The organism is Stutzerimonas sp. LR2, assembly GCF_055755175.1.
Genome location: NZ_JBVTRR010000001.1, coordinates 1,121,464 through 1,179,134, shown reverse-complemented (window position 1 = coordinate 1,179,134; position 57,671 = coordinate 1,121,464). Strand labels below are relative to the sequence as shown.

44 protein-coding genes (2 of these 44 only partly in view) are annotated in these 57,671 nt (G+C 65.0%); 13 read left to right on the top strand and 31 right to left on the bottom strand.

Annotated features, from left to right (window positions below; translation table 11 throughout):
* The 11 genes from ACVRRC_RS05415 to glnE form a co-directional block, all read right to left on the bottom strand.
* Window positions 1–649, bottom strand: partial view of a carbamoyltransferase family protein gene (locus tag ACVRRC_RS05415; RefSeq protein WP_061372926.1) — the beginning only. Its footprint begins 1,106 nt before the window's first position; 649 of the gene's 1,755 nt are visible here — the first part of the coding sequence; its start codon is at window positions 647–649; its stop codon lies off the left edge, out of view.
* A gap of 12 nt (window positions 650–661) precedes the next feature.
* Entirely contained in the window at window positions 662–2,107 is a 1,446-nt protein-coding gene (locus ACVRRC_RS05410) for a lipopolysaccharide kinase InaA family protein (RefSeq protein WP_472996711.1), read from the bottom strand.
* Window positions 2,107–2,850 carry a lipopolysaccharide kinase InaA family protein gene (locus ACVRRC_RS05405; protein ID WP_014597891.1) on the bottom strand — a complete coding sequence of 248 codons (744 nt, stop codon included), beginning with the start codon at window positions 2,848–2,850 and terminating at the stop codon, window positions 2,107–2,109. Before ACVRRC_RS05405 ends, ACVRRC_RS05410 begins: the two co-directional genes overlap by 1 nt.
* A complete protein-coding gene (locus ACVRRC_RS05400; protein WP_472996710.1) occupies window positions 2,847–3,581 on the bottom strand; it encodes a lipopolysaccharide kinase InaA family protein in 735 nt (244 codons plus the stop codon). Before ACVRRC_RS05400 ends, ACVRRC_RS05405 begins: the two co-directional genes overlap by 4 nt.
* Entirely contained in the window at window positions 3,581–4,546 is a 966-nt protein-coding gene (locus tag ACVRRC_RS05395) for a glycosyltransferase family 9 protein (protein WP_472996709.1), read from the bottom strand. The genes ACVRRC_RS05400 and ACVRRC_RS05395 overlap by 1 nt, the downstream gene beginning before the upstream one ends.
* On the bottom strand, window positions 4,546–5,352 hold the full coding sequence (gene rfaP / locus ACVRRC_RS05390; protein WP_472996708.1) for a lipopolysaccharide core heptose(I) kinase RfaP: 807 nt from the start codon (window positions 5,350–5,352) through the stop codon (window positions 4,546–4,548). The genes ACVRRC_RS05395 and rfaP overlap by 1 nt, the downstream gene beginning before the upstream one ends.
* Before the next feature lie 40 nt (window positions 5,353–5,392).
* The gene (locus tag ACVRRC_RS05385; protein ID WP_472996707.1) at window positions 5,393–6,514 is read right to left on the bottom strand and encodes a glycosyltransferase family 4 protein; all 1,122 of its coding nucleotides are present in this window, start codon (window positions 6,512–6,514) and stop codon (window positions 5,393–5,395) included.
* Window positions 6,514–7,515, bottom strand: coding sequence for a lipopolysaccharide heptosyltransferase I (gene waaC, locus ACVRRC_RS05380; protein WP_208216875.1), 1,002 nt, complete (start codon window positions 7,513–7,515; stop codon window positions 6,514–6,516). The genes ACVRRC_RS05385 and waaC overlap by 1 nt, the downstream gene beginning before the upstream one ends.
* Entirely contained in the window at window positions 7,516–8,550 is a 1,035-nt protein-coding gene (gene waaF, locus ACVRRC_RS05375) for a lipopolysaccharide heptosyltransferase II (protein WP_013984226.1), read from the bottom strand. It lies immediately after the preceding gene.
* 76 nt (window positions 8,551–8,626) lie between these two features.
* A complete protein-coding gene (ilvE, locus tag ACVRRC_RS05370) occupies window positions 8,627–9,550 on the bottom strand; it encodes a branched-chain-amino-acid transaminase (RefSeq protein ID WP_472996706.1) in 924 nt (307 codons plus the stop codon).
* Between the two features lie 48 nt (window positions 9,551–9,598).
* Window positions 9,599–12,544: a bifunctional [glutamate--ammonia ligase]-adenylyl-L-tyrosine phosphorylase/[glutamate--ammonia-ligase] adenylyltransferase gene (gene glnE, locus ACVRRC_RS05365; RefSeq protein WP_053527013.1), complete on the bottom strand. Its 2,946-nt coding sequence runs from the start codon at window positions 12,542–12,544 to the stop codon at window positions 9,599–9,601.
* A gap of 269 nt (window positions 12,545–12,813) precedes the next feature.
* Here glnE and aceE point away from each other — a divergent pair, with 269 nt between their 5' ends.
* Both aceE and aceF read left to right on the top strand, forming a co-directional pair.
* Entirely contained in the window at window positions 12,814–15,459 is a 2,646-nt protein-coding gene (gene aceE / locus ACVRRC_RS05360; protein ID WP_017245452.1) for a pyruvate dehydrogenase (acetyl-transferring), homodimeric type, read from the top strand.
* A 24-nt stretch (window positions 15,460–15,483) separates the two neighbouring features.
* Complete coding sequence (aceF, locus tag ACVRRC_RS05355; RefSeq protein ID WP_472996705.1) at window positions 15,484–17,490, top strand: dihydrolipoyllysine-residue acetyltransferase; 2,007 nt, start codon at window positions 15,484–15,486, stop codon at window positions 17,488–17,490.
* Between the two features lie 120 nt (window positions 17,491–17,610).
* Here the strand turns inward: aceF and ACVRRC_RS05350 are convergent, their stop codons facing one another.
* Window positions 17,611–18,099, bottom strand: coding sequence for a hypothetical protein (locus ACVRRC_RS05350; protein WP_013984230.1), 489 nt, complete (start codon window positions 18,097–18,099; stop codon window positions 17,611–17,613).
* Window positions 18,100–18,248: 149 nt separating this feature from the next.
* On the opposite strand from ACVRRC_RS05350, the gene ACVRRC_RS05345 reads away from it, so the two are divergent.
* Window positions 18,249–20,921, top strand: a complete 2,673-nt coding sequence (locus ACVRRC_RS05345) for a putative bifunctional diguanylate cyclase/phosphodiesterase (RefSeq protein WP_084899812.1) — start codon at window positions 18,249–18,251, stop codon at window positions 20,919–20,921.
* 102 nt (window positions 20,922–21,023) lie between these two features.
* Window positions 21,024–21,671, top strand: coding sequence for a peptide-methionine (S)-S-oxide reductase MsrA (gene msrA / locus ACVRRC_RS05340; protein WP_218650948.1), 648 nt, complete (start codon window positions 21,024–21,026; stop codon window positions 21,669–21,671).
* Window positions 21,672–22,078: 407 nt separating this feature from the next.
* On the opposite strand, the gene ACVRRC_RS05335 is transcribed toward msrA, so the two are convergent.
* The 9 genes from ACVRRC_RS05335 to bioB all read right to left on the bottom strand — a co-directional run bounded on the left by ACVRRC_RS05335 (window position 22,079) and on the right by bioB (window position 32,485).
* Window positions 22,079–23,857, bottom strand: a complete 1,779-nt coding sequence (locus ACVRRC_RS05335; protein WP_472996704.1) for an acyl-CoA dehydrogenase C-terminal domain-containing protein — start codon at window positions 23,855–23,857, stop codon at window positions 22,079–22,081.
* A gap of 138 nt (window positions 23,858–23,995) precedes the next feature.
* Window positions 23,996–25,285: a GGDEF domain-containing protein gene (locus ACVRRC_RS05330; RefSeq protein ID WP_079328184.1), complete on the bottom strand. Its 1,290-nt coding sequence runs from the start codon at window positions 25,283–25,285 to the stop codon at window positions 23,996–23,998.
* 156 nt (window positions 25,286–25,441) lie between these two features.
* A complete protein-coding gene (locus ACVRRC_RS05325) occupies window positions 25,442–27,247 on the bottom strand; it encodes a phenylacyl-CoA dehydrogenase (protein ID WP_020305770.1) in 1,806 nt (601 codons plus the stop codon).
* Between the two features lie 367 nt (window positions 27,248–27,614).
* Window positions 27,615–27,863 carry a hypothetical protein gene (locus ACVRRC_RS05320; RefSeq protein ID WP_017245459.1) on the bottom strand — a complete coding sequence of 83 codons (249 nt, stop codon included), beginning with the start codon at window positions 27,861–27,863 and terminating at the stop codon, window positions 27,615–27,617.
* A 64-nt stretch (window positions 27,864–27,927) separates the two neighbouring features.
* Complete coding sequence (gene bioD, locus ACVRRC_RS05315) at window positions 27,928–28,635, bottom strand: dethiobiotin synthase (protein WP_079328182.1); 708 nt, start codon at window positions 28,633–28,635, stop codon at window positions 27,928–27,930.
* 1 nt (window position 28,636) lies between these two features.
* The gene (bioC, locus tag ACVRRC_RS05310; RefSeq protein ID WP_045159790.1) at window positions 28,637–29,434 is read right to left on the bottom strand and encodes a malonyl-ACP O-methyltransferase BioC; all 798 of its coding nucleotides are present in this window, start codon (window positions 29,432–29,434) and stop codon (window positions 28,637–28,639) included.
* The gene (locus tag ACVRRC_RS05305) at window positions 29,427–30,152 is read right to left on the bottom strand and encodes an alpha/beta fold hydrolase (RefSeq protein ID WP_013984239.1); all 726 of its coding nucleotides are present in this window, start codon (window positions 30,150–30,152) and stop codon (window positions 29,427–29,429) included. Before ACVRRC_RS05305 ends, bioC begins: the two co-directional genes overlap by 8 nt.
* On the bottom strand, window positions 30,145–31,323 hold the full coding sequence (bioF, locus tag ACVRRC_RS05300) for an 8-amino-7-oxononanoate synthase (protein WP_053527019.1): 1,179 nt from the start codon (window positions 31,321–31,323) through the stop codon (window positions 30,145–30,147). Before bioF ends, ACVRRC_RS05305 begins: the two co-directional genes overlap by 8 nt.
* Window positions 31,324–31,429: 106 nt before the next feature.
* On the bottom strand, window positions 31,430–32,485 hold the full coding sequence (bioB, locus tag ACVRRC_RS05295) for a biotin synthase BioB (protein ID WP_011914874.1): 1,056 nt from the start codon (window positions 32,483–32,485) through the stop codon (window positions 31,430–31,432).
* A 93-nt stretch (window positions 32,486–32,578) separates the two neighbouring features.
* On the opposite strand from bioB, the gene ACVRRC_RS05290 reads away from it, so the two are divergent.
* Window positions 32,579–33,283 (top strand): phosphoribosyltransferase family protein, encoded by a 705-nt coding sequence (locus tag ACVRRC_RS05290; RefSeq protein ID WP_472996703.1) that lies wholly within the window; start codon window positions 32,579–32,581, stop codon window positions 33,281–33,283.
* A gap of 54 nt (window positions 33,284–33,337) precedes the next feature.
* Entirely contained in the window at window positions 33,338–34,312 is a 975-nt protein-coding gene (locus ACVRRC_RS05285; protein WP_013984243.1) for a serine/threonine protein kinase, read from the top strand.
* Window positions 34,313–34,380: 68 nt separating this feature from the next.
* Here the strand turns inward: ACVRRC_RS05285 and ACVRRC_RS05280 are convergent, their stop codons facing one another.
* Window positions 34,381–35,220 (bottom strand): 23S rRNA (adenine(2030)-N(6))-methyltransferase RlmJ, encoded by an 840-nt coding sequence (locus tag ACVRRC_RS05280; protein WP_011914877.1) that lies wholly within the window; start codon window positions 35,218–35,220, stop codon window positions 34,381–34,383.
* Between the two features lie 134 nt (window positions 35,221–35,354).
* On the opposite strand from ACVRRC_RS05280, the gene ACVRRC_RS05275 reads away from it, so the two are divergent.
* Window positions 35,355–36,398, top strand: a complete 1,044-nt coding sequence (locus tag ACVRRC_RS05275; protein ID WP_472996702.1) for an NAD(P)H-dependent flavin oxidoreductase — start codon at window positions 35,355–35,357, stop codon at window positions 36,396–36,398.
* 82 nt (window positions 36,399–36,480) lie between these two features.
* Complete coding sequence (locus ACVRRC_RS05270; protein WP_011914879.1) at window positions 36,481–37,014, top strand: sterol desaturase family protein; 534 nt, start codon at window positions 36,481–36,483, stop codon at window positions 37,012–37,014.
* Here ACVRRC_RS05270 and ACVRRC_RS05265 read toward each other — a convergent pair.
* The 5 genes from ACVRRC_RS05265 to fni are packed head-to-tail and all read right to left on the bottom strand — an operon-like array spanning window position 36,974 to window position 42,913.
* Window positions 36,974–37,900 carry a phytoene/squalene synthase family protein gene (locus tag ACVRRC_RS05265; RefSeq protein ID WP_472996701.1) on the bottom strand — a complete coding sequence of 309 codons (927 nt, stop codon included), beginning with the start codon at window positions 37,898–37,900 and terminating at the stop codon, window positions 36,974–36,976. The two genes, ACVRRC_RS05270 and ACVRRC_RS05265, sit on opposite strands and share 41 nt — an antisense overlap.
* Window positions 37,897–39,414: a phytoene desaturase gene (locus ACVRRC_RS05260; RefSeq protein ID WP_045159796.1), complete on the bottom strand. Its 1,518-nt coding sequence runs from the start codon at window positions 39,412–39,414 to the stop codon at window positions 37,897–37,899. Before ACVRRC_RS05260 ends, ACVRRC_RS05265 begins: the two co-directional genes overlap by 4 nt.
* Window positions 39,411–40,577: a lycopene beta-cyclase CrtY gene (gene crtY, locus ACVRRC_RS05255; RefSeq protein WP_045159797.1), complete on the bottom strand. Its 1,167-nt coding sequence runs from the start codon at window positions 40,575–40,577 to the stop codon at window positions 39,411–39,413. The genes ACVRRC_RS05260 and crtY overlap by 4 nt, the downstream gene beginning before the upstream one ends.
* The gene (locus ACVRRC_RS05250; RefSeq protein WP_472996700.1) at window positions 40,567–41,853 is read right to left on the bottom strand and encodes a glycosyltransferase; all 1,287 of its coding nucleotides are present in this window, start codon (window positions 41,851–41,853) and stop codon (window positions 40,567–40,569) included. The genes crtY and ACVRRC_RS05250 overlap by 11 nt, the downstream gene beginning before the upstream one ends.
* 19 nt (window positions 41,854–41,872) lie before the next feature.
* The gene (gene fni, locus ACVRRC_RS05245; RefSeq protein WP_472996699.1) at window positions 41,873–42,913 is read right to left on the bottom strand and encodes a type 2 isopentenyl-diphosphate Delta-isomerase; all 1,041 of its coding nucleotides are present in this window, start codon (window positions 42,911–42,913) and stop codon (window positions 41,873–41,875) included.
* Window positions 42,914–43,071: 158 nt separating this feature from the next.
* Here fni and ACVRRC_RS05240 point away from each other — a divergent pair, with 158 nt between their 5' ends.
* The 5 genes from ACVRRC_RS05240 (at window position 43,072) to selO (ending at window position 52,758) form a co-directional block, all read left to right on the top strand.
* Entirely contained in the window at window positions 43,072–43,962 is an 891-nt protein-coding gene (locus ACVRRC_RS05240; RefSeq protein WP_079329392.1) for a polyprenyl synthetase family protein, read from the top strand.
* Between the two features lie 102 nt (window positions 43,963–44,064).
* On the top strand, window positions 44,065–45,867 hold the full coding sequence (locus tag ACVRRC_RS05235) for an acyl-CoA dehydrogenase (RefSeq protein WP_472996698.1): 1,803 nt from the start codon (window positions 44,065–44,067) through the stop codon (window positions 45,865–45,867).
* A gap of 133 nt (window positions 45,868–46,000) precedes the next feature.
* The gene (locus ACVRRC_RS05230; protein WP_014597919.1) at window positions 46,001–47,746 is read left to right on the top strand and encodes a potassium/proton antiporter; all 1,746 of its coding nucleotides are present in this window, start codon (window positions 46,001–46,003) and stop codon (window positions 47,744–47,746) included.
* Window positions 47,747–47,918: 172 nt separating this feature from the next.
* Window positions 47,919–51,206 carry a mechanosensitive channel MscK gene (mscK, locus tag ACVRRC_RS05225; RefSeq protein WP_472996697.1) on the top strand — a complete coding sequence of 1,096 codons (3,288 nt, stop codon included), beginning with the start codon at window positions 47,919–47,921 and terminating at the stop codon, window positions 51,204–51,206.
* 91 nt (window positions 51,207–51,297) lie between these two features.
* Window positions 51,298–52,758, top strand: coding sequence for a protein adenylyltransferase SelO (gene selO / locus ACVRRC_RS05220; RefSeq protein ID WP_151320384.1), 1,461 nt, complete (start codon window positions 51,298–51,300; stop codon window positions 52,756–52,758).
* A gap of 28 nt (window positions 52,759–52,786) precedes the next feature.
* Here selO and ACVRRC_RS05215 read toward each other — a convergent pair whose 3' ends face one another.
* The 4 genes in view from ACVRRC_RS05215 to ACVRRC_RS05200 are tightly spaced (at most 2 nt apart) and all read right to left on the bottom strand, a layout consistent with a single transcriptional unit that may run on beyond the window.
* Entirely contained in the window at window positions 52,787–53,977 is a 1,191-nt protein-coding gene (locus ACVRRC_RS05215; protein WP_045159803.1) for a hybrid sensor histidine kinase/response regulator, read from the bottom strand.
* Window positions 53,978–53,979: 2 nt separating this feature from the next.
* Window positions 53,980–54,582 (bottom strand): chemotaxis protein CheB, encoded by a 603-nt coding sequence (locus ACVRRC_RS05210; protein ID WP_017245478.1) that lies wholly within the window; start codon window positions 54,580–54,582, stop codon window positions 53,980–53,982.
* Window positions 54,579–55,397: a CheR family methyltransferase gene (locus tag ACVRRC_RS05205; RefSeq protein WP_048330079.1), complete on the bottom strand. Its 819-nt coding sequence runs from the start codon at window positions 55,395–55,397 to the stop codon at window positions 54,579–54,581. The genes ACVRRC_RS05210 and ACVRRC_RS05205 overlap by 4 nt, the downstream gene beginning before the upstream one ends.
* Before the next feature lies 1 nt (window position 55,398).
* Window positions 55,399–57,671: the 3' portion of a response regulator gene (locus tag ACVRRC_RS05200; protein WP_170799557.1), read on the bottom strand. It continues 1,240 nt past the right edge of the window; the window shows 2,273 of its 3,513 coding nt (coding positions 1,241–3,513); its start codon lies off the right edge, out of view — the gene reads right to left on this strand; its stop codon occupies window positions 55,399–55,401.

The following is a 57,671-nucleotide window of genomic DNA, read 5'->3' as shown; positions in this document are numbered from 1 at the left end:
CGTACGGCGCCATGCCCATGACCTTGAACTCGCCATCGAGCATCTCGAAGCCGAGGTATTCGGTGATCGCGCCATACAGTCCGCCCAAGGAGTCCGGGTCGTAGAATTCCTTGATCTTGTGGATCTTGCCGTTCTCACCCCAGCCGAAGAAGGTGGTGGCGTACTCGCCTTTGCCATCGATGCCGAGAATCGCGGTTTTCTCGGTGAAGCCGGAGCAGTGATAGGCGCTGGAGGCATGAGCCAGGTGATGCTCGACCGGTTGGATCTTGACCTTCTTCAGGTCGAAGCCCAGCTGCTGGAGACACCATTCGATGCGTTTCTTGTAGCGGTAATAGCGGCGATTGCCCATGAGAATGGCATCCAGCGCGCGATCCGGTGCGTACCAGTAACGCTTGGCATAGTGCCAGCGCGCCTTTTCGAAGATGCTGATGGGTGCGAACGGGATCGCCACCACATCGACGTCGGACGGTTTGATGCCGGCCTGCTCCAGGCAGAACTTGGCCGACTCGTAGGGCATGCGGTTCTTGGCATGCTTGTCGCGCACGAAGCGCTCTTCTTCGACGGCGGCGATCAGCTTGCCGTCGATATACAGGGCGGCGGAAGGATCATGACTGAGGGCGCCGGAAAGGCCGAGAATCGTCAATGCCACGGGTATTGCCTCTTAATCTTCGATGCTGGTGCCGGGCACCGCGGGTAAACGTTGGTCAAGCAGCCGGTACAGGGCGCTGTCGGTCGGCCAGTTGCGCAGGAATCGCGCACGGTCCTTGGCATACGCCCGAGCGAAGCTGGCATCGCCGCCATGCTGCTGCACGGCATCCAGGTCGATTAACGACCAGCGATCATGCTCCCAGAACAGGTTGTGCCCTTTGAGATCACCATGACTGATTCGCTCGCGGATCAGTGCCGCGAACAGCCGGTCCAGGGCAACCAATTCCTGCTCTGGAGGACAGCCATCCAGATACGGCTGAAAACGCGCAATTATATCTTCTCCGCGCAGCAATTCGGTAATCAGCCACGCCGGCCCGCGCATCCACAGCCAGCGGCGCTCGATCACGGCCAGCAAACGAGGAGTGGCGATCCCGAGAAAATCGAGCCGATTACCCTCGACCCAGCTGTGCCAGGCGCGGCTCGGCCGCCAGAAGCGCTTCAACCAATGCAGCGGATTCTTGATGTTGTAGCGCTTGATAAGCAGGGCCCGGCCGCCCAGTTCGCATTGCGCAACTGTAGCTGCACCACCGGTTTTGAAAAGCCGGCCCTGGGCGATGCAAGCGTCCGGATCAGCCAACAGCGAGTGCAGCGCGGCCGCCTCGTCACGCCGAACCACTTGCGCCCCAAACGGGCCGATACGCGCACTGAAGAGACTGCAGTCTCGGGCGACCTTCTTCAGAAAATCGTTTAGCCGCCAGTTACGAGTCTTGTGAACCTGCTTGAGCAACGCCTCCAGCGGCAGGGCGTGCTCGCTGTTGGTCAGCAGATAGGGCACCAGCAGTTCTTCGATGAAAGGTTCGATCTCTGCCGGCAGCTGCGCGAAGAAGACGCCCAGGTTCTCCAGTACCCGCTCACGCGACAACGGCTCCCCGGGCGTCTCCGCCTTTACACCGCCGCCGTCGACCACGTAGAGCTGACTGTCGGCCTTGAGGAAGTTATCCAGATGCAGATCCGCCTGCCAAAGGCCTTGCGCATGCATCCTGGCGATCAGCTCAAGCGCCTCACCGAGCACGCCTCGCTGCCCGTCTGTCAGGACAGGCTCCGCCTCGACGGAGCGCCAGCTCTCCCACAGGCTTTTGGCGGAATCGAGCCAGTCGAACAGCAGCCAGCCACCCTCACCCTCCTGCCAGCCCTGCCCCACCAGCGCAGGTGTTGGCAAATGCTGGTCGGTCAGCAGCTTCGCACCAGCCAGCTCACGTCGATAATGACGCTGCGCCTTGCCACCCACCATCAGCTTGGCCAGGACCTGGCGCCCGTTCCAGCGCGCGCGACCGACATAGCGCTGCCCCGGCAGGATGCGCAGCCACGAATCGACATGCAGACTTGCCTCACCCGATAGCTCGACGAGCGCAGGGCAGGCTGGCTCGCGCCCGGCGACCGTCAGATCGGCCAATCTCATCAGCGCGCCTCCTTGGCTTTGTGTCGCCGCTGCAACTGCAACAGCCATGGCTCGACCAGGCGAGGATCGTCCAGATAGGCATTCAGCAAGTGCCGCACGCCTTGGTCACCGATGCAGCTTGCACGCCGCACGAGCGGCTCCAGATCCTTGATCCGGTCACGCCGCCCTAACAACAGAGGTCGGGTTTTTTCCAGGTCGATCAGGCAAGCCTGCCAATGCCCGTCCTGCTCACGGAGAAAGATGTGCTTGGGATAGAAGCAGCCATGCATCTGGCCGGCCTGATGCAGCGTGTGCGCCAGCGCACCGACCGCACCGATGATGGCCTGGCGTCGAGGTTCGTTCAGCTCGGGCCATCGTTTCAGCCATCCGTCCAAATCCATCCAACCATCCAATGCGCGGGTCAGGAGAATTGCACGCCTTTCGCCATCAACCTTGCGCTGCCCGAAGAAGCTGGCCTGAAGCGCCGGCACGCCAAGCTGCGCATAACGACGGATATTGCGAAACTCCCGGGCAAAGGTCGGCTCACCGAACGGGTGTGCCAGGGTGCGGGTCAGATGATTGCTCTGCCGCTTGAGGTAGAACGCCGAATCATCGAGCTCCAGCCTGAAAACACTGCTCCAGCCGCCGCGTTCGACATTGGGCTCATCCACCGCCGTCAACTGGACCGACCAGAGCGCATCGAAGCTCGCCAAGCCATGGCGCTCGAGCGTTGGACGATCGGCCTGCGCAATGAAATCGTTCATTCCCGCCCCTGGAAATAATTCAGAATCTGCCGGATGCGCGGCTTGTCCTTGTCAACCAGTCGCTTTCGCCGGCAATACTGCAGATAGAACCGCAGGCGCTGGGTTCGGCTGAGCTGGTACTTGGCCACCTTGTCCAGACATGCCAGGTCCTTGACGATACGCCGCTGCAGAAACGGACCATGCCAGAAGGCGCCGGTAGGGCAGTCGATCAGGTACAGACGGCGCTGCGGATCGACGAGCAGGTTGCGCCACTTGAGGTCATTGTGGGCGAAGCTCCGGTCGTGCATCGCTCGCGTCGAGCGCGCCAGTTGCAGGCTGACTTCCTGCACCCAACGCGGATCGCGAAGACGGGCATCATGAGTAGTCGCCAGCAAAGCCAGATCATCGGTTTGCTCCAACTCACGCGTAATCAGGGCGCCGCGGAGAAAAGCACCGCCGCGCCGCTCCATGCCATAAGCCACGATCGGCGCCGTGGGGATGCCCCAACGGCGAAAAAGCATCAGATTCTGCCACTCCGCCTTGACCCGCGGTCGGCCAAGGTAACGCCGCAGGCCTTTGCCCGCACCGGAGTAGCGTTTCACGTAATAGCGCACCCCGTTGCGCTGGATACGAATGACCTCCGATAACGGGTCTTTCGTCAGACGTTCGCCTTGCAGGGCAAACACAGTCGTCAGGCTGCCAAAATCGGCAGCCAGGTCGAAATAAGCTGGGTCCAGCGTCCAACTCGCCATTAGGGCCTATATCCCAGACGCTTGCTGATCCGCCAGATGGGGATGAAAGGCCGCCATATATATCGCCCCAGCAACTTGAACGAAATAACCGGTGCCAACACCTCATTACCCGCATTGAAGCCAGGCCGCCATACGAAATCGGCGTGCTTACGAGTTACCGTAAAGCTCTGCAGTCCCAGCAGCGAGCCGAGGTGCCCGCCGCCGGAGTCATTACTGATAACCGCAGAACAAGTGACCAGAAAATCCATCAGCTCACGGACATTGGGAAATGTGCGAATGGAAAAGCCTTGAAAACGCTTGTGAAGGATTTCGCCTTCATGAGGCATTCCGACAATTTCTACCAGCCAACCCTGCCTTTGCAATCGTTGAGCGAGCCATCGAAACCCCCTTGGCGCATAATTTTTCTTTTCATGAGGAGTAGTAGGAAATATCGCTACACGCCTTCTGGAATCACCACAGCGCTTAGGGAGGTCAACAGCAACCGGAAGATCGCTTTGCAAACCGAAAACTGACGAAGCATACGCATCGACCCATGTCACCATGGTCAGTCCCGCACGCGAGTCTTGGCACAGCGCTCGGCTCGCCCCCCGAAACACATCACTGCCTACCACAACGTCCCGACCGTCCAGCTGAAGCGCAGCAGGAAGCTTCTTTGCAGTGACGAAGCAGATGTTCCGTTGCTTGACCACCCGATCTAGCAAATCCGGATTGCAAGTCAGCCAATTTATGTAGCAGATGACCAAGTCTGTATTCGCGCACAAGTGCAGCAGATCGACTCGCTCACTCGACTCCACCTTCAGCCAGCTGAAGTACATTTCGGCAGGCTTGAGTAAGCTGCTGAGAAAGCGTACCTCGGCGCCAGCAAAGTGAAACAGCCAAGCCAATCGCAAATAAATCGTCACGTCACCTAGCGCAGGGCAAGGCGCTATCACAACACGTTTGCCGTGCCATTCCGTTTTTTTCATCAAAGCGCATCCCCGTAGCGCCGCTTACGATCCAGTAGCTTTTCCGCCCTGCGCTGCAGCCATGCCAGCAGGGCAGCCTCGTCGCGCAGGACTTCACGCAGCGGCCGCTGGAAGTAATCGCGCAGAAAGCGCAGCTTGTCGCGGCCGGTCAAACCAATCTCAAGGGCCGAGAAGTACAGCCCGGCCAGATCCTTGTTGCGCCAGCGAACAGGTGTGTGACTGCGAGTCTGGGCGCGGTGCAAGTCGATCAAGGACAGGCGCAGATCGCTGACCGTCACCGGACGGTCGGTGTGCAGCAGGAAGTGGCAGATGTAGAAGTCGCGGTGATTGACCCCGGCGCGGTGCATGGTGCCGGCCATGCGGGCTACTTCGGCGATCAGGGCGCGCTTGAGTGCCGGCGGTGGTGGCTGGTCGCGCCAGTTCGCCGAGAAATCCTCGAGGCTGATAGTCGGCGCCAGCTCTTCCGTGATGATGAACGAGTGCTGGCTTGCCGGATTGCCCCCTCGCTCGCCATAGGCCACCGCGGTCATGGTCGGCACGCCGACTTCCTTGAGGCGCTGTATGGCTCGCCATTCCTGGCCGGCGCCAAGCACCGGCGCCTTGGCCGTGAGCAGGTTCTTGGCAATCTCGCCCCAGCCGATGCCGCGATGAATCTTGACGAAGTAACCGCGCCCGGCAACCTCGGTACGCAGCGTGCGGCGACCTTCCAGTTCCCGGTAGACCTGGCCCTGCAGACGCTCGACCTCTTCGAAGGGGTCCTTGCCCTGCCACAGGCTTTCGAATGGCTCGGTCAGCATCAGGCGCATGGAGCCCCCAATGACGACGCCCGCCGGAGACAAACGACGTTCATGCGCTTTCCCCGAGAATCACGTCGGCGGCCTTCTGCGGCATCGAGTAGAGATCGGCCGTCTCGGCAAAGGCCAGCGCGTTGCGACTCCAGGCCGAGCGCTGCGCGTCATCGGCGAGCATCTGCGCCAGCATCCGGTCGAGCACCTGCTGCTCGAAGGGGCTGGGTACCACGCGACCGCAATCGGCGTCGGCAATGTAGTGGGCATAGCCGCACACATCGCTGACCAGCACCGGCAGCCCGGCGACCAGCGCCTCGAGCAACACGGTGCCGGTATTTTCGTTATAGGCCGGATGGATCAGCAGATCGGCACCGAGCAGAAAGCGCGGGATGTCGCTGCGCCCCTTGAGAAACTCGACCATGCCGGAAACACCCAGCGCCTTGGCCTGCAGCTTGAACGGCTTGGGATCGTCCTGACCGATCACCAGCAGCCGGGTGCGCTGGCTCAGTTCGCGCGGCAGCGCAGACAGGGCCTTGAGGCTGCGGTCGACCCCCTTGGTCTTGAAGCCGGAACCGATCTGCACCAGCAGCAGCTCGTCGGGCCGCACTTCGAACTCCTCGCGGAACTCGGCGCGGATCTGCGCGGCATTGGCCGGCGCGCGGCGATCCTGGGCAATGCCCGGCGGCAACAGGTGAAAGCGTTCAGCGGGCGTGCCGTAGTGCTTGACGAACAGCGGCTGCTGCACCTCGGAGATCATCAGGATTTCGGTCTTCGCCTCCGGCGCGAACACTGCGCGCTCGTACTCGGCGAAGTGCTTGTAGCGGCCCCAGCGCCGATAGATCGGGTTGCGCAGCGTCTGCGCCTTGTCCTCGAAGCAAGGGTCGGCGGCGTAGTACACGTCCAGCCCCGGCATCTTGTTGAAGCCGATCACCCGGTCCACCGGCCGCTTGGCCAGATCGGCCTCGACCCAGGCGGTGAAGCGCTCGTTGCGGGTGTGGTTGAACAACGCCTTGACCGGCGCGATCAGCACTTCGAAGCCGTCCGGCATCTCGCCTTCCCAGATCATCGCGTAGACGCGAATGCTGTGCCCGCGACGCTGGCATTCCAGGGCGATACGCATGAAATCGCGCTGCAGACCACCGAATGGAAAGTACTTGTAGAGAATGAAGGCCAGTTGCATCAGACGGACTCCGGGGCCCGCAGCAGGGCTTTCAGTTCGGTGACGACGCGCTCGGGGCGCAGGTCGTCGAAACAGGGCTTGTGCCGGTCACCGCGACCAGCGTTCGGTCCGCTGGCACACAGGTGCACCTGGGAGCGGCCATAGGCACCGACCCGCCCGGGCAAGGTCGGACCATAGAGAGAAATACTCGGCACATCCAGCGCCGCGGCCAGGTGGCCGAGGCCGGTATCCACCGCGACGCAGGCGCGCGCACCGGCGATAACCCGGGCGACACCGGCAAGATTGAGCTTCGGCAGCACCGCGGCGTTGGCTATGCCGCTGACGATGCGTTCGGCACGCGCCTTCTCCTCGGCATTGCCCCACGGCAGGCGGATCGCCCAGCCGAAATCGCTCATGCGCTCGGCCAGCTCGCGCCAGTATGCTTCCGGCCAGTGCTTGCTCGGCCAGGTGGTGCCGTGCAGGAACAACAGATACGGCTGATCACTGGGAGCGGCCATCTGCTCTCGATTCAGGCCATAGTCGGCAACATCCTGCGGCAGCGGATACGCGAGCGCCTGGGCGAACAGCTGGCGCACCCGTTCCAGCGCATGCTGGTCACGCGGCACTGCGTAGCATCGGTCATAGAAGCGTGCGGCGATGGGCTCACGCGCAGACTCCCGGTCCAGTCCGGCGACCGGAGCCTTGACGTAGCGGGTCAGCCAGGCGCTTTTCAGCAAGCCCTGGGCATCGATCACCAGGTCGTAACGGCCTTCCCGCAGGCGTGCCTTGAAGCGCTGCCATTCACCGTTGCGCAGGGTCTGCAGCGGGTGCTTGCGCCAGCGACGAATCGCTACCGGGATCACCTGTGCCACCGCCGGATGCCAGGCCGGGATCTCGGCGAAGCCCTCCTCCACCACCCAGTCGAACTGGATGCCGGGCAGCGCCCGCTGCGCATCGGTCAGGGCCGGCAGGGTATGCACGACATCGCCCAGCGACGAGGTCTTGACCAGCAGGACCTTCAATCAGCGTACCTCGACCGACTGCGGGACCAGACGATCCAGCGCCTCGATCACCGCGCGCGGCTTCAGCTCGCGCATGCAATTGTTGTGGCCGAAGCGGCAGGTGCGCTCGAAACAGGGACTGCAGTCGAGCCCCAGGCGCACCACTTCTACCTGCTCGGAAAGCGGCGGGGTGAAAGCTGGCGAGGTGGAACCATAGACCGCCGCCAACGGCCGGCCGAGCGCTGCGGAGACATGCATCAGACCGGAGTCGTTGGACACCACGGCATCGGCACAGGACAGCAGATCGATCGCCTCGGCCAGGCTGGTCTGCCCGGCGAGGTTCACGGCCTCTTCGCGCAACCCCGGAATCAACCGCTCGAGGATCTGCTCACCGACCGGGTGATCGTTCTTCGAGCCGAACAGCCAGACCTGCCAGCCGTCCCGGATCTTCAGCTCGGCCACCTTGGCGAAGTGTTCCGCCGGCCAGCGCTTGGATTCGCCGAACTCGGCACCGGGGCACAGCGCCAGCACCGGCCGGTCCAGACTCAGGCCGAAACGTGCCAGGGCGGCGTCGCGAGTCGCGGTGTCGATGCGCAGCGAGGGGTTCGGATACGGCTTGGGCAGCTCGGCGCCCGGCTCGAAGGCCAGCGCCATGAAGCGCTCGATCATCAGCGGGTAGCGCTGCTTGTCGAGCTTGCGCATGTCGTTGAGCAGGCCGAAACGCATCTCGCCGCGCCAGCCCGTGCGCTTGGGGATACCGGCGAAGAACGGCACCAGCGCCGACTTCAGGGAGTTGGGCAGCAGGATCGCCTGCTGGTACTGACCGCGCAGGCTCTGCGCGACCTTGCGCCGGGTCGCCATGTCGAGCACGCCGTGCCCGACCGGAAAGCTCAGTGCCTGGCGTACCTCGGGCATGCGCTCGAGAATCGGCCGGCTCCACTCGGGCGCCAGCACGTCGATCTGGCAGTCGGGATGGCGTTGTTTCAGGCAGACGAACAGCGTCTGCGCCATCACCATGTCGCCAACCCAGCTGGGTCCTACGATCAGTATGTTCATAAGCTCTAAGCCATAAGCTGAGGGGCTGGAAGCGTGGCCGGCAAGCGAGTTGCGTTGCCGGCTTCCAGCGCCAGGCTTACTTGACCAGGGTCCGCCATTCGGCGTGGGCATCAGTCTTGCCGGTGACCAGATCGAAGTAGGCTTTCTGCAGCTTCTCGGTGATCGGGCCGCGACGGCCGATACCGATGGCGCGGCCGTCCACTTCGCGGATCGGCGTGACTTCGGCTGCGGTACCGGTGAAGAAGGCTTCGTCGGCGATGTACACCTCGTCGCGGGTGATGCGCTTCTCGACCACCTTCAGGCCGTGCTCGGCGGCCAGGGTCAGCACGGTGCCGCGGGTGATGCCGTTCAGGCAGGCCGTGACTTCCGGGGTGTAGATCACGCCGTCCTTGATGATGAAGATGTTCTCGCCCGAGCCCTCGGCCACGTAGCCTTCGGGGTCCAGCATCAGCGCTTCGTCGGCGCCGCCGGAAATGGCTTCCTGCAGGGCCAGCATCGAGTTGATGTAGGCACCGTTGGACTTGGCGCGGGTCATGGTGATGTTGACGTGGTGACGGGTGAAGGAACTGGTGCGCACCTTGATGCCCAGCTCAAGCGCCTCGTCGCCCATGTAGGCGCCCCAGTGCCAGGCCGCGACGATCACGTGCACCTTCAGACCGCTGGCGCGCAGGCCCATACCTTCGCTTCCGTAGAACACCATCGGGCGGATGTAGGCGCTTTCCAGGTTGTTCTCGCGCACTGCGGCGCGGGTCGCCTCGTTGATCTCTTCCTTCGAGTACGGCATCGGCATATTCATGATGTGCGCCGAATCGAACAGGCGGTCGGTGTGCGCCTCCAGGCGGAAGATCGCCGTGCCGTCCGGGGTGTTGTAGGCGCGAACACCTTCGAACACGCCCATGCCGTAGTGCAGGGTATGGGTCAGCACATGGGTGGTCGCATCGCGCCACTGCACCAGTTCGCCGTCATACCAGATGACGCCATCACGATCGGCCATCGACATCTTGCCAGCTCCTCAGAATTCGATATTGCTCGGTAGCCCGACGCGGGCTCAGCTGAGCCCCAGCTCGCGCCAGATCCGCATGACTGCGCGACGCTCGTCGTGGAATTGATCCCCACTCACCACTCCGGGCTGCTTCTGCAGTGATTGCCGGTGGGCCGCGGCACGGTACGCCTTGTAGGCGTCCTGCAGCAGCCGCACCTCATCGCCGGTCATCAACCCGGCCTGCTCCAACCCATCGAGAATGCGGATGTTATCGGTATAGCGCAGCAGTTCGGGATGCTGGTGCGACCACGCCAAAGCCGCGTATTGCACCATAAATTCGATATCCACGATACCACCGGCGTCCTGCTTGAGATTGAACTCGGCAGCGGCGTCGAAGGCCTGCTCGGCGGTTCCAGCATGCGTCACGCGGGTGCCGAGGTTGTCACGCATCTTCGCGCGCATCTCGCTGACCTCGCGGCGCAGCGCCTCGAGATCGCGCTCGCGCCCCAGCACACCGGCGCGCACCCGTTCGAAGTCAGCCGTCAGCTGCGGGCAGCCGACCAGCACCCGCGCGCGCACCAACGCCTGGTGTTCCCAGGTCCAGGCCTCCTGGCTCTGGTAGCGCTCGAAGGCGCCCAGCGAGCTGACCAGCAGCCCGGAAGCGCCGGACGGGCGCAGCCGCATGTCCACTTCATAGAGCTGGCCGGAGGTGGTCTGGGTGGTGAGCAGATGGATGATGCGCTGGCCCAGGCGAGTGAAGAACTGCGCGGTATCGATGGGCTTGGCGCCATTGGTCTCGGCGGCGGGGTCGCCGTCGTGGATGAACACCAGATCCAGATCCGAACCATGCCCGAGTTCGATGCCACCGACCTTGCCGTAACCGACGATGACGAACGCCGGATCGCAGAGCGTGCCATCGCTGCGCTGTGGCTGGCCATGACGCGCGACGGTGTGGCGCCAGGCGAGGGTCAACACTTCCTGCAGGATCGCCTCCGCCAGCCAAGTTAGGTAGTCGCTGACCTTCATCAAGGGCAGCGTCCCGGCGATTTCCGAAGCGGCAACCCGCAGCCGGTGCGCCAGCTTGAAATGCCGCAGCGCCTCCATCTGCTGCTCGAGGTCATCTTCGGGAATGCGCATCAGCCGTTCGCGCAGTTCAGCCGCCAGTTCCGGCGCCAGCGGCGGGCTGTACAGACGACCGGCGTTGAGCAGCTCGTCAAGCAACAGCGGGAAGCGTGCAATCTGCTCGGCGATCCACGGGCTGGCTGCGCAGAGCTCGAGCAAGCGCTGCAGCGCCCCGGGATTTTCAGTCAGCAGGACCAGGTAGGCCGAACGCCGGGCGACCGCTTCCACCAGCGGCAGTACGCGTTCGAGCACCAGATCCGGATCGTCCTGCTCGACGGCCTGCGCCAGCAGCCGTGGAATGAAGGCATCCAGACGCTCGCGGCCGAGACGCTGCATGGTGCGTACCTGGCTGGCGTTGCGCAGCGCGGCGAGCCGCTGACAGGCGCCCTGGCCATCACGGAAACCGGCCTCGGACAGCTGGCGGCAGGCGAACTCCTCGTCCCAGTCCTGCTCCCACAGCGGCAGCCATTCGCCGCCGACCAGCGCCTCGCCCTCGGCATTCTCGTCCTCATCCGGGTCGGCGATGACCTGGCGGAAATGCCAGTCGATGCGCCCGCGCCAGTACAGCAGTTGCTCATGGAACGCCGCCCAACCGTCGAAGCCGAGCATGAACGCCACCCGCGCACAGTCCACCTCGTTGTCCGGCAGCATCTGCGTCTGACGGTCGGCGATCGCCTGCAGCGCATGCTCGGTATAGCGCAGGAATTCATAGCCTTCGCGCAGTTCGGCCACTGCCGCGGCCGGCAGATAACCCTGCCCCTCCAGGGTGGCCAGCACACCGAGCAACGGACGCTGCTGCAGGCTGAGATCACGCCCTCCGTGGATCAGCTGAAAGGCCTGAGCGATGAACTCGACCTCGCGGATGCCACCGGCACCCAGCTTGATATTCGAAGCCATGCCCTTGCGCCGCACTTCCTGCTGGATCAGCTGCTTCATGGTGCGCAGCGCCTCGATGGCGGAGAAATCCAAGTAACGCCGGTAGACGAAGGGTCGCAGCATCTCCAGCAGCTCCTTGCCGGCCTGCTGGTCGCCGCCGATGACCCGCGCCTTGATCATGGCGTAGCGCTCCCAGTCGCGCCCCTGATCCTGGTAGTACTGCTCCAGCGCATTGAAGCTGTAGACCAACGGCCCGGACGAGCCGTACGGACGCAGACGCATGTCGACGCGGAAGGCGAAGCCGTCGACGGTGATGGCGTCCAATGCCTTGATCAGCCGCTGGCCAAGGCGGACGAAGAATTCCTGATTGTCCAGCGAGCGCTTGGCGCCGACGGTCTCGCCGCCCTCCGGATAGCCGAAGATCAGGTCGATGTCGGAGGACAGGTTCAGTTCATGTGCGCCCAGCTTGCCCATGCCGAGAATCACCATGTGCTGCGGATTGCCGCTGCGCCGACCGGTGGGCACGCCGAATTGCTCGCAATGGCGGGTGTAGAGCCAGTGATAGGCCAGATCGACGCTGGCATCGGCCAGATCGGAGAGGTCGCGACAGGTCTCGGCCAGGGCCGCCTGGCGGGTCAGATCGCGCCAGATGATGCGCACCTGCTGGCGGCTACGGAAACGCCGTAGCGTCAGCGCCAGGGTGTCCTCATTGTCACAGGCGGCAATCAGCTCGCTCAGCGCATCGCGCAGTTCGCCGGCTTCCAGCGACCGATCCAGCCAGCCCAGCTCGGCCAGCTGCAGCAGCATCTGTGGATCTCGGCTAACCTGTTCGCTGACGAAGTCACTCGCCGCGCAGACCCGGGCGAAAGCCCCGCCATGCTCGGCCAGCCAGGCGCGGCATCGTGCCGCAAGCGCTTCCGACAGGTTGCCGGCAGCCGCGAGGAACGACTCCTCGGCACGACTGACAAAAGGCAGGAGTGAGGGCGGCAATGCAACCAGCGACGGCAGACTCATTGAGGTTTCCTTCACAACAGCGAATACGATGGACCGCGCGATTCAGAGCCTCGCAAGTACCTTTCACAGGGAAATGCCAGTGCCGCTGATCTGTAGTTTTACTACTAAAGAGTATTTCAGGGGGCTGATCCCGGCGCCGTTTTGTAGTAAAACTACAGACGCCCGGCCCTACCCCCGGCATTCGTCCAAGAACATTACACGCACCGGCCCACAAAGCCGGTAGCGAACAGGCGACCGATTCTGGAAGCCTTTCCGCCATGGAGCAAGCCATGCAAGATCTCGATCCCGTCGAAACCCAGGAATGGCTGGACGCCCTCGAGTCCGTCCTCGACCGCGAGGGTGAAGACCGCGCTCACTACCTGATGACCCGGATGGGCGAACTGGCCACACGTAGCGGTACTCCGCTGCCCTACGGCATCACCACGCCGTACCGCAACACCATCCCCGTCACCCGGGAAGCCAAGATGCCCGGCGACCTGTTCATGGAGCGTCGAATCCGCTCCCTGGTCCGCTGGAATGCCCTGGCCATGGTGATGCGTGCGAATCTGAAGGATCCGGACCTGGGCGGCCACATCTCCACCTTTGCCTCCAGCGCGACGCTCTACGACATCGGCTTCAACTACTTCTTCCAGGCGCCGACCGAAGAGCATGGCGGCGACCTGATCTACTACCAGGGCCACGCCTCCCCCGGCATTTACGCCCGCGCCTTCCTGGAAGGCCGCCTGACCGAAGAGCAGATGCTCAACTTCCGCCAGGAAGTCGATGGCAAGGGTCTGTCGAGCTACCCGCACCCGCACCTGATGCCAGACTTCTGGCAGTTCCCGACCGTGTCCATGGGCCTCGGCCCGATCACTGCGATCTACCAGGCACGCTTCATGAAGTACCTGGAAAACCGCGGCTTCATTCCGAAAGGCAAGCAGCGCGTCTGGTGCTTCATCGGTGACGGCGAATGCGACGAGCCGGAAACCCTCGGCGCCATTTCCCTGGCCGGCCGTGAGAATCTCGACAACCTGGTGTTCGTCATCAACTGCAACCTGCAGCGTCTGGACGGCCCGGTGCGCGGCAACAGTAAGATCATTCAGGAACTGGAAGGCGTGTTCAAAGGCGCCAACTGGAACGTCAACAAGGTGGTCTGGGGTCGCCTGTGGGATCCGCTGTTCGCCGCCGACGAAGACGGCCGCATGCAGCGGCGCATGGACGAGGCGATCGACGGGGAATACCAGAACTACAAGGCCAAAGACGGCGCCTATGTGCGCAAACACTTCTTTGGTGCTGACCCCGAGCTGCTCAAGCGTGTCGAGAGCATGTCCGACGAGGAAGTCTGGAAGCTCAACCGCGGCGGCCACGATCCGTACAAGGTCTATGCGGCCTATCACCAGGCGGTCAACCACAAAGGCCAGCCAACGGTCATTCTCGCCAAGACCATCAAGGGCTACGGCACCGGTGCCGGTGAGGCGAAGAACATCGCCCACAACACCAAGAAAGTCGATATCGACAGCCTGAAGAAATTCCGCGATCGCTTCGACATCCCGGTCAACGACTCGCAACTCGAGGAGCTGCCGTTCTATCGCCCGGCCGAAGACAGCGCGGAAATGAAGTACCTGCGCAAGTGCCGCGACAAGCTGGGCGGGCATCTGCCGCAGCGCCGGCCGAAGAGCTTCAGCATCCCGACACCGCCGCTGGAGACCCTCAAGGCAGTCCTCGACGGCTCCGGTGACCGCGAGATTTCCACCACCATGGCCTTCGGCCGCATCCTCTCGCAGCTGGTCAAGGACAAGGATCTCGGCAAGCGTATCGTGCCGATTCTCGCCGACGAGGCGCGCACTTTCGGCATGGAAGGCATGTTCCGCCAGCTGGGTATCTACTCACCGGTGGGGCAGCTGTACGAGCCGGTCGACCGCGACCAGGTGATGTACTACCGCGAAGAGAAAGACGGCCAGATCCTCCAGGAAGGTCTGAACGAAGCCGGCGCGTTCTCCTCGTTCATCGCCGCAGGTACCGCCTACAGCAACTACAACCAGCCAATGCTGCCGGTCTACATCTTCTACTCGATGTTCGGCTTCCAGCGGATCGGCGACCTGGCCTGGGCGGCCGGCGATGCCCAGACCCGCGGCTTCCTGCTGGGCGGCACTTCCGGGCGCACCACGCTCAACGGTGAAGGCCTGCAGCACGAGGACGGCCACAGCCACATCCTCGCCAGCACCATCCCCAACTGCCGCAGCTATGACCCCACCTACGGCTACGAGCTGGCGGTCATCATGCACCACGGCATGCACGAGATGATGGAGCAGCAAAAGAGCGTCTACTACTACATCACCGTGATGAACGAGAACTACCAGCAGCCGGCCATGCCGCAGGGTGTCGAGGACGGCATCATCAAGGGCATGTACCTGCTCGAAGAAGCCAAGGGCGACTTCAAGCACCGTGTGCAGCTGCTGGGTTCGGGCACCATCCTGCGGGAAGTCCGCGCCGCGGTGGACATCCTCGCCAAGATGGGCGTGGGCGCCGACGTCTGGAGCGTGACCAGCTTCAACGAACTGCGCCGTGACGGTCTGGCGGTGGATCGCTGGAATCGTTTGCACCCGACCGAGGAGCCGCGCAAGAGCTACGTCCAGCAGTGCCTGGAAGGTCGCGAAGGCCCGGTCATCGCCTCGACCGACTACATGAAGCTGTTCGCCGACCAGATCCGTCAGTGGGTACCGTCGCGCGAATACCAAGTGCTCGGCACTGACGGCTTCGGCCGCAGCGACTCGCGCGCCAAGCTGCGTGATTTCTTCGAGGTCGACCGTCGTTGGGTGACTGTGGCCGCACTGCAAGCACTCGCCGATCGCGGCGCCATCGAACGCACCGTGGTGGCCAACGCCATCACCGAGTTCGGTATCGACCCCGAGAAGCGCAATCCGCTGGATTGCTGATGCGTGCGCACAGGAGAACCTATTGTGAGTGAAACCATACGCGTACCCGACATCGGCAGTGGTGAGGGTGAAGTAATCGAATTGTTCGTCAAGGTCGGCGACCGTATCGAAGCCGACCAGAGCATCCTGACGCTCGAGTCCGACAAGGCCAGCATGGAAATTCCAGCGCCCAAGGCGGGCGTGGTGAAAAGCCTGAAGGTCAAGCTCGGCGATCGTCTGAAAGAAGGCGACGAGCTGCTGGAGCTGGAAAGCGAAGAAGGCCAGGACAGTGCGACTCCGGCACAGGCTGCAGCCGAACCCGCTGGCGCAGCGACCGGCGGCCCGACAGATGAAGCCGAAGCGCCGACGCCTCCGGGCGACGACGATGCTTCGGCCTCGGCCGGCGAAGGCGAGACACAGGAGATCAAGGTTCCTGATATCGGCTCCTCGGGCAAAGCCAGCGTAATCGAAATCGCGGTCAAAGCCGGCGATACCATTGCCGCCGAACAAGCGTTGATCACGCTCGAGTCGGACAAGGCCAGCATGGAGATTCCGTCTCCTGCCGCCGGCGTGATCGAGAGCATTTCGGTCAAGGTGGGCGACGAAGTCGGCACCGGCGATCTGATCCTGATTCTCAAAGGCGCAGCGTCCAGCAAGCCAGCAGCAGGCAAGGCGCCAGCGAGCCAGGCCGCAAGCGCTCCGAAGCAAACGCTGAGCGAGCCGGCAGCTGAAGAGCCTGCCGAAGCCGCCGGCGAATCCGTGGAAGAAGTGCGTATCCCGGACATCGGCTCCAGCGGCAGCGCCAATGTCATCGAAGTGATGGTCAAGGCCGGGGACAGCGTCGAGGCGGATCAGTCGCTGATTACCCTTGAGTCCGACAAGGCCAGCATGGAAATTCCTGCGCCCAAGGCGGGCGTGGTGGAATCGCTGTCGATCAAGGTCGGTGACGAGGCCAAGACCGGCGATCTGATCCTGACCCTAAAGGTCCAAGGCACCGCACCGGCGAAGAAACCCGCTCCCAAGGCGGAAGAGGCTGCGCCGCAGCAGCAGGCCGTCGCACCAAACAAGCAAGGCGTTCCCGAGGCGAAGGCTGCCGCGACGCCGGCTCCGGCGGTCAGCGGCCCGAGCAAGGCTGGCACCAAGGTGCATGCGGGGCCGGCGGTACGCATGCTTGCACGCGAGTTTGGCGTAGAACTGACTGATGTTCCGGCCACTGGCCCGAAGGGACGCATCCTCAAGGAAGACGTCCAGGCCTACGTCAAGAACATGCTGCACAAGGTGAAGCAGGCTCCTGCCGAAGGTACTACCGGCGGGGCGGGCATTCCGCCGATCCCGACGATCGACTTCAGCAAGTTCGGTGAAGTCGAAGAAGTGCCGATGACCCGCCTGATGCAGGTCGGTGCCGCCAACCTGCATCGCAGCTGGCTGAACGTACCGCACGTGACCCAGTTCGAGTCGGCCGACATTACCGAGCTGGAAGCTTTCCGCGTTGCGCAGAAGGCGATCGCCGAGAAGGCTGGGGTCAAGCTCACCGTGCTGCCGCTATTGCTCAAGGCGTGCGCGCACCTGCTAAAGGAACTGCCGGACTTCAACAGTTCCCTGGCCCCGAGCGGCAAGGCGCTGATCCGCAAGAAGTATGTGCACGTAGGGTTCGCCGTCGACACGCCGGATGGCCTGATGGTCCCGGTGATTCGCAACGTCGACCAGAAGAGTCTGCTGCAACTGGCCGGCGAGGCTGCGGAGCTGGCTGAGAAGGCCCGCACCAAGAAGCTTTCTCCGGATGCGATGCAGGGCGCCTGCTTCACGATCTCCAGCCTCGGCCACATCGGCGGCACCGGCTTCACGCCGATCGTCAATGCGCCGGAAGTGGCGATCCTAGGCGTCTCCAAGGCGGCCATGCAGCCGGTGTGGGATGGCAAGGCCTTCCAGCCCCGCCTGATGCTGCCGCTGTCGCTCTCCTACGACCACCGGGTGATCAACGGTGCCGCGGCGGCGCGCTTCACCAAGCGCCTGTCGGAGCTGCTGGCCGATATTCGCACCATGCTGCTGTAACGGCGCGCGAAAAAAACGCCGCGTTCTCACAGAGAGACCGCGGCGTTTTTTATTGAGCGGGAAGAAGGTGAAGGCTTGGTCGCGGCAGACGAACCCTAGTGTCCGCCGTCAGGCGTTGCTTCAGCCTTTCTGCAGATTGCGGATCAGGAAGGACAACGCCTTGGCCAGCTCTTCTGCTCCTTTGGGGTCACGCACGATGACCACCAGCGGGAGACCGTCGACGGGGCTGTTGATCGAACAGCTCGGACCTTGGGGAGGACACTGATATTGCAGGTACGGATCGAGCCCAAAGACCGACAGGCTGCGGTTGCGCACGGCAACGCCGCCGCCGCTGCCACGCACTTCCTCGCGAATGCGCAGCTCGCCGGGGGCAGATACGCTCAGCTCGTAGAGGAAGTCCTGCGGGTTGCTCTGCCCGACCTGATAACCGGCGCGTAATGCATAGGTATCGAGCATTCCGTTACTATGCGCCAGCAGCGCTTCACGATCGCTGTTGGTCAGGTAAAGTTTCTTTAATTCAGTGAGATAGCGCGCCGACTCGTCGGAGCCGAATTCGACGGTTTCACTCGCCATCAGCGGTGTTCCGATCACGCAGAAAACCGAGACCATCACTAACTTCGCAAGCCGACTTGTCAGTCCCTGTCGCATGATGCACCCTTGCCTGAATTAATATTATTTAGCCATCGTCCTTCGCTGGAACGGCACCTGGAGCTCAGGCCCGCCCAACTCCGTGGAGCATACTGGAAGCCAGCCGCTCGATGAAAATACATACCGATGCCGCCAGTCGTCTGGCGACCGAGGTTGTGACGCAGTTGCCAGTGCCATCACGGCTCGGCATGCTGCGTTTCGAGCGCCTGAACGAATCCAGCTGGACATTGTTGTTCCTCGACCCTGCTTGCGAACGAACCATCGGCGTCTGTGCCGCCGACCTGTGCTCTCTGGTCGACTCCCCCTACGCCAGCCTCATGGAGCCCAGCGCCCGCCACCAGCTGCATGAGGACATCCAGCAACAGTTGGCCGAACGCGGCCACTACTCGGTGAGCTATCGCCTGCACGGCCCAGAAGGCGTGCTGGAGATCACCGAACTCGGCGAAGCCTTCCAGCAGTACGGCCGCGAGCTGCTCAGAGGCTATCTGATGTCCGGCGGCCAGCCCGAATCGGAGCAGGATCTGCGGGTACAGAACGCCAGGCTCCGCGCCGCGCTGCAACAGCATGAGCAAGCCCAGGACGAGCATATCGAGCACATGCTGCGCTCACGCACCCAGCAGAACCTGATCGTCCGGCTGGCTCGGCATCGCTACGGCTCCGCCAACCCACAGCAGGAGGCCGCACAGCTGATCACCCAGGCGGCCTGCGAGGTCTACGAGCTGGGCCGTGCCACGATCTGGCATCTGAACGGCACGCGCCTGGAGCCGGTGGCGTGCTACCGACTCGACGGAGACCATTACGAAACGCCACCCGCGCTGGAGCTCTCGCCCTATCCGCGCTATCTGCAGGCGCTGCAGAGCGGCCGCGCCATAGATGCCCAGGATGTTGGCCAGGATCACCGCACCTGTGAACTGGACGAATGCGTCTATCGCCCGCAAGCCATTCGCTCGATTCTGGATGCCAGCATACGGGTCGGTGGTGAAGTGATCGGCGTGCTCAGCCTGCAGCACAGCGGCAAGCCACGGGCCTGGCATGCCGACGAAATCGCCTTCGCCGGTGAACTGGCCGATCAGTACGCGCAGGTACTGGCCAACCAGCAGCGCCTGAGTGCCACCCACATGCTCGGCCTGTTCCAGCGCGCAGTGGAGCAGAGCGCCAGCGCCTTCATCCTGGTGGACCGGGACGGTCGCGTGGAGTACGTGAACCCTGCCTTCACCGCCATCAGCCAATTCTCCGAGTCCGAAGTGCGCGGTCAGCGCCTGGCCGATCTCAAGGCTCTGGAAAACCTCGGAGAGCTGCTGTTCGACACCTCGTCGGTACTCGCCCACAGCAACAGCTGGCAGGGCGAGTTTCGCTCAAGGCGCAAGAATCTGGAGCCCTACTGGGGGCAGCTGTCGATCTCGAAGGTCTTCAACGACGACGGCATGCTCACCCACTACATCGGCATCTACGAGGACATCACCCGCAGCAAGCTGGCCCATCAGCACATCGAGCGCCTGGCCTACACCGACAACCTGACCAACCTGGGCAATCGTCCTTTCTTCATCCGCAGTATCGAGGAGCGCTTCGCCGCAGGCGCCGAGCCGAGGCTCTGCCTGCTGCTGGTGGACATCGACAACTTCAAGCGAATCAATGACAGCCTGGGCCACCAGACCGGCGACAAGCTGCTAACCAGCCTCGCACGCCGGCTGCGCAACGGCCTCAGCCAGCAGAGCGTGCTGGCACGTTTCGCCAGCAACGAGTTCGCCCTGCTGTTCGATGACAAGGGCCTGGAGGAAGGCATAAGACTGGCGGATCAGGTGCTGCGCATCCTCGACAAGCCACTGTTCGTCGACAAGCAGCTGATCAGCGTCAGCGGATCGCTGGGACTGGCCTGCTCACCGCAACACGGGCGCGACCCCGAAACCCTGATGAAGCATGCCGGGCAGGCGCTGCACAAGGCCAAGGCGAACGGCAAGAACCAGGTGCAGATATTCACCGAAGCCCTGCATGCCGAGGCCAACTACAAGCTCTTCGTCGAGAACAATCTTCGCCGCGCGCTGCTGCAGAACGAGTTGGAGGTGTTCTATCAGCCTAAGCTGTGCCTGCACACCGGCCGGCTGCAGGGGCTGGAGGCGCTGCTGCGCTGGAACCACCCGGAAAAAGGCATGATCCGCCCGGACCAGTTCATCAGCGTCGCGGAAGAGACCGGTTTGATCATTCCGATCGGCAAATGGGTCGTTCGCGAAGCCTGCCGCATGGGCGTTACGCTGTCGGAACTGGGTCTGGGCAAACCCCAGATCGCCATCAACCTGTCACCCAAGCAGTTCTCCGACCCGGACCTGCTGAGCTCCATCGCGGCAATTTTGCTGGAGGAAAAGCTCCCCGCCGGGCAACTGGAACTGGAGCTGACCGAGAGCCTGCTGCTCGATGCCACCGAGGAAACCCGTCAACAGCTGATCGGCCTCAAGGCGCTGGGCCTGACCCTGGCCATGGACGATTTCGGCACCGGTTACTCCTCGCTCAGCTACCTGAAGAAATTCCCCATCGATGTGATCAAGATCGATCGCAGCTTCATCAAGGACATCCCTGACAACCAGGACGACGTGGAAATCACCTCGGCGGTGATCGCCATGGCGCGCAAGCTGCACCTCAAGGTCGTCGCCGAAGGCATCGAAACGCCGGAGCAGCTGAAGTTTCTCCGCCGACATCGTTGCGATATCGGCCAGGGCTATCTGTTCGACAAGCCCATCCCGGGCACCGGACTGACCGATGCCCTGCGCCGCTACCCTCACTGGTGCTGATAAGCGGAAAGCGTGGCGACGCACGGTCGCTGGTGCGCTTTCGCTGCCGGCCTGCCTTTTTGTAGCCTAGGGCTCAGCTACCGTCCCCCGATCGAGGCCCGCATGTCGCTACGCTCGCAGATACTGGTCAACAAACAAGCACTGCCCACGGCAGAACAGGCGCTGCCCGGCCGCTCGACGGCGATGCCGGTCCCGCCGGCGCACCACGTGAACGGCAATCCGCTGCAGCCACCATTCCCGGCCGGCCTGCAACAGGCGGTCTTCGGCATGGGCTGTTTCTGGGGCGCGGAACGTCGCTTCTGGGAACAACCCGGAGTATGGACGACTGCGGTGGGCTACGCCGGAGGGATTACGCCGAACCCGACCTACGACGAAGTGTGCTCCGGACTCACCGGTCACACCGAAGCGGTGCTGGTGGTGTTCGACCCCAAGGTGATCGATTACGAAACCTTGCTGCGCATCTTCTGGGAGGCACACAACCCGACCCAGGGCATGCGTCAGGGCAACGATGTGGGCAGTCAGTACCGGTCGGCGATCTACTGCATGGACGCGCAGCAGCGCAGCGCGGCCGAAGCCAGTCGGGAGCGCTTTCAGCAGCGCCTGAGCCAGGCGGGCTTTGCGCAGATCACTACCGAGATTGCCGCCGCCCCGCCTTTCTACTATGCGGAGGCGTACCACCAGCAGTATCTGGCGAAGAATCCAGGAGGTTATTGCGGACTCGGCGGGACCGGCGTCTGCATGCCGGATTGATGCGGTGCAGTCGAGTTAATGCTGCCCTTCGCCAGGCGTCCCTGCTGCTTGGCAAACGGCGGACTGGGCAGAAAAGAAAAACCCCGCCGAAGCGGGGCTCTGCAGACTGAATCCTGACATCCTTGATCGCGCGCCGTCCTGGCACCGCTCCCTGTGTGGTCCGTGTTGTTTGATCGCGCTTCCTGCGCCACATTCCTGATGCGGAAGATTACTGCCAGGCCTTGTGAGCCAGTAGTAGCCATTTTACATCACGCTTTGTAAGCCTTTTCCTACACCGCGTCATCCATGATGCAGGGCTGTAAGTCCAGGCTTACATTGCGCGAGTTTTATGACCTGAGGCCCGGCTTAATCGTTCCGCGTCATGGCCAAATAATTTCATATTGCCTTTAGATTAAGCCGGCTCGACCTCAAAACTGCGCGGCATCCAGCAGGTAGAGCGACTCGCTGCCGGCCTTGACTGACGCCGTAAGCGAGTGGATGCGCGGCAACAGCCGGGCAAAGTAGAAACGCGCCGTGCCCAGCTTGCTCTGATAGAAATCGCCCTCGCCCTGCTTCGCCAGTGCCACCGCTGCCATGCGCGCCCACATGTAGGCGTACGCGGTGTAGCCGAACACGTGCAGGTACTCGACCGAAGCGGCGCCGATCTCGTTCGGATTGGCCTTGGCCTGATCGATCACCCAGGCGGTCAGCTCGTCCAGATTGTCCAGCGCAGCCTTGAGGGGCTCGGTGAACTCGCTCAGGTCCGCACCGGCACTGGCGACGAATGCGCGGATCTCATCGACGAACGCCTGATACATGGTGCCGCCGCTGCCGACAATCTTGCGTCCGACCAGGTCCAGCGCCTGGATGCCGTTGGTGCCTTCGTAGATCTGGGTAATACGGCAATCGCGCACCAGTTGCTCTTGGCCCCATTCGCGAATGAAGCCGTGGCCGCCGAACACCTGCTGACCGTGCACAGTGGTTTCCAATCCCATGTCGGTGAGGAAGGCCTTGGCCACCGGCGTCAGCAGCGCAACCTGCGCCTCGGCCCGCTGCCGTGCCGCTTCGTCGTCGCTGAACTTGGCGATATCGAGCTGCAGCGCGACGTAGCTGGAAAACGCACGCCCACCTTCGTTCAGAGCCTTCATGGTCAGCAGCATGCGCCGTACATCGGGATGCACGATGATGGGATCGGCGGCCTTGTCCTGCGCCACCGGGCCAGTCGGGGCACGGCCCTGGATGCGCTCGCGAGCGTAGTCGATGGCGCTCTGGTAGGAACGCTCGCCAGTGGCCAAGCCCTGGATACCGACGCCCAGACGTTCGTAGTTCATCATGGTGAACATCGCCGCCAGACCCTTGTTGGGTTCGCCAACCATCCAGCCGGTGGCACCATCGAAGTTCATCACGCAGGTGGCGGAGGCCTGGATGCCCATCTTGTGTTCGATCGAACCGCAGGACAGCGAGTTGCGCTCGCCGAGCGAGCCGTCGTCATTGACCAGAACCTTCGGCACCAGGAACAGGGAGATGCCGCGCGAACCGGCCGGCGCATCCGGCAGCTTGGCCAGTACCAGATGAATGATGTTGTCGGTCAGGTCGTGCTCGCCGCCCGTGATGAAGATCTTGGTACCACTGACCTTGTAGGAGCCATCGGCCTGCGGCTCGGCCTTGGTGCGGATGATGCCGAGGTCGGTACCGGCATGCGGTTCGGTCAGGCACATGGAACCGGACCAGACGCCGGCGTACATGTTCGGCAGGTACTTCTGCTTAAGCTCTTCGCTGGCATGGGCGTAGATCGACAAGCAGGCGCCAGACGTCAGCATCGGATACAGACCGAACGCCAGGCTGGCGGAGTTCATCATTTCCTCCACCTGCGCCGAGATGACCTTGGGCATGCCCATGCCACCGAATGCCGGATCACCACCGACACCCACCCAGCCGCCTTCGGCATACAGCTGATAGGCCTCGCGGTAGCCGGTCGGCGTCGACACTGCACCGGCATCCCAGCGGCAGCCCTCTTCGTCACCACTGCGATTGAGCGGGGCGATGCTGTTGGCGGTGATCTTGCCGGCCTCTTCGAGGATCGCGTCGGCGGTTTCCGCGTCGACCACCTCGGCCAGGGCTGGCAGCGCCTGCCAGAGCTTCGGCGCATCGAAGACTTCATTCAGGACAAAACGCATGTCGCGCAGCGGCGCTTGGTAGTCAGCCATGGCAAGGTTCCTCGCAAGACACTGGGTTGCAGCCACTGTGGGCCGTTTCCAGCGAGTCTAACCGAACAACCAGGACAGGATTAAGCGTCTTTTTATGACCAGATAGTTTTGTGCGGTCATAAGCGAACCGCTACAGCCCTAACGCGAATGGCCGGCCATACGCACTGCACCGCGCCCGCTGCCATGCACCCGAACGCAATTGCGTCCGGCCTTCTTGGCGCCATACAGCGCCTGATCGGCCGCCTTGATGACTTCCTCCGGGCTGCGTTGGTCGCCCTGCCGCTCGGCCACCCCGATACTGATGGTCACCGACACCTGCGCTGCCGATGAATGACCACGCGCCATACGTCCCTGGCGGTCATCCTTGGGTCGCGTGCTGGCGTCACGCAGTTGCAGGGCGTACCCCTCAATCGCTTGGCGGACAGCCTCCAGGTGCGGCAGACACTGCTCGACGTTACGCCCCGGAAACACCAGAGTGAACTCCTCGCCACCGTAGCGATAGGCGCGCCCGCCACCACCGACCTTGCGTAGGCGGCTGGCCACCATTTTCAGCACCTGGTCGCCGACATCATGGCCATGGGTATCGTTGAAACTCTTGAAATGATCCACGTCCGCCATGGCCAGCACGTACTGCCGGCCGAGGCGCTGCAGTCGCTCGTTCAGCGCACGCCGCCCCGGCAGACCGGTCAGCTCGTCGCGAAAGGCCATGAGATAGGCTTCGTGAGCGATGGCCACGACCAGCATGAGCAACACGTGGCTGCTGAGGATGTTCAGTGCGGCGATGCGACTGAACGTCTGAGGCAGCATCAGCAGCAAGGCGATCAGCGCGACGATCTGCGCCGCATGTGAAGGCCTGGGCTGCCGCAGGTACTGCACCACCAGCATCGCCAGCGCAACGATGAAAGCGGGATAGGCCAGCTGGATGAGCGGCAGCCAATCGGCCTGCAGCGATGGCCAGCGGATCACCACCAGCCAGGCGTGCAGCGCCTCCGGAAATCGCTTCGCCAACGCGACCGCAACGACGCCCAGGGCAAACAGCACCGACGCCCGGGCCAGACCATCCTGTGCCAGGTGGCTGCGCTCTCGCCACAGGCCATACAAGCCATATAAAAGCGGTAGCAACAGACTGCACAGATGGAACGTCAGGGCCGCGTCGTCCAGCAATCTGCCATGGGCCCGGTAATAGTCGGCGTGAGTGTCGAGCAGGAAATAGACGATGTAGACGCACAGCAGCAGGAACAGCTCGCGAATGCGGCCGTACATCGCGCACAGCGCCCCACCGAGCAGCAACAGTACCGTCGGCAGCACGTTGTACAGCGAAGTGAAGAACTCGTTCAGCACGACCTGGCGTGCGATCGCCTCGCCGCCAAGCAACAATGCCAGCGGTGCAAGGAAGTGGCTGAAGCGAGGCGAATAGGGGCGCGACACGAGAATACCGGCGCAGCGAGAAAAGCTGGCATTTTGCCTTAACGGTTACGGATGTGCAGCCAAAAGGTCGAAAAGCACAGTTGTCTTGCAGACCGGCCGAAATCGGCGCAAAAAAAAGCCGCTGCAGATGCAGCGGCCTTCTTCAGCAGCAACCGATCAGTAGCCGAGGGCGAAATCTTCCTCGGCCATCTCCATCAGGTTGTCGGCGCCGGACAGCATGGCGTCCACATGGGTACGGGTACGCGGCAGGATGCGCGCGAAATAGAAGCGGGCAGTCTGCAGCTTGGCCTTGTAGAAGCCCTCTTCCTCGGTGCCGGCCGCCAGCTTCTCGGCTGCGACGCGCGCCATGTCGGCCCAGAAGTAGGCCAGGCATGCATAGCCGGAGTACATCAGATAGTCGACCGATGCGGCACCGACTTCCTCGCGGTTCTTCATGGCGGCCATACCGACCTTCATGGTCAGCTCGCCCCATTCCTTGTTCAGCTTGGCCAGCGGCTCGACGAATTCCTTGACGGTATCGTTGCCTTCGTTGGCCTGGCAGAACTTGTGCACGATCTTGGTGAAGCCCTTGAGCGCCTCGCCCTGAGTCATCAGCACCTTGCGGCCGAGCAGGTCGAGCGCCTGGATGCCGGTGGTGCCTTCGTACAGACAGGAGATGCGGCTGTCGCGCACGTTCTGCTCCATGCCCCACTCGGCGATGAAGCCGTGGCCACCGTAGATCTGCACGCCGTGGTTGGCCGCTTCGAAGCCGACTTCGGTCATGAACGCCTTGGCGATCGGGGTGAGGAAGGCCAGCATGGCGTCAGCCGCCTTGCGCTGCTCCTCGTCCTGGCTGCGCTGCATCACGTCGACCTGCTTGGCGGCGAAGTAGAGCATGGCGCGGTTGCCTTCGGCGAAGGCCTTCATGGTCAGCAGCATGCGGCGCACGTCCGGATGCACGATGATCGGGTCGGCGGCCTTTTCCGGAGCCTTGGGGCCGGTCAGCGAACGCATCTGCAGGCGCTCGCGGGCGTACTTGATGCCGCCCTGGAAGGCCACTTCGGCGTGGGCCAGGCCCTGCAGTGCGGTGCCCAGGCGCGCGGTGTTCATGAAGGTGAACATGCAGTTCAGCCCCTTGTTCGGCGGGCCGATCAGGAAGCCAGTGGCGCCGTCGAAGTTCATCACGCAGGTGGCGTTGCCGTGGATACCCATCTTGTGCTCGATGGAGCCGCAGGACACGCCGTTGCGCTCGCCCGCCTCGCCTTCGGCATTCGGCAGGAACTTCGGCACGATGAACAGGGAGATGCCCTTGGTACCGGCAGGGGCGTCGGGCAGGCGAGCCAGTACGATGTGGACGATGTTCTCGGCCATGTCGTGCTCGCCAGCGGAGATGAAGATCTTGGTGCCGGTGACCTTGTAGCTGCCGTCGGCCTGCGGTTCGGCCTTGGTGCGCAGCATGCCCAGGTCGGTACCACAGTGCGGCTCGGTCAGGCACATGGTGCCGGTCCACTGGCCGGAAACCAGCTTGGTCAGGTAGGTCTGCTGCTGCTCGGGAGTGCCGTGGGCATGCAGGGTGTTCATGGCGCCGTGGGACAGGCCGGGGTACATGCCCCAGGACCAGTTGGCTTCACCGATCATTTCACTCATGGCCATGCCGAGAGACTCCGGCAGGCCCTGGCCGCCGTGCTCGACGTCGTGGGCCAGGCTCGGCCAGCCGCCTTCGACGAACTGCTGATAGGCCTCCTTGAAGCCGGTCGGCGTCTTCACGCCGGACTCGCTCCAGGTACAGCCCTCGGTATCACCGACGCGGTTCAGCGGTGCCAGCACCTGCTCACAGAACTTCGCGCCTTCATCGAGAATGGCATTGACCATGTCCGGGGTGGCGTCTTCACATCCCGGGAGGCTCTGATAGTGCGCCTCGTAGCCGAGCAGCTCGTCACGTACGAAGCGGATATCGCGCAAGGGGGCCTTGTAATCGGGCATAGCGTAAACCTCAGCGGTGAGTTCTTGTTGCAGCTGACCGGCAAGTCCGGCCATTCGAATTCGATTCCGACCGTCGGACGATACGCCCGATGGGTCAAACAGGCGTTTGAAACATACGTTTCGACCTGAGCGATGTCAAGCAGGGGAAGGGTCGCCGTCGATCGGCTGAATCGGCCAGATTACGGGCACGGTCGCACCGGCCTCGACGCCAGGCAAGGCAGATGGGTCTACCGGAAATGCATTGTTGCAATCACTTGTCGGGGTGGCGTAAGCGATGGCGAGCCAGACAACGAGCGTGGAAACAGCCGAACAGGCGCCTGGCAGAGCGGCGCGCTCGCAGCAAGAGAAAGGGGAGCGGGAAGCTCGATCAGGCCTGAGTGTCGATCAGCGTACCGAGCACTTCGTCGGCGCTCTGGATCATGCGGGCGCCGAGCTTGGCAGTGTGCTCGCCGACCTTCAGCTGGATCAGCTCTTCGGTGAGCTCGGCGACCGCCTGGGAATTGCCCAGCGCGGGCGCACTGGCGGAGGCGATGCTGGATGCGGCCTGCTCGACGCGCTGCTGACCGTTCTGGAAGGCGCTCAGCCCGGCGCCCATGAGGCTGTTGGTGATCTGCATGGTTCGCTCCACGCGCTATCAGGTTGCCAGCATTCAAGCAGATGCCGGTTGCGCCGGCAAGGCGCTAGTTCGTGGAACCTCGACCGCTCGGCAGTTGCAGGGCGCCGAGCGACAGATGGCGGGCGACCTGCTGCGCATCTGGCTGGTCCAGACGCGGCACACGGCCAAGACAGGGCGCTGGCAGCAGCTCGGCCAGCGTCGCCAGATTCTCCTCCAGGCGCGAGGTTGCCGGGTCGACGATGTTGGCCACCCAGCCGGCCAGTGCCAGCCCATCCCGGGCAATCGCCTCGGCACTGAGCACCGCGTGATTGATGCACCCCAGCCGCACGCCGACGACCAGGATCACCGGCAAGCCCAGCGCCTGCACGACCGCCGAAAGACTTTCCTGCGCGTTGAGCGGCACGCGCCAGCCGCCTGCACCTTCCACCAGGGTGAAATCGGCCTGCCGCGCCAAAACCGGCCGTATCACTTGAACCAGACGCTCGGCGCTCAGCTCGACACCGGCTTCGCGAGCGGCGATATGCGGCGCGATCGCTGGCGCGAAGGCGAACGGGTTGACCGTGGCGTAATCCAGCGCTGGACTGCACTCGGCTTGCAGCGCCAATGCGTCGCTGTTGCGCAGGCCGGCGTCGGTCAGTTCACAGCCGGAGGCGACCGGCTTGATCGCCGCGGTGGACATCCCCTGCGCGCGGGCGGCATGCAGCAGGCCGGCGGCGATGGTGGTCTTGCCGACATCGGTATCGGTACCGGCGACGAAGAAGGCCAGACTCATTTCACGATTCCTTGCGCAGCAGGCCATAGACGACCTGATAGGTGGCTGGCAGCCCCTCGGCCTGGCGGTAGCGCTCGTAGGCACTGACCAACGCGCGGATGCGTGCACGGCCGGTGAGGCCGCCCGGACGACCGGGATTGAGGTTGTGCGCGCCCAGCGCCTTGAGTTCGTGGGTCAGCTGCCGCAGATCGGCAAAATGCAGCACCTCGGGGCGAACCTCGAGGCCGAGCATTTGCAGACCGCTGTCCCGGCAGAGTCGCTGGTAGGTGTCCAGGGTGCGAAAACGGTTGACGTGGGTGAAACCGTCCACCGCCTGCCAGCTGTCACGCAGCTCTTGCAGGGTGCCCACACAGAGGCTGCTGAAGGCAAAGGTGCCGCCCCGGCGAAGCACCCGTCGCGCCTCGCCGAGCACGCTGGCGAAATCTTCGCACCACTGCAGGGCCAGGCTGGAAAAGATCAGGTCCAGGCCAGCATCGCGTAGCGGCAGGCGTTCGGCGTCGCCAGCCACGAAATACCGCGCGCCTCCCTGCGGCCGAGCATGGCGCAGCATTCCTTCGGCGATATCCAGTGCGACACCCTCGGCGTGCACGAAGCGGCTTCCCAGCACGCGAGAGAAATAGCCGGTGCCGCTACCCAGATCGAGCCAGCTGGCGACCTGCAGATCGGCGGGCAGCCGCGCCAGCAGCTGGTTGCCGACCTGCCGCTGCAGGGCCGCGACGCTGTCGTAGCTCGCCGCCGCGCGGGAAAAGGACGCGGCGACCTGGCGCTTGTCCGGCAACAGGGTGGTGCTGTCAGTCATCCTCGCCCTCACCCATGAAGGCCAGCATGGCCGTCGCCACGTCTTCCGCGCGTTCCAGCGGCAAACCATGGCTGGCATTGGCCAGCACATCGACCTCCACATCCGGCAGGCAGGCCAGCAACGCCTCGGCCGCGGCCGCCGGTACCAGCGCATCGCTGCCGGCGAACAGGTGCAGCTGCGGCCCGACATAGCGCTGCAGTGCCGCGCGCCCGTCCAGTTCGGCGAGCAGGCGCAGACCCGCGGCCGACACCGCCTGCGGCTGATCCAGCAGGCTCACCTGCAATTGTCGGGCAAGGGTGCGTGGATCGTAGGCGCCGCGACTGCAGAGCAAACTGAAGCGCTTGAGCGTGTCGTCCGGGCCGAGGCGGAAGGCTTCCTCGAAGGCATCGAACACTTCCGCTTGCATGGCCGTCGGCCAGTCGTCGCGACTGCGAAAGCAGGGGTTGCTGCAGATGGTGATCAGGCCGGGGCAGCTGTCGCCGCGACGCGCGGCCAGTTGCGTGGCCAGCATGCCGCCCAGCGACCAGCCGGCCAACCAGCTGTCAGGCGGCACTCGCGCATCCAGTTCGTCAAGCCAGGCGCCGGATTGCGGTTGCGTTGGCAGCAACGCGATCTCGACCTGCAACCGCGGTTCACGCTCGCGCAGCAGTTCGGCCAGGGGTTCCAGCGCCGCCGGGCCGAACGCCCAGCCGGGTAGAAGAATCAGTCGATCACGCATCGTCGCACTCCTCGGGCAACAGGGCCCAGCACTCGGCCAGCGCCTCCAGCAGGCGCTCGAGCTGCGCATCGCTGTGGCTCGCGGTGAGGGTAATCCGCAGCCGCGCGCTACCGGCCGGAACGGTCGGTGGACGTATGGCGCCGACCAGGATGCCGCGCTCGCGCAGCAAGGCCGACAACCTCAGCGCCCGCGCACTGCTGCCCACCAGCACCGGCTGGATCGGCGTCGGGCTGGCCATCAGCGTCAGGCCGATCTGCGCCGCGCCGGCCCGAAAGCGCGCGACCAGTCGGTTCAGCTGGTCTCTGCGCCAGCCCTCGCTGCGCAGCAGCTCCAGGCTTTTCAGTGTGGCACAGGCCACCGCTGGCGGCTGGCTGGTGGTGTAGATGTAGGGACGGGCGAACTGGATCAGCGTTTCGATCAGCTCCTCGCTGCCGGCGACGAAGGCGCCCGCGGTACCGAAGGCCTTGCCGAGGGTGCCGACCAACACCGGCACCTCGTCGATCCCGAGACCGAAATGCTCGGCGATGCCGCCGCCGGTGGCGCCCAGCGGGCCGAAGCCGTGGGCATCGTCGACCATCATCCAGGCGCCATGTCGCTTCGCCTCGGCGCAGAGCGCCGGCAGGTCGGCGAGGTCGCCGTCCATGCTGAACACGCCATCGGTGACCACCAGGGTGTTGCCGCTGGCCTTTTCCAGCCGCTTGGCGAGGCTGCTCGCGTCGTTATGCAGATAACGCGAGAAGCGCGCGCCGCTGAGCAGCCCGGCATCGAGCAGCGAGGCGTGGTTGAGCCGATCCTCCAGCACCGTGTCGCCCTGCCCGACCAGCGCGGTTACCGCGGCCAGGTTGGCCATGTAGCCGGTGGAGAACAGCAGCGCACGCGGCCGGCCGGTGAACTCGGCGAGCGCCTCCTCCAGCCGGTGATGCGGCGTGCTGTGACCGATCACCAGATGCGAGGCACCGCCGCCCACGCCCCAGGTCGCGGCGCCCTGCTGCAGCGCCGCGATCACCTCGGGATGGTTGGCCAGGCCCAGGTAGTCGTTGGAGCTGAACGCCAGCAGGCGTTCACCGTCGACCGTCACCTCAGGCCCTTGCGGACTCTGCAGCAGCGGACGCCGGCGGTAGAGGTGCTCGGCACGACGGGCGGCGAGGCGGGAAGCGAGATCGAATGTCATGGCAGGAACCGGAGACGGTGAACAACCGCAAGCGGGCCGTCACTGCGAAGAAACCAGAGCAGGCACCGGGAGGACGAACGCGACGCTCATCCCCCCGGCGAGAAGATCAGACCGCGGCGTTGTAGAACAGCTTGCTGTCGCGCTGCTCGATCAGCGCCTGCTCGATGGCTGCCTGGTGCACCTCGTCGGCGTGCTCCTGACGTTCTTCCGGCTTGATGCCCAGACGCGCGAACAGCTGCATGTCCTTGTCCGCCTGCGGGTTGGCGGTGGTCAGCAGCTTCTCGCCGTAGAAGATCGAATTGGCGCCAGCGAAGAACGCCAGGGCCTGCATCTGCTCGTTCATCTGTTCACGCCCGGCCGACAGACGCACATGGGATTTCGGCATCATGATCCGCGCCACGGCGAGCATGCGGATGAAGTCGAACGGATCGACGTCCTGTTCCTCGGCCAGCGGCGTGCCCTTGACCTTGACCAGCATGTTGATCGGCACCGACTCCGGGTGCTCCGGCAGGTTCGCCAGCTGGATCAGCAGGCCGGCGCGATCGTCCAGCGACTCACCCATGCCGAGGATGCCGCCCGAGCAGATCTTCATCCCCGCCTCGCGCACGTAGCTCAGCGTCTCCAGACGCTCGGCGTAGGTGCGGGTGGTGATGATGTTGCCGTAGAACTCCGGCGAGGTATCCAGGTTGTGGTTGTAGTAGTCCAGGCCCGCAGCGGCCAGGGCGCGGGTCTGCTCCTGATCCAGCTTGCCGAGAGTCATGCAGGTTTCCAGGCCCATGGCCTTGACGCCCTCGACCATCTTCAGCACGTAGGGCATGTCCTTGGCTGACGGATGCTTCCAGGCCGCGCCCATGCAGAAGCGCGTCGAGCCGATGGCCTTGGCCTCGGCTGCGGCCTCCAGCACCTTCTGTACTTCCATCAGTTTCTCTTTATCGAGACCGGTGTTGTAGTGACCGGACTGCGGGCAGTACTTGCAGTCTTCCGGGCAGGCACCGGTCTTGATCGAGAGCAGCGTGGAAACCTGAACACGATTGGGGTCGAAGTGCTGGCGATGCACGGTCTGCGCCTGGAACAGCAGGTCGTTGAAGGGTTGCTCGAAGAGCGCCTTGACCTCGGCGAGAGACCAGTCGTGGCGGGTAACGGAAGCGGAGGTGGCGCTCATGGGCATTCCTTGTAATTAATAGCGGCGCGGCGGCCGGACACGGATGCGGAATGGTTAGCCAAGCCCGATACGCTGTCAACCAGGAACGGAATCATGGTTTACAACTGGTCAATTATTGAACACCACTGCCTGCTCTGCGACGAGCGCTGCGAGGGTCAGCCACTGTGCAGCCCCTGCGAGGCGGATCTGCCGTGGCTCGACGGTCAGTGCACGGTCTGCGCGGTCCCGCTGCCCAGCCGCGGGCTGGTCTGTGGCGAATGCCTGAAGCGACCGCCCAGCTACGATCACGTCGAAGTGCCCTGGCGCTTCGCCTTCCCGGTGGATGCGCTGATCACCCGCTTCAAGCACCAGGCGCGCTGGCCCTATGGCCGGCTGCTCGGCGAACGCCTGGCACATCATCTGGAGCACGCCTTCGCCGATGGGCTGCCGCGGCCGGACCTGCTGCTGCCGGTGCCATTGGCCCGTCGTCGCTTGCGCCAGCGCGGTTTCAACCAGGCGCAGATGCTCGCCGACTGGCTGAGCCGCCCACTGGGCATCGCCACCGACGCCCGCGTGCTCGAACGTGTGCTCGACACCCCGGCTCAGCAGCAGCTGGACGCCGCCACCCGCCGCCGCAACCTGCGTCAGGCCTTCGCCATCGCAACCGGTGCCGACGTCAAGGGCCGGCATCTGGCGCTGGTCGACGATGTGCTGACCACCGGCGCCACCGCTGAAGCCCTTGCGCGCCTGCTCAAGCGCGCCGGCGCCGAACGGGTCGATGTCTATTGCCTGGCCCGCACCCCGAAACCAGGCGAATGAAGCCGCCGACCGATGGAGGGCGTACACTGGACGACCTAGTCAGCGGAGCCGGTCATGTCCCATCCCTTCGACACACTCACGCCGGACCTGGTCCTCGACGCCGTGGAAAGCATCGGCTACCTCAGCGATGCCCGCGTGCTGGCGCTCAACAGCTACGAGAACCGCGTCTATCAGGTGGGCATCGAAGACGAAACGCCGCTGATCGCCAAGTTCTATCGTCCCGGCCGCTGGAGCGACGCGGCGATCCTCGAGGAGCACCAGTTCAGTCTGGAACTGGCCGAGCACGAGGTGCCGGTGGTGGCACCGCTCGAGCGCGACGGCAGCACGTTGTTCGAGCACGCCGGCTTTCGCTTCGCCCTCTTCCCGCGCCGCGGCGGCCGCGCACCGGAGCCCGGCAATCTCGACCAGCTCTATCGCCTAGGCCAGCTGCTGGGCCGCATGCATGCGGTAGGCGCCAACCGCCCGTTCGAGCATCGCGAAACCCTGGGCGTGCAGAACTTCGGCCATGATTCGCTGAGCACGTTGCTGGAAGGCGACTTCGTGCCGCGGAGCCTGCTGCCGGCGTACGAGTCGGTGGCGCGGGACCTGCTCAAGCGGGTCGAGGATGTCTTCGCCAGCACCAACTTCACCCCGATCCGCCTGCATGGCGATTGTCACCCGGGCAATATCCTCGCCCGCGACGACGCCTTCTATCTGGTCGACCTGGATGACTGCCGCATGGGCCCGGCAGTACAGGATCTGTGGATGATGCTCGCCGGCGAGCGACACGAGCGGCTCGGCCAGCTGGCCGAACTGGTGGACGGCTACAACGAATTCCACGATTTCGCCCCGCGCGAGCTGCCGCTGATCGAGGCCCTGCGCGCGCTGCGGCTGATGCACTACAGCGCCTGGCTGGCACGACGCTGGGACGACCCGGCCTTCCCCATGAGCTTTCCCTGGTTCGGCAGCGAGCGCTACTGGGGCGACCAGGTGCTGATCCTGCGCGAGCAGATGTCGGCGTTGCAGGAAGAGCCGCTCAGGCTGTTCTAGTGGCGAGCCGGTTTTGGCCGGCTGAAGCCCACCGAGCCGGCCAATGCCTACACGGGCGAAGGCCCTCTTCAGGCCTCTTCGATCAGCCAGTCCAGCCGCCAGCCACCCTGGCTCTGCGCCAACTGCTCGGCCAACCAGGGCAACAGCTCTCGCAGTTCATCCTCCAGCCCCCACGGCGGGTTGACGATGGCCAGACCCGAGCCGGCCAGGCGGCTGGCGTCGTCGGCGGGGTGGACGAACAGTTCGGCACGCAGTAGTTTCGGTGCGCCGCTGCGGGCGAGGTCCTGATAGAAGCGTTTGAGCTGGCGCTCATCCTTGATCGGATACCAGATCACGCCAATGGTCTGGCGCATGCGGCCGAGCGCTTCCTTGAGTGCCGTGACGCATCGGCTCAGTTCGTCGGCCTGTTCGAATGGCGGGTCAATCAGCAGCACCACGCGCTTCTCGCGGGTCGGCATCAGCGCCCGCGGCACATGCCAGCCCTCGCCCCGGTGCACCGCCACGCGGCGGTCGCCGGACATGTTGTCCTTGAGCAGGGCGCCATCCTCGGGATGCTTCTCGTTGAGCTGCAGCCGATCCTGCTCGCGGGTCAGCTGCCGCGCCAGTTCCGGCGAGCCCGGGTAGTAGCGCAGCGCGCCGTCCGGGTTGAGCGAGCGGATCACGCCGAGGTAGTCGTCTAGCAGCGCCGGGCGGGTTTCGGCCTGCCAGATGCGGGCGATGCCCTGCAGCCACTCGCCGGTACGGCTGGCCTGGTCGCCGGCCAGGTCGTAGAGGCCGACGCCGGCGTGGCTGTCGAGGTAGGCGAACGGGGCCTCCTTGCGCGACAGCAGGGCGAAGATCCGGCTCAACACCAGGTGTTTGAGCACATCGGCGTGGTTGCCGGCATGGAAGGCGTGGCGGTAGTTCATCTGATCCTCCTGGAGAGCGGCGCAGTTTACCTGTCGGCCCTGCCCAACGCAGGCCCGGCATGACCGGCGTCGTTTTCCCCAATCACCGACACGGGCTACAGTGGCGCCCCACGACGACTGAACGGAGCTGCCCCATGGACCTGCGCGATCTCTTCGGCATCGAGCACCCGATCATCCAGGCACCCATGGCCGGTGCGCAGAATCACCTGCTCGCCGCGGCGGTGTGCGAGGCCGGCGGGCTGGGTTCGATCCCGGCCGGCATGCTCGATGCGGCAGCGCTGGACGCCGAGCTGACCGCCATCGAGGCGCTGACCGACCGACCCTACAACGTCAATTTCTTCTGTCACCAGACGCCAGCAGCCGACCCGACGGCCTTCGACGCCTGGCACCGGATGCTCGCACCGTTGTTCGCCGAATTCGACGTCGACCCAGCCGACATTCCGGCCGGCGCCACCCGCCAGCCGTTCGACGTGGCAATGGCCGCGGTGCTGGAGCGGCACAGGCCCGCACTGGTCAGCTTCCACTTCGGCCTGCCTAGCCCCGACCTGTTGCAGCGCGCCCGCGCCACCGGGGCGAAGATCGCCTCCAGCGCGACAACGGTCGGCGAAGGCCTCTGGTTGCAGCAGCGAGGCGTCGACCTGGTGATCGCCCAGGGCCTGGAGGCCGGCGGCCACCGCGGCATCTTCCTCAGCGAGGACCTGACCACCCAACTCGGCACCTTCGCCCTGCTGCCGCAACTGGTCGCCGCGCTGGACGTACCGGTGGTCGCCGCCGGCGGCATCGCCGATGCCCAGGGCGTGACGGCAGCGCAGGCCCTGGGCGCCGCTGGTGTGCAACTGGGCACCGCCTACCTGCTGTGCCCGGAGAGCCGCACCAATGGGCTGCATCGCGCCGCGCTGAAGAGCCCGCAGGCAGTGCATACCGCGCTGACCACCCTGTTCAGCGGGCGCCCGGCACGCGGCATCGTCAACCGCATCATGCGCGAGCTGGGTCCGCTGCCCGAAGGGGTTCCGCCCTTCCCGCTGGCCGGCAACGCCATCGGCGCGCTGCGCGCCCAGACCGAGAAGCAGGGCCTGGATCACTGCACGCCGCTGTGGGCCGGGCAAAATGTCAGCGGCTGCCGGGAGATCCCGGCCGGCCACCTGACCCGTGAACTTGCCGGCGGCTGGCGGGCCTGAGTCATTACGCATTCCGTCGCGGCGAGCCCTGAGCCGCCGCGACGGGGCGTAGAATCGACCGCACGTCACACGGAATCCCGTCATGAGTCCACTGACCAATACGCTCGTCTTCCTGGCCACCCTGGCCGGCATGGAAGTCTTCGCCTGGTGGGCACACAAGTACGTGATGCACGGCTGGGGCTGGGGCTGGCACAAGTCGCACCACGAGCCGCGCAACGGCTGGTTCGAGAAGAACGACCTCTATGCGGTGGTGTTCGCTGGCGTGGCGATCCTGCTGATCGCCCTGGGCACGGCCGGTTATCACCCGCTGGAATGGATCGGCGCCGGGATGACGGCCTACGGTTTTCTCTATTTCGTCGCTCATGACGGGCTGGTCCATCACCGCTGGCCGCTGCGCTACGTGCCGCGCAACGGCTATCTCAAGCGGCTGTATCAGGCGCACCGTCTGCACCATGCGGTCGAAGGCAAGGAGCGCTGCGTATCCTTCGGCTTTCTCTACGCGCCGCCGCTGGCGGTGCTCAAGCGCCAGCTGCGCGAGCTGCACGACGGACCGCTGCGCAAGCACCAGGGTGCATCTAGCGAGGACGTCTCCAGAGACCGTCAGGACGCGGCCTGACCTGCATCCGCCGCGAGGCCAGCGCCAGCACGCCGCCCCCCAGCAGGAACTGCAGCTTCTGCCCTTTGCTGGTCGACACCCGCGCATCCCAGGCCGCCGCGCCGCGCGCTTTCACCTCGACGCCGATCTGCCGGTAAACGCCATGAGCCGTGGCAATCGACCAGGCCGAGCGTAGCGGCAGGTCGCGCAGGCCCTGAGACGCAGAGCGATAGTAGGGCTCGGCCAGATCCACCAGTCGCGCCGCCAGCGTCGCCAACGCGGCACGATGCTCAGGCAGCGCGACCTCGTCCTCCGGAATACCCACCTCCGCCAGCCACTCGGCCGGCAGGTAGACGCGCCCGATCTGCGCATCCTCGACGATATCGCGGGCAATGTTGGTCAGCTGAAAGGCCAAGCCCAGATCACAGGCGCGATCCAGCGTCGGCTCCGCCTCGGCGCCCATCACCCGCGCCATCATCAGGCCCACCACGCCGGCAACGCGGTAGCAGTACAGCAAGGTGTCGTCGAGGGTCTGGTAGCGGTAGCCCTGCACATCCATGCGAAAACCCGCCAGATGCTCCAGCGGATGGGCCTTGGGAATCCGGTGACGCTGGATCACCTGCTGGAAGGCGGCGAACGCCGGATCGACCATCGGCTCGCCGGCATAGGCGCGCTCGGTGAGATCGACCAGCTCGGCCAGCCGCGCCTCACCGCTGTTGCGATCGCCCTCGACCTGGCCATGCCCCAGCGTCTGGCCGTCGATCACATCGTCGCAATGACGGCACCAGGCGTAGAGCATCACCGCGCTCTGGCGGGTGCGCTCGTCGAACAGCTTTGCCGCGGCGGCGAAGCTCTTGGAGCCGACATTGATCGCCTGAGTGGAGTGATCGATGACCTGATCGTTCATCCGGCCTGCCCCTTCAGCATGAAGTCCTCCAGCATCAGCCCGGCGGTGGCCTTGGCCGAACCGACGACGCCCGGCACGCCGGCACCCGGGTGAGTGCCGGCGCCGACGATATAGAGGTTGGGAATCACGTCGTCGCGGTTGTGCGGGCGGAACCAGGCGCTCTGGGTGAGGATCGGCTCCAGCGAAAACGCCGAGCCCAGATGGGCGTTGAGCTCGTCGCGAAAATCCTGCGGCGTGAAGATCCGGTGGGTCACCAGATCGCCACGCAGCCCCGGCATGTAGTGCCGCTCCAGGTACTCGAAGATGCGGTCGCGGTACTTCGGCCCCTCCTCCGCCCAGTCGATATCCGCCGTGCCCAGGTGCGGCACCGGCGCCAGCACGTAATGGCTGGCGCAGCCTTCCGGCGCCAGCGAAGGATCGGTGACGCAGGGCGCGTGCAGGTAGAGGGAAAAGTCGTCGGCCAGCGTCTCGCGCTTGAAGATCTCGTCGATCAGCTCGCGATAACGCGGGCCGAAACACACCGTGTGATGTTGCAGGTGCTCATGACGGCGCTTGAGACCGAAATGGATGACGAACAGGGACATCGAAAAACGCTTGCCGGAGAGCCGTTTGGCCTCGTCGCGACCACGCTCCTCATGCCCGAGCAGCTGCTTGTAGGTGTTGACCACATCCGCGTTGGAAGCCACCGCATCGGTGTCGAAGCGGCGACCGTCACCGGTGATAACGGCCTTCGCGCGTCCAGCCTCCAGCTCGATCCGCGCGACCTCGGCGTTCAGCTCCAGCCTGCCGCCCAGATCCTCGAACAGCCGGACCATCCCCTGCACCAGCGCCCCGGTGCCGCCGCGGGGAAACCAGACACCGCCCTGGCGCTCCAGGGCATGGATCAGCGCGTAGATGGACGAGGTCTCGAACGGATTGCCGCCCACCAGCAGCGAGTGAAAGGACAGCGCCTGGCGCAGCCGGTCGTTCTCCACGAATTTGGCCACCATGCTGTACACGTTGCGCCAGGCCTGCAGCTTGGCCAGCTGCGGCGCGACGCCGATCATGCTGCGAAACGACAGGAAGGGCACGGTGCCGAGCTTGACGTAGCCCTCCTCATACACCGCCCGCGAATAGGCGAGAAAGCGCTGATAGCCGGCCACGTCGCGAGGGTTGAGCGCGTGGATCTGCCGGTCCAGCTGGGCCTGGTCGTTGACGTAGTCGAAGCTGTAGCCGTCCTCCCAGCACAGCCGGTAGAAGGGGCTGACCGGCAGCAGCTCGACATAGTCGGCCATGCGCTTGCCGGCGCCGCTGAAGAGTTCTTCCAACGCCGGCGGATCGGTGATCACCGTCGGCCCGGCGTCGAAGGTGAAGCCCCGGTCGTGGTAGACGTAGGCGCGGCCGCCCGGCTTGTCGCGCTTCTCCAGCAGCGTCGTCTGGACGCCGGCGCGCTGCAGGCGGATCGCCAACGCCAGCCCGCCGAAACCGGCACCGATCACCACCGCCCGCCTCACACCGCCTGTTGCCTGGTTCATCGTCTGTCCTTGTGCAGATTGCTGGCGGCCAGCGCCCGCAGCGCCTCGCCCACCGGCACGGGAGGTTTGCCCGAGACGATGCGCAAGCGGTCCCAGGCAGTCAGCTCGGCCGCGTAGAAGCGCTGGATCAGCGGTTCGCGCAGCCGGTAGAAACGCTGCATCACCGCCCAGCGGCGATCCGCCGGGCCGGCCATGAACAGCATGCGATTGAGCAGGCGGAAGAAGCCGCGCCGGCGCCACTGCAGCGTGGAATAGTCGCGAATCGCGGCGAACAGGCTGCCTGCATCCCAGCGATCGAGGGCGACCAGGTGGTCGGCCAGGCGCACCGCATCGGGCAGCGAATAGCCCGTGGTGGGGTGGAACAGCGCGGCCGACAGCCCGCTCTGCGGCACGCCACGCGCCTCGCCCCAGAACGCCGCGATATCGCCGGACAGCACGATGGGCAGCACGCCCTGCTCCTCGCGCAGCACCTCGCGGATCGCCCAGCCGCGGTCCTCGGCGTAGCGCTGAATATTGGCGCGCAGTGCCTCCGGCGCCACCGCGTCGCCGTCGGCGTAGTAGGTGTCTTCGATCAGCAGGCTGTCGACGCTGAGCGGCAGCACGTAGACGAAGCGATAGCCGTCTTTCTGGGCGACGCTGGCGTCCATGATGATCGGCACCTGCAGGCCATGGGGCTGCTGCAGACGCAGCTCCTGGCCGAGAAACTTCTGGAAGCCCAGCGCCAGCTGAGCGCTGCGCCGCACGCCGCGCCCGTCGATCACCGCCCCGGCCTCCAGGCTCTGCCCGCCGAGCAGCTGAACGCGTTGCGGCTCGACCGCGGACACCTCCACGCCCAGGCGAATCTGCCCGCCGAGCTCAGCCATCAGGTGCTGATGAAAGCGCGACGAGAAAATGCTCGCGTAGCCGCTGCCGAGCTGCCGTCGCAGGGCGGGAAAGATCACCTCGTAACCCGGCCAGCGCTGCTCCACCAACGGTGCCAGCCAGGCCTGCTGCGCCGGGGTCAAGTCGTGCTGGTGAAACGACCAGGTGTGGTTGCCGCCGAGGGTTTCGCCCTGCTCCAGGAGCAGCACGCGCAGCTCCGGCCGCTGCTGGCGCAAGCGCAGGGCCAGCAACCCGTTGGCCAGGCCACCGCCGACCAGGATCAGGTCTGCATCAGGCGTCATCGGCCACCTCCGACCGAGGCCGAACGCAGCCGAGCGCGCTTTCGATCAGCTCGGCGGCGCGGGCCGCACCACCGGCCTGGCGAACCTCTTCACCGAGCGCCGCGGCACGCTGGCGGAAGGCCGCTTCGTCGAGCAGCCGCCGCAGCGCATGGGCGATACGCGCCGGGCTGGCCAGCGCCGGAAGCAGGCGCAGCCCGACGCCGGCGTGCTCGATACGCGCGGCGACACCGGGTTGGTCGAAGGCGATCGGCAGCGCCAGCATCGGCACACCCGCCTCCAAGGCATCGAGCACGGTGTTCAGCCCGGCATGAGTCACCACGGCCGACGCCTGCGCCAGCACGGCCCGCTGCGGTGCGAAGTCGGTGACCCAGCATGCGCCTTCCTGCCGGAGCCTGGCGGCCGCTGCGGCATCCAGCCCACCGCAATGGGCGATCAACAGCTGCACATCGAGCCGCCGACAGGCGCGGGCGATATTGCGCAACAGGCCGTAGCGGTGGCCCTGCAGCGTGCCCAGCGAGGCGAAGACGAAAGGCCGTGCGCGGTCCAGCGGCCACTCCAGCCCGGCCGCCATCGGCAGCGGCTGGCGCAGCGGGCCGAGCGCATGGAAGTGTGGCGGCAGGGCCTGCCGCGGAAAGTCGAAACCGTTCACCGTCTGGCTGACCTGCAGCAGCGGCGACAGACAGTCGCTCAGGCTCGTGCGTCTGGCCAGGCCGAACGCCCGGCAATAGCGCTCGATCACTTCGCCGTGCGGCCGCATCAGCCGATCGTAGACGCCGCTGCTGTGCCGGTTGAGCTGCTCGCCCCAGTCCGTGGCCCGGTAGCGCCAGGGCATCACCGGCAGTGGCACCAGCGGCTCGCGGTTGAACGGCAGGGCGCAGGCGATGGAAACGAATGGCAGCCCGAGGTGCTCGGCCAGCAGCGCACCGGCCGGCTCCATCTGGTCGGCCAGCACCGCCTCCACTTCCAGCGCCCGCAACACGGCAGGCGCCTCGCGGCAGAACAGCTCGGTGCTCGCCGCCATGTCGGCGATCACCCGGCGAATGCCGAACGGTCCGGGACTGGCGGCACGACGCACCACAGCGGCCAGCGAGCCCGGCGGATGGGTGTCGGTACCGATGGCGGCGAAGCCCGCCGCGGGCAGGTCCAGCAGCGCGCCGACATCGGCCTGCTGGATAAAGGTCACACGGTGGCCATGTTGCTGCAGCTGCCAGGCGATCGCCTCGAACGCCCGCAGATGGCTGAGGAAGGGCGGCGCAATTGCCGCAAAATGTGTCATCGGAGCGCCGGGCCGGGCATCAGCAGGCGGACAGCTGCAGCAGCCGCGCCTGTCGCAACCCGGCGAGATCGGCCGAGCCGGTACAGAAACAGGCAATGCGCAACTGCTCGATCAGCACTTCGAAATGGCTGACCACCGCCTCGCTGCTGTGCATCGCCGCCTGCAACACGCCGGCCGCCTGCCCCACCAGATCGGCGCCCAGGCAGATCGCCTTGGCCGCCTCGACGCCATCGCGGATACCGCCGGAAGCGATCAACGGCGTGTTCGGGCAGGCCTCGCGCACCGCCAGCAGTGCCTGCGCCGTGGGTATGCCCCAGTCAGCGAAGGCCTCGGCAATGGCCTGCTGGCTGGCGTCTGCCGCCCGCGCGGCCTCTACCGCAGCCCAACTGGTGCCGCCGGCACCGGCCACATCGATGGCGGCCACCCCGGCATCGACCAGTCGCCGGGCCGCCGCCGCGGATATTCCCGCGCCGACTTCCTTGATCACCACCGGCACCGGCAGGCGCGCGGCCAGCGCCTCGATCGCCTGCAGCACGCCGCGCCAGTCCCGATCGCCACCGGTCTGCACGGCCTCCTGCAGCGGGTTGAGGTGCACGATCAGCGCGTCGCCTTCGATCATCTCCACCGCCCGCCGCGCCTCGTCCACGCCATAGCCCCGAACCAGCTGGGCGGCGCCGAAGTTGGCCAGCAGCAGGATGTCCGGTGCCAGCTGGCGCAACTGGCCGGTGAGGCCCTGATCGCCGGCGGTTTCCAGCGCTACCCGCTGCGAACCCACGGCCATCGCAATGCCCAGCTGCTGGGCGGCCTCGGCCAGATGCGCATTGATCGCCGCCGAGCGCGCCGCGCCACCGGTCATGGAGCTGATCAGCAGGGGCGCGCGCAGGCGCCGTCCGAACAGCGCCGTCTGCAGGTCGATCTGGTCCAGGTGCAACTCGGGCAGGGCGCAGTGCTCAAAGCGGAAGGCGCCGAAACCGGTCCCTGTCGCGGCGATGGCGCGGGTGGGGTCGAGGACGATGTCCAGATGATCGTTCTTGCGGCTGACCAGCGACTGCTTGCTCATGGAAATCGGCTCCCGGGAAGACTTCTTTGGACGTGAAGCCCTGAAAAAAGTGCTATACGACGGCACGACTTGTACAACTTTTTGTCAAACCGTCCAATAGTTGTACAACATTATCCGCAACCCTGGTGCTCGGACTGGGGCGCAGCGAGGGCAACGCCATGCAAACGCAGAACTCCAGTCTCCCGCTTCCGCAATGCGACAACCTGCTGCGTCTGCGCCGACAGGTCGACGAGCGACTGGCGCTGCGCCTGCCATTTCCGGAATCGGAGCTGGACACCGTCACCCAGGCCCTGCGCGAAGGCACCCTGGCGCCCGGCAAGCGGCTCAGGCCGTTGCTGCTTCTGCTGGCACTGGGCGATCTGGATGCCGATCCGGCGATCGGTCTGGATCCGGCCTGCGCGCTGGAGATGATCCATGCCGCCTCGCTGTTTCTCGACGACATGCCCTGCATGGACAACGCCAGCCTGCGCCGCGGCCAGCCGACCATCCACCTGCGCTTCGGCGAGGATGTCGCCGTGCTCGCCTCGGTGGCTCTGCTCAGCCATGCCTACGGCATCACTGCCATGGCGCCGAGCCTGAGCCCGCGCCAGCGCAACGATGCGGTCGCACTCTTGGCCAGGGCGGTGGGCGCGCAGGGGCTGGTCCGCGGCCAGTTCCGCGACCTGCACGGCACAGGGCAGGCGCAGCAGCTGGATGCGGTAATCGCCACCAATCAACTGAAGACCGGCTCGCTGTTCACCGCCGCACTGGAGCTGGCGGCCTTGCTGGTCGGTGCCGACCGCGTGCTGACCGCGCACCTGCGCGGTTTCGCCAGCGAGCTGGGCATGGCCTTTCAACTGCTCGACGACATCGCCGACGGCCTGAGCCCCGAGCAGACCGGCAAGGACTGCCAGCAGGATCGGGCCAAGGCCACGGTGGTGTCGCTGCTCGGTCCCCAGGCCGCGCGCCAGCAACTGGCAACCCATCGCGAAGGGGCACTGATGCACCTAGAAGCGGCCGGGCTGGCCGAGGGCGAACTCGCCTCGCTGATGCGTCAGCTGCTCGACTAGGAGGAGGTCGGCCGTGTTGACGCTCCATCAGTGCAATGGATGGAGCTAGGCAATGGAAAACGGGCGTCCTTAGACTCGGGCCGATAGAAATGGAGGTTGACCATGACCGAGACCCTGCTCTGCCCGCGCAACCTGGCCTTCGAACTCTACGAGGTGCTGGACGCCGAGGCCCTGACGCGCCGCGAGCGCTTCGCCGATCACAGCCGCGAAACCTTCGATGCCGCCATCGGCACCGCCCGCAGCATCGCCGAGAAATATTTCGCGCCGCACAACCGCAAGTCCGACGAGCACGAGCCGGTCTACCAGAACGGCGAGGCGGTGCTGATCCCGGAAGTCAAACCGGCGGTCGACGCCTTTATCGAGGCGGGTTTCCACAATGCCCAGCGCAGCTTCGACGACGGCGGCATGCAGCTGCCCAACCTGCTGTCGCGTGCCTGCTTCGCCCACTTCCAGTCGGCCAACATCGCCACCAGCTCCTACCCGATGCTGAGCATGGGCGCCTCGCACCTGATCGAGACCTTCGGCTCCGAGGAGCAGAAGCGGCGCTTCCTGCAACCGATGCTCGAGGGCCGTTTCTTCGGCACCATGGCGCTTACCGAGCCGCATGCCGGCTCCTCGCTATCGGACATCCGCACCCGCGCCGAACCGGCCGGCGACGGTAGCTACCGGCTCAAGGGCAACAAGATCTTCATCTCCGGCGGCGACCACCCGCTGTCGGAAAACATCGTGCACATGGTGCTGGCTAAGCTGCCGGACGCACCGCCCGGGGTTAAGGGCATCAGCCTGTTCATCGTGCCGAAGTTCCTGGTCAACGACGACGGCTCGCTGGGCGAACGCAACGACGTGCTGCTGGCCGGCCTGTTCCACAAGATGGGTTGGCGCGGCACCACCAGCACCGCGTTGAACTTCGGCGACAACGGCAACTGCGTCGGCTATCTGGTGGGCGAGCCGCACAAGGGCCTGGCCTACATGTTCCAGATGATGAACGAGGCGCGCATCGGCGTCGGCATGGGCGCGATCATGCTCGGCTACGCCGGCTACCTCTACTCGCTGAACTACGCCCGCGAGCGTCCGCAGGGCCGCCTGCCGGACGGCAAGGACCCGGCGTCGACTCAGGTACCGATCATCGAGCACACCGACGTCAAGCGCATGCTGCTGACGCAGAAGGCCTACGTCGAGGGCGCCTTCGACCTCGGCCTGTATTCCGCGCGGCTGGTGGACGACGAGCACACTGCGGAAAGCGAGGAGGCGCGGCGCAGTGCGGCGGAATTGCTCGACCTGCTCACCCCCATCGTCAAGTCCTGGCCATCGGAGTTCTGCCTGAAGGCCAACGAACTGGCGATCCAGATCCTCGGCGGCCACGGCTACACCCGCGAGTACCCGGTGGAGCAGTACTACCGCGACAACCGCCTCAACCCGATCCATGAAGGCACTCACGGTATCCAGTCGCTGGACCTGCTCGGCCGCAAGCTGATGCAGAACAAGGGCGCCGGCCTGCGCCAGCTGTTCGGGCTGATCCAGGACTGCTGCCAGCGCGCCGCCGAATACGACTCGCTCGGTGCCTTGCGCCAGCCACTGGAACAGCACGTCGCCCGGCTGACCAGCGTGACCCAGGCGCTTCTGGGCGACCTGATGGCAGGGAAGGTCAACCAGGCGCTGGCCAACTCGGCGCTGTATCTGAAGGTGTTCGGCCACGCAGTGATCGGCTGGCGCTGGCTGGAACAGGCACTGCGTGCCGAGCGCGGGTTGGCCGAGGGCAATCCGGCAGATGCCGACTTCTACCGCGGCAAGCTGCAGGCGGCGCGCTATTTCCTGACCTGGGAAGTGCCGGCCTGCGCCCACGAGCTGGCGCTTCTGGAAGCCCGCGACGACACCTGCCTGGGCATGCAGGACGCCTGGTTCTAGCCCACTGGAGATATTGTTACAACGCCCCGCCGATGCGGGGCGTTTTTTTGACAGCCCGTCAAATCATCAGGTTAGAATCGCTGGCATATCCCGTGCATGGGCGCGAGGCGGCTTTCTCTAACGGAGTGTTCATTTGGACGTCGGCAACATCAACCACCTGTTCTTCATCGGTGCCTTGTTGGTGGCTGCAAGCATCCTGATGAGTTCGCTGTCGAATCGCCTCGGCGTACCCATCCTGGTCATCTTCCTTGCCGTCGGCATGCTCGCTGGCGTCGATGGCGTCGGCGGCATCGTCTTCGAGGACTACCGCCTCGCCTTCGTCATCAGCAACCTGGCGCTGGCGGTGATCCTGCTCGACGGCGGCATGCGCACCCGCACCGCCACCTTCCGCGTCGCGCTGAAACCGGCCTTTTCCCTGGCCACCCTCGGGGTCGCCATCACCTCGGGCCTGACCGGCCTGGCCGCCGCCTGGCTGTTCGACCTGCCGCTGCTGCAGGGCCTGCTGATCGGCGCCATCGTCGGCTCTACGGATGCCGCGGTGGTGTTCAACCTGCTCAACGGCAAGGGCCTCAACGAGCGGGTCGGCTCGACCCTGGAAATCGAATCGGGCAGCAACGACCCGATGGCGATGTTCCTGACCGTCGCACTGATCGAGATGCTGCTCGCCGGCCAGTCCACCTTTGGCTGGGATTTCCTGCTCAGCCTGCTGCAGCAGTTCGGCATCGGCACCGTGCTCGGCCTGCTCGGCGGCTGGCTGCTGCTGCAGCTGATCAACCGTCTGTCGGTGGCCGACGGCCTCTATCCGCTGCTGGCGGTGGCCGGCGGCCTGATGATCTTCGCCCTGTCCGGCGCCATCGGCGGCAGCGGCATCCTGGCGATCTATGTCTGCGGCCTGCTGCTGGGCAACCGGCCGATCCGCAACCGCCACGGCATCCTGCACATGTTCGATGGCCTGGCCTGGCTCAGCCAGATCGGCATGTTCCTGGTGCTCGGCCTGCTGCTCACGCCCAGCGAGCTGCTGCCCATTGCCATCCCGGCGCTGCTGCTGTCGCTGTGGATGATCCTCTTCGCCCGGCCGCTGGCGGTGTTCGTCAGCCTGCTGCCGTTTCGCAGCTTCCACCTGCGCGAGCGCCTGTTCATCTCCTGGATCGGCCTGCGCGGCGCGGTGCCGGTGATCCTCGCGGTGTTCCCGCTGATGGCCGGGCTGGAAAATGCCCAGCTGTTCTTCAACGTGGCGTTCTTCATCGTCCTCGTATCGCTGCTGCTGCAGGGCTCGACGCTGGCCTGGGCGGCGAAGAAGGCCAAGGTGGAAGTCCCGCCGTCGCCGATGCCGGTCTCGCGCACCGGCCTGCAGGTGCACACCACCAGCCAGTGGGAGATGTTCGTCTACCGCCTGAGCGCCAGCAAATGGTGCGTCGGCGCCGCGCTGCGGGAACTGAAGATGCCCCCGGGCACGCGCATTGCCGCCCTGTTCCGCGGCAAGGAGCTGCTGCACCCGTCGGGCAGTACCCGCCTGCAGGTGGATGACATCCTCTGTGTGATCGGCCATGACGAAGACCTGCCGGCCCTTGGCAAGCTGTTCAGCCAGGCGCCCACGCGCGGACAGGACCTGCGTTTCTTCGGCGACTTCATCCTCGAAGCCGATGCCCAGCTCAATGCCATCGCCGCGCTCTACGGGCTCAAGCTCGGCGAGGTGGATGGCGAGCAGACCATCGGTGACTTCATGGCCGAGCAGGTCGGCGGCCGGCCGGTGGTCGGCGACCAGGTCGAATGGAACGGCCTGACCTGGACCGTGGCGGCGATGGACGCGGGCGAGGTGCGCAAGGTCGGCCTGAAGTTTCCGGAGGGCGACAAGCCCGGCCCGCAGCTGATGTTCTAGCGTCTGGGGCGATCCGCCGATCGCCCCGTTTCGCCGGGCGCCGCGAACCACTGCATTGCTGCGAACCGCCCGGCCAACGAGCCCGTCCGTCGACCCGTTGCACGGTACTCGCGCTCGGCTGGCGCAGCCCGTAGACTTTCGCACTTTCGGTCACCCGCCTGCGTCTGCCTCCATGTCATTTCTGCGCACCCTGCTGTTTTCCACGCTCTGCCTGTTCGTTGCCCCGCTGCACGCCCAATCCCTCGACAGCCTGACCGGCACGCCGCCCGCCTCCGAAGGCGAAGCCAAGCCGGCATTGTCGCTCGGCGAGCAGACCCAGCGTCTGCTCCAGCAAACCGAAACCAGCAACAAGCGCGCCGAGGAACTCAAGGCCCTGCTGGCTCAGGCCCCGAAGGAGATCACCGAGGCCCAGCGCGAGCTGGCCAAGCTCAAGGCCAGCCCCGACGAAGACGCCGCCGAGCGCTACGCCAAGCAGTCGGTCGAGGCGCTCGAGCAGCGCCTGAGCGCGCGGGTCGAGGAACTGTCCGAATGGCAGAAGCAGTTCAGCGCGGCCAACAGCATGATCATCACCGCGCAGACCCGTCCGGAACGGGCCCAGGCGCAGATCGGCACGGCGCAGACACGCATTCAGGAAATCAACAACCTGCTCAAGAACGGCCGCGAATCTGGCAAGCCGCTGAGCGAGGAACGCCGCGCCCTGCTGGACGCCGAGATCGTCTCGCTCAATGCCCAGATCGAGCTGCGCCGCCAGGAGCTTGCCGGCAACAGCCAGCTGCAGGACCTGGGCAAGGCACGCCGTGACTTGCTGGCCGAACGCATCGCCCATGCCGAAAAGGAAACCCAGGCACTGCAGGCCCTGATCAACGAGAAGCGCCGCGCCGAATCGGAGCAGACCGTCGCCGAGTTCTCGGCACGGGTGCAGCAGGCCGGCTCGGACAAGCTGCTCGCCGCCGAGAGCGCCGAGAACCTCAAGCTCTCCGACTACCTGCTGCGCGCCACCGAGCGCCTCAACCGCCTCAACCAGCAGAACCTGCAGACCCGCCAGCAGCTCGACACCCTCAACCAGACCGATCAGGCGCTGGAAGAGCAGATCTCGGTGCTCGAGGGCAGCCTGCTGCTGTCGCGCATCCTCTACCAGCAGAAGCAGGCATTGCCGAGCCTGCAGCTGGACAAGAACCTCGCCGACGAGATCGCTGACATCCGCCTGTACCAGTTCGAGCTGAACCAGCGCCGCGAGGCCGCTGGCAATGCCAGCGCCTATGTCGAGCAGCTGCTGGCCCGGCAGAACGAGGAGGATGTGACCCCGGAGCTGCGGCGCACGCTGCTCGACCTGGCGACCACCCGCAGCGAGCTGCTCGACCGCCTCAATCGCGAGCTGGATGCGCTGCTCAACGCCTCGATCACCCTGCAGCTGAACCAGAAGCAGCTGCAGGACACCGCGCGCGCGCTCAGCGATACCCTCGACGAGCAGATGTTCTGGATTCCCAGCAACAAGCCGCTGGATCTCAGCTGGCTGCAGGGCGCCCCCCAGCGCCTCAAGGCCCAGCTGGCGTCGATGCCCTGGCTGTCGGCGCTGCAGGAACTGGGCGCCGGTCTCAAGGAGCGGCCGCTGTTCTTCCTGCCGCTGCTGCTGCTGATCGCCGCCCTGCTCTGGTGGCGCAACAAGATCGACGCCAAGCTCAGCTCGCTGAGCGAGCAGATCGGCCACTTCCGCAACGACAGCCAGCTGCATACACCGCTGGCGCTATTGCTCAACCTCTTGCTGGCCTTGCCCGGTGCATTGTTCCTCGCCCTCTGCGGCTATCTGCTGCAGATGGATGCGCGCGGACAGAACTACGTGCTCGGTGCCGCCCTGTTCGAAATGGCCCAGGCCTGGCTGGTGTTCTACAGCGCCTACCGCATGCTATCGCCGGGGCGTGTCGCCGAGCTGCACTTCGGCTGGTCACGGCCGCAGGTGGCCTTCCTGCGCGACGAGATCCGCCGCCTCGGCCTGATCGTCATGGCCCTGGTGGCGGTGGTCAGCGTCGCCGAGCACCAGCCGGCGCGGTTGGCCGACGACGTGCTCGGCATCCTCGTGGTGCTGACCTGCTTCGCCCTGATGAGCTGGCGTCTCAACCGCCTGCTGCTCAAAGGCCCATCGAGCCAGAATGCGCCACCAGTGAGACTGATGATCGGCCTGCTGTTCAGCGTGCTACCGATCGCGCTGATCGTCGCGGTGGGCTTCGGCTACTACTACACCGCGCTGAAGCTGACCGACCGGCTGATCGACACCCTTTACCTACTGATGATCTGGATCGTCGTCGAGGCCGCGCTGATCCGCGGGCTGACGGTGGCGGCGCGGCGCCTGGCCTACAAGCGCGCACTGGCCAGACGGCAAGCCATGGCCGATGAGCAGAGCGATACGATCGAAGCCCAGGGCGAGCCTGGGCTGGACATCGAGCAGGTCAACCAGCAGTCCCTGCGCCTGACCCGCCTGACCATGTTCGGCGTGTTCCTGGTGGCGCTGTACTGGGTGTGGTCGGACCTGATCTCGGTGGTCTCCTACTTGGACAACATCACCCTCTACGAATACACCACCGGCAGCGGCGAAACGCTGACCACCGCGGCGATCAGCCTGAACAACCTGCTCGGTGCGCTGCTGATCATCGCCATCACCGTGGCCCTGGCACGCAACCTGCCGGGCCTGCTTGAAGTCATGGTGCTGTCCAAGCTGCGCCTGGCCCAGGGCAGCGCCTATGCCACCACCACGCTGCTGTCCTATGCGCTGGCCGGCTTCGGCATCGTCGCCACGCTGTCGACCCTCGGGGTCAGCTGGGACAAGCTGCAATGGCTGGTGGCGGCGCTCTCGGTCGGCCTGGGTTTCGGCCTGCAGGAGATCTTCGCCAACTTCATTTCCGGTCTGATCATCCTCTTCGAGCGCCCGGTGCGCATCGGCGACGTGGTCACCATCGGCAACCTGTCCGGCACGGTCAGCCGGATTCGCATCCGTGCCACCACCATCACCGACTTCGACCGCAAGGACATCATCGTCCCGAACAAGACCTTCATCACCGGCCAGCTGATCAACTGGTCGCTGAGCGACACCGTAACGCGTGTGACGATCAAGGTCGGCGTCGCCTACGGGTCGGACCTGGACAAGGTCAAGGCGCTGCTCTACAAGGCAGCGCAGGACAACCCGCGTGTGCTCAAGGAGCCCGAGCCGCAGGTGTTCTTCCTCAATTTCGGCGAAAGCACGCTGGACCACGAGCTGCGCATCCACGTGCGCGACCTCGGCGACCGCAACCCGGCCACCGACGAGATCAACCGCTTCATCGATCGCGAGTTCAACAAGGCGGGCATCAGCATCGCCTTCCGTCAGGTGGATATCTTCCTCAAGAACTTTGCGGGGCAGCAGCTGCAGCTCAGCGCCGCAACCAAACCGGCCGATGGCAACAAGCCGGCAACCGACGATCGCGCCTGAGGAACGTCCAGGCGTCCGTCGTCCTCCAACGTCCTGAACAGGCTCGGCTCCGGCCGGGCCATGCTTGCCCGCATTCCGCGCCGGAGGCGACTTGAAGACCCTGACCCAGCTCCATTTCGACAATCGCTTCGCCCGTCTCGGCGATACCTTTTCCACCCAGGTATCGCCGCAGCCGCTGGAAGCGCCGCGCCTGGTGGTGGCAAGCGAGGCGGCGATGGCCCTGCTGGATCTCGACCCGGCCGAAGCCGAGCAGCCGCTGTTCGCCGAACTGTTCTCCGGGCACAAGATCTGGTCCACCGCCGAGCCGCGCGCGATGGTCTATTCCGGCCACCAGTTCGGCAGCTACAACCCGCAGCTCGGCGACGGCCGAGGCCTGCTGCTCGGCGAGGTGGTGAACGAGGCCGGCGAGTACTGGGACCTGCACCTCAAGGGCGCCGGCAAGACGCCCTATTCGCGCATGGGCGATGGTCGCGCGGTGCTGCGCTCGTCGATCCGCGAATTCCTCGCCAGCGAGCACCTGCACGCCCTCGGCATCCCCAGTTCCCGCGCGCTGTGCGTCACCGGTTCGGACACGCTGGTCTACCGCGAACGTCCCGAGCGTGGCGCCATGCTGCTGCGCCTGGCGCCGAGCCACGTGCGTTTCGGCCACTTCGAGTTCTTCTACTACACCCGCCAGCACGGCGAACTGAAGCAGCTGCTCGAGCATGTCATCGAGGCGCACTTCGCCGAACTTCTGGAACATCCCGAACCGTTCCACATGTTCTTCCGCACGGTGCTCGAACGCACCGCCGCGCTGATTGCCCGCTGGCAGGCCTACGGCTTCTGCCACGGGGTGATGAATACCGACAACATGTCGATCCTCGGCATCACCTTCGACTTCGGCCCCTACGCCTTCCTCGATGACTTCGATGCCCGCTTCATCTGCAACCACTCCGACGATACCGGCCGCTACTCCTTCGAGAATCAGGTGCCCATCGCCCACTGGAACCTGGCCGCGCTGGCCCAGGCGCTAACGCCCTTCGTCGAGGTCAAGGTGCTGCGCGAAACCATGGAGCTGTTCCTGCCGCTGTACGAGGCCGAATGGCTCGATCTGATGCGCCGCCGGCTGGGTTTCAGCCAGGCCGAGGATGGCGACGCCGAGCTGATCCGCCGCCTGCTGCAGTTGATGCAGGGCAGCGCGGTGGACTACACGCGCTTCTTCCGCGAACTCGGCGAGCGCCCGGCCGAACAGGCCGCGCAGCGGTTGCGCGAGGACTTCATCGACCTGCAGGGCTTCGATGCCTGGGCGGCGGACTATTGCGCGCGCAGCGCCCGCGAGGGCGGCGATCCGGTCGCGCGGCAGGCACGGATGCACGCGGTCAATCCGAAGTACATCCTGCGCAACTACCTGGCGCAGCAAGCGATCGAGGCGGCGGAGAAAGGCGATTACGCGCCGGTGCGCGAGCTGCATGCGGTTCTCAGCCGCCCCTTCGACGAACAGCCCGGGATGGAGCGCTACGCCGAGCGGCCGCCGGAGTGGGGCAAGCATCTGGAAATCAGCTGCTCGTCCTGAGACCGTCGCCCTGGGGCTGCGAGGCTGGCTATTCGCCCAGCGGCAGCAGCACGCGGAACACGGAGCCGCGACCTTCCTCGCTGTGCACCTGGATACGCCCCTGGTGCGCACGCACGATCTGATCGGCGATGAACAGCCCCAGGCCCAGCCCGGCGCTGCTTTCGCTGCCTTCGGCCCGCTCGAACTGGTGAAAGATGCGTTCCAGGCTCTTCGGACTGATGCCGATGCCATGGTCACGCACTTCGATGCAGGCACCTTCGGCACAGGCGGCGACGCTCACCTGCACCGGCCTGCCGGCACCGTAGCGCATGGCGTTGGTGAGCAGGTTGGCCAGTACCTGCTCGATGCGGAAGGCATCCCAGACCCCGACGATGGGTTCGTTGCGCTCCAGCCGCAGCTCGCAGCCGCAGGCTTCCATCTGCGCCGCGAAGCTTTCCACCACGTTGCCCACCAGTGCGGCGAGATCGGTGCGGCTCGGGCGGATCGACAGCTTGCCGGTGCGGATGCGCGAGACATCGAGCATGTCGTCGATCAGCCGGATCAGGCTCTGGATCTGTCGCTCGTCCTTGTCCACCATGCCGCGCAGGCGCTCTTCGCTGAAAGCGGCGAGGTTGTTGCGGCTGAGCTGCAGCTTGCGCAGCTGAACCTCGAGGATCAGGGTATTGAGCGGCGTCTTCAGTTCGTGGGAAACGATGGACATGAAGTCATCGCGCATGCGCACCGCATCTTCCAGTTCGGCCTTGGTCTGCCGCAATTCGTCGAGCAGCACCTCCTGCTCGCGACGACTCTGCTCCAGCGCCTCGAGCTGACGGGCCAGGCGCTTGCGGCTGCGGTACAGGTCGACGAACACGCTGACCTTGCTGCGCACCGCATGGGCATCCAGCGGTTTGTGCATGAAGTCCACCGCACCGCTCTCGTAGCCCTTGAAGGCGTAGTTGAGCTCACGGCCGGCGGCGCTGACGAAGACGATGGGGATCTGCTTGGTACGCTCGGTGCCGCGCATCAGCTCGGCCAGCTGGAAGCCGTCCATGCCCGGCATCTGCACATCGAGAATGGCCAGGGCGAACTCATGTCGCAGCAACAGCTCCAGCGCCTGCTCGGCCGATTCGGCCTGGTGCACCCGGACGCCCGGCGCCTGCAGCAGCGCATCCAGAGCCAACAGGTTCTCCGGCAGGTCATCGACGATGAGCAGGTTCACCTCGTCGTTACGGTCGGGCATGGTCACTCCAGTTCTCGCAACAGTCGGTGAATGTCACGTAGGGGCAAGATGTAGTCCGGTGCGAAGCGCTGCAGCGCCGCGCGCGGCATGGTCGGCACCGCCGCTTCGGCAGGGTCCTGGATCACGGTCAGGCCACCGACCCGATGGATCGCCTCGAGGCCGGCAGCGCCGTCCTCGTTGGCGCCGGTCAGCAGCACGCCAGCCACCTGCGGCCCCCAGACATCGGCCGCGGATTCGAACAGCACGTCGATCGAAGGCCGCGAAAAGTGCACGGCATCATCCTGGCTCAGCGACAGGCTGCGGTCGCCTTCGACCAGCAGGTGATAACCGGGCGCCGCGAAACACAGCATGCCCGAGCTTAGCGGATCCTTGTCTTCTGCTTCCTTGACCCGCAACCGGGTTCTGCGCGCGAAGATTTCCACCAGCTGGCTTCGGCCGTGGGCCGGCACATGCTGCACCACCAGGATCGGCGGGCGGTAGGTGCTTGGCAGGCCCTCGAGCACCACGCCCAGCGCCTCCAGCCCGCCAGCCGAGGTGCCGATCACCACGGCCTCGATGGGCGGCTGGCGTCTGGCCTGCAGGATAGCCTGATCGGAGCTGCTCATAGTTTGCGGAAGATCCTTTCCGATTTGTCGAACGGCTCGTAGAGACCGGCGTAACCCGAGAACTCGACGGTCTCCTTGCTGCCCAGGCCGAGGAAGCCTCGGTGACAGAGCGACTCATGGAACAGACCGAAGGCGCGATCCTGCAGCGGCTTGTTGAAATAGATCAGGACGTTGCGGCACGAGATGAATTGCGTTTCGGAAAATACGCTATCGGTCGCCAGACTATGATCGGCAAACGTAACCTTTTCTTTCAGTGACTTGTCCATGATCGCCGAGTCGTAGGCGGCGGTGTAGTAGTCGGAAAAACTGCGGGTGCCGCCGGCCTGCTGGTAGTTGGCGGTGTATTGGCGCAGGTGGTCGATGGCGAAGATGCCCTGACGTGCCTGCTCCAGCGAGCGCGGGTTGATGTCGGTGGCGTAGATGATCGTCCGCTCCAGCAGCCCCTCCTCCTTGAGCAGGATGGCCATCGAGTAGACCTCCTCGCCGGTGCTGCAGCCGGCGACCCAGATCTTCAGCGACGGATAGGTGCGCAGCACCGGCACCACGTGCTCGCGCAGCGACCGGTAGTAGCTCGGGTCGCGGAACATCTCGCTGACCGGGATGGTGAGGTACTGCAGCAGGTCCATGAAGGCGTGCGAGTCGTAAAGGATCTTGCGCTGCAGTTCCGAGATGCTGCCGCAGTCGAGCTGCTTGAGCGCCAGCAGCACCCGGCGCTTGAGCGAGGCGCTGGAGTAGTCGCGAAAGTCGTAGCTGTACTTGAGGTAGATGGCCTCGATCAGCAGCTTGAGTTCGATTTCGACGTTGCGGTCGCCCATTTCACAGCAGCTCCACTTTCGGCAGCCAGACGCGGATCAGCGAGAACAGACGGTCGAGGTCGATGGGCTTGGCCAGGTAATCGTTGGCGCCGGCACGCAGACAGCGATCCTGATCGTCCTTCATCGCCTTGGCGGTCACCGCGATGATCGGCAGCTTGGCGAAACGCGCCTCCTTGCGGATTTCCTGCATGGCGGTGAAGCCATCCATCTCCGGCATCATGATATCCATCAGCACCAGGTCGATGGTCTCGTCGTGCTGCAGCTTGTCGATCGCCTCCAGGCCGTTGCGGGCGATTTCCACCAGCGCGCCCTTCTGTTCCAGCGCGCTGGTCAGGGCGAAGACGTTGCGCACGTCGTCGTCCACCACCAGGATCGTGCGGCCCTCGAAGGCCTTCTCGCGGCTGCGCGCGCTTTTCAGCATCTTCTGCCGCTCCGGCGGCATGTCCGACTCGACCTTGTGCAGGAACAGGGTGACCTCGTCGAGCAGGCGCTCCGGCGAGCGCGCCCCCTTGATGATGATCGAGCGCGAGTATTTGAGCAGCGCCGCTTCCTCGTCGCGGGTCAGGTTGCGCCCGGTGTAGACGATCACCGGCGGGAAGGAGCAGATGTCCTCCTTGGCCATGCGTTCGAGCAGTTCGCTGCCATCCATGTCCGGCAGTTTGAGATCGATGATCATGCAGTCGAACACGGTGCTGCGCAGCAGTTCGAGGGCCTGCTCGCCGAACTCGACGGCGGTGATCTCGATGTCCACGTCCTCGATCAGCCGCGACATGCTCTCGCGCTGCAGGGCGTCGTCCTCCACCAGCAGGATGCGTTTGACCTTCTGCGCCAGCTTGGCTTCCAGGCGACCGAACACGTCCTTCAGTTCCTCGCGGGTGGTGGGTTTCATCGCGTAGCCCACCGCGCCCATCTGCAGCGCGGCTTCCTTGCGATCCTCCACCGAGACCACGTGCACCGGAATATGGCGGGTCGCCGGGTTTTCCTTGAGGCGCTCGAGCACGGTCAGGCCGGAATGGTCCGGCAGGCGCATGTCGAGCAGGATGGCATCGGGCTTGTACTGCACCGCGGTGTCGAAGCCGTCGTCGGCGTTCTGCGACAGCAGGCAGCTGTACTCGAGTTCGTGGGCCAGGTCACGGAGGATGCGCGCGAACTGCGGCTCGTCCTCGATGACCAGCACGCAGCGCTCCTTGAACGGGTACTTGTCGCGGTCGTCGGGCAGGCGCTCGTAGGACACGGCGCCGCGGTTCGGCAGCTCCGGCTCGTCGCGGCGCGCCGGCGGCGGCGTGATCGCTTCGGCCATGGTGACCGGTGCACGGCTCGGCTGCGGCGCGGTGGTCGGCTCGACGGCGAGCGGCTCGCTGTAGCTCTGCGGCAACACCAGGGTAAAGGTACTGCCGGCGCCCGGCGCACTCTGCACCTCAATCTGGCCGCCCAGCAGGTTCGCCAGCTCGCGGGAGATCGACAGGCCCAGGCCCGTGCCGCCATAACGTCGGTTGGTGGTGCCATCGGCCTGGCGGAACGCCTCGAAGATCGCCGCCTGCTGCTCCGGCGCGATGCCGATGCCGGTGTCGCGCACCGCGAAGGCCAGCATGCCGCCATCGCGCGGCTCGACGCGCAGGGTGACCGAGCCCTTCTCGGTGAACTTGAAGGCGTTGGCCAACAGGTTCTTGAGGATCTGCTCCAGGCGCTGGCGGTCGGTGAACAGGGTGGGCGGCAGGTCGTCGGCCAGTTCGACGCTGAAGCTCAGGGCCTTCTCCATGGCCTGTGGAAGGAACAGGCTCTTCATGCCAGCGACCAGCCGCGCGAGGATGGTCAGTTCCGGGTGCACCTCGAGCTTGCCGGCTTCCACCTTGGAAATGTCGAGAATGTCGTTGATCAGGGTCAGCAGGTCGTTGCCAGCAGAATAGATGGAGCGGGCGAACTGCACCTGCTCCTCGCTCAGGTTGCCGGCCGGGTTGTCCGCCAGCAGCTTGGCCAGGATCAGCGAACTGTTCAGCGGCGTGCGCAGCTCGTGGGACATGTTGGCGAGGAACTCGGACTTGTAGCGGCTGGCACGCTGCAGCTCGTCGGCGCGCTGCTCGAGCATCAGCTGGGCCTCGTTCAGGCGCTGGTTCTTCTCGTCCATCTGGTCGCGCTGGCGAGCCAGCGCTTCGGTCTGCTCGGCCAGCTGTTCGTTGGTCTGCTCCAGCTCGGCCTGCTGCTCTTCCATGTGCGTCTGCGACTCGCGCAGGGCATTGGATTGCTCCTCCAGCTCCTCGTTGGCGGCACGCAGTT

Excerpts from the sequence above, each read along its gene's own strand:
- bioF (WP_053527019.1), bottom strand. The coding sequence starts at position 31,323 with ATGACATTCGATCTCGCTTCCCGCCTCGCCGCCCGTCGTGCCGAGCAC.
- msrA (WP_218650948.1), top strand. The coding sequence starts at position 21,024 with ATGTCGCTACGCTCGCAGATACTGGTCAACAAACAAGCACTGCCCACG.
- fni (WP_472996699.1), bottom strand. The coding sequence starts at position 42,913 with ATGAGCAAGCAGTCGCTGGTCAGCCGCAAGAACGATCATCTGGACATC.
- ACVRRC_RS05240 (WP_079329392.1), top strand. The coding sequence starts at position 43,072 with ATGCAAACGCAGAACTCCAGTCTCCCGCTTCCGCAATGCGACAACCTG.
- ACVRRC_RS05270 (WP_011914879.1), top strand. The coding sequence starts at position 36,481 with ATGAGTCCACTGACCAATACGCTCGTCTTCCTGGCCACCCTGGCCGGC.
- ACVRRC_RS05260 (WP_045159796.1), bottom strand. The coding sequence starts at position 39,414 with ATGAACCAGGCAACAGGCGGTGTGAGGCGGGCGGTGGTGATCGGTGCC.
- ACVRRC_RS05350 (WP_013984230.1), bottom strand. The coding sequence starts at position 18,099 with ATGGTCTCGGTTTTCTGCGTGATCGGAACACCGCTGATGGCGAGTGAA.
- ACVRRC_RS05285 (WP_013984243.1), top strand. The coding sequence starts at position 33,338 with ATGTCCCATCCCTTCGACACACTCACGCCGGACCTGGTCCTCGACGCC.
- waaF (WP_013984226.1), bottom strand. The coding sequence starts at position 8,550 with ATGAACATACTGATCGTAGGACCCAGCTGGGTTGGCGACATGGTGATG.
- ACVRRC_RS05305 (WP_013984239.1), bottom strand. The coding sequence starts at position 30,152 with ATGCGTGATCGACTGATTCTTCTACCCGGCTGGGCGTTCGGCCCGGCG.
- aceE (WP_017245452.1), top strand. The coding sequence starts at position 12,814 with ATGCAAGATCTCGATCCCGTCGAAACCCAGGAATGGCTGGACGCCCTC.
- ACVRRC_RS05215 (WP_045159803.1), bottom strand. The coding sequence starts at position 53,977 with ATGCCCGACCGTAACGACGAGGTGAACCTGCTCATCGTCGATGACCTG.
- ACVRRC_RS05410 (WP_472996711.1), bottom strand. The coding sequence starts at position 2,107 with ATGAGATTGGCCGATCTGACGGTCGCCGGGCGCGAGCCAGCCTGCCCT.
- mscK (WP_472996697.1), top strand. The coding sequence starts at position 47,919 with ATGTCATTTCTGCGCACCCTGCTGTTTTCCACGCTCTGCCTGTTCGTT.
- bioC (WP_045159790.1), bottom strand. The coding sequence starts at position 29,434 with ATGACTGACAGCACCACCCTGTTGCCGGACAAGCGCCAGGTCGCCGCG.
- ACVRRC_RS05405 (WP_014597891.1), bottom strand. The coding sequence starts at position 2,850 with ATGAACGATTTCATTGCGCAGGCCGATCGTCCAACGCTCGAGCGCCAT.
- ACVRRC_RS05325 (WP_020305770.1), bottom strand. The coding sequence starts at position 27,247 with ATGCCCGATTACAAGGCCCCCTTGCGCGATATCCGCTTCGTACGTGAC.
- ACVRRC_RS05210 (WP_017245478.1), bottom strand. The coding sequence starts at position 54,582 with ATGAGCAGCTCCGATCAGGCTATCCTGCAGGCCAGACGCCAGCCGCCC.
- ACVRRC_RS05395 (WP_472996709.1), bottom strand. The coding sequence starts at position 4,546 with ATGAAAAAAACGGAATGGCACGGCAAACGTGTTGTGATAGCGCCTTGC.
- ACVRRC_RS05205 (WP_048330079.1), bottom strand. The coding sequence starts at position 55,397 with ATGGGCGACCGCAACGTCGAAATCGAACTCAAGCTGCTGATCGAGGCC.
- rfaP (WP_472996708.1), bottom strand. The coding sequence starts at position 5,352 with ATGCGCCTGATGCTGACCGAGCCATTCGAAAGCCTGTGGCAGGGCAAG.
- ACVRRC_RS05275 (WP_472996702.1), top strand. The coding sequence starts at position 35,355 with ATGGACCTGCGCGATCTCTTCGGCATCGAGCACCCGATCATCCAGGCA.
- ACVRRC_RS05250 (WP_472996700.1), bottom strand. The coding sequence starts at position 41,853 with ATGACACATTTTGCGGCAATTGCGCCGCCCTTCCTCAGCCATCTGCGG.
- ACVRRC_RS05400 (WP_472996710.1), bottom strand. The coding sequence starts at position 3,581 with ATGGCGAGTTGGACGCTGGACCCAGCTTATTTCGACCTGGCTGCCGAT.
- ACVRRC_RS05280 (WP_011914877.1), bottom strand. The coding sequence starts at position 35,220 with ATGAACTACCGCCACGCCTTCCATGCCGGCAACCACGCCGATGTGCTC.
- bioB (WP_011914874.1), bottom strand. The coding sequence starts at position 32,485 with ATGAGCGCCACCTCCGCTTCCGTTACCCGCCACGACTGGTCTCTCGCC.
- ACVRRC_RS05335 (WP_472996704.1), bottom strand. The coding sequence starts at position 23,857 with ATGGCTGACTACCAAGCGCCGCTGCGCGACATGCGTTTTGTCCTGAAT.
- ACVRRC_RS05345 (WP_084899812.1), top strand. The coding sequence starts at position 18,249 with ATGAAAATACATACCGATGCCGCCAGTCGTCTGGCGACCGAGGTTGTG.
- crtY (WP_045159797.1), bottom strand. The coding sequence starts at position 40,577 with ATGACGCCTGATGCAGACCTGATCCTGGTCGGCGGTGGCCTGGCCAAC.
- bioD (WP_079328182.1), bottom strand. The coding sequence starts at position 28,635 with ATGAGTCTGGCCTTCTTCGTCGCCGGTACCGATACCGATGTCGGCAAG.
- ACVRRC_RS05385 (WP_472996707.1), bottom strand. The coding sequence starts at position 6,514 with ATGCAACTGGCCTTCATTCTCTACAAGTACTTTCCATTCGGTGGTCTG.
- glnE (WP_053527013.1), bottom strand. The coding sequence starts at position 12,544 with ATGAGTCTGCCGTCGCTGGTTGCATTGCCGCCCTCACTCCTGCCTTTT.
- ilvE (WP_472996706.1), bottom strand. The coding sequence starts at position 9,550 with ATGTCGATGGCCGATCGTGATGGCGTCATCTGGTATGACGGCGAACTG.
- ACVRRC_RS05235 (WP_472996698.1), top strand. The coding sequence starts at position 44,065 with ATGACCGAGACCCTGCTCTGCCCGCGCAACCTGGCCTTCGAACTCTAC.
- ACVRRC_RS05290 (WP_472996703.1), top strand. The coding sequence starts at position 32,579 with ATGGTTTACAACTGGTCAATTATTGAACACCACTGCCTGCTCTGCGAC.
- ACVRRC_RS05320 (WP_017245459.1), bottom strand. The coding sequence starts at position 27,863 with ATGCAGATCACCAACAGCCTCATGGGCGCCGGGCTGAGCGCCTTCCAG.
- ACVRRC_RS05265 (WP_472996701.1), bottom strand. The coding sequence starts at position 37,900 with ATGAACGATCAGGTCATCGATCACTCCACTCAGGCGATCAATGTCGGC.